This window comes from Pseudomonas lutea, from assembly GCF_000759445.1.
In the GTDB taxonomy this organism is placed as follows: Bacteria; Pseudomonadota; Gammaproteobacteria; order Pseudomonadales; family Pseudomonadaceae; genus Aquipseudomonas; species Aquipseudomonas lutea.
On sequence record NZ_JRMB01000005.1, the window covers coordinates 1 to 57,671 of the forward strand.

Annotated in this window: 55 protein-coding genes (1 of these 55 running past the window's edge); 29 read left to right on the forward strand and 26 right to left on the reverse strand. The window is 53.2% G+C overall.

Features of this window, described 5'->3' with window-relative positions:
- Positions 1-1,359: 1,359 nt before the first annotated feature.
- From LT42_RS24455 to LT42_RS24475, 5 genes are all read right to left on the reverse strand, one after another.
- Positions 1,360-1,701, reverse strand: coding sequence for a TrfB-related DNA-binding protein (locus tag LT42_RS24455; protein WP_037019326.1), 342 nt, complete (start codon positions 1,699-1,701; stop codon positions 1,360-1,362).
- A gap of 183 nt (positions 1,702-1,884) precedes the next feature.
- Positions 1,885-2,367, reverse strand: coding sequence for a single-stranded DNA-binding protein (locus LT42_RS24460; protein WP_037019328.1), 483 nt, complete (start codon positions 2,365-2,367; stop codon positions 1,885-1,887).
- Between the two features lie 300 nt (positions 2,368-2,667).
- Positions 2,668-3,297, reverse strand: a complete 630-nt coding sequence (locus tag LT42_RS24465) for a hypothetical protein (RefSeq protein ID WP_037019330.1) — start codon at positions 3,295-3,297, stop codon at positions 2,668-2,670.
- A gap of 91 nt (positions 3,298-3,388) precedes the next feature.
- A complete protein-coding gene (locus tag LT42_RS24470) occupies positions 3,389-4,327 on the reverse strand; it encodes a hypothetical protein (RefSeq protein WP_037019331.1) in 939 nt (312 codons plus the stop codon).
- A gap of 76 nt (positions 4,328-4,403) precedes the next feature.
- Complete coding sequence (locus LT42_RS24475) at positions 4,404-5,567, reverse strand: AAA family ATPase (RefSeq protein WP_037019333.1); 1,164 nt, start codon at positions 5,565-5,567, stop codon at positions 4,404-4,406.
- 318 nt (positions 5,568-5,885) lie between these two features.
- On the opposite strand from LT42_RS24475, the gene LT42_RS24480 reads away from it, so the two are divergent.
- The 3 genes from LT42_RS24480 to LT42_RS24495 all read left to right on the forward strand — a co-directional run bounded on the left by LT42_RS24480 (position 5,886) and on the right by LT42_RS24495 (position 9,643).
- The gene (locus LT42_RS24480; RefSeq protein WP_037019335.1) at positions 5,886-6,215 is read left to right on the forward strand and encodes a type II toxin-antitoxin system RelB/DinJ family antitoxin; all 330 of its coding nucleotides are present in this window, start codon (positions 5,886-5,888) and stop codon (positions 6,213-6,215) included.
- Positions 6,142-6,462 carry a type II toxin-antitoxin system YafQ family toxin gene (locus tag LT42_RS25515; RefSeq protein ID WP_081955459.1) on the forward strand — a complete coding sequence of 107 codons (321 nt, stop codon included), beginning with the start codon at positions 6,142-6,144 and terminating at the stop codon, positions 6,460-6,462. Before LT42_RS24480 ends, LT42_RS25515 begins: the two co-directional genes overlap by 74 nt.
- A 778-nt stretch (positions 6,463-7,240) precedes the next feature.
- Positions 7,241-9,643: an SIR2 family protein gene (locus tag LT42_RS24495; RefSeq protein WP_037019343.1), complete on the forward strand. Its 2,403-nt coding sequence runs from the start codon at positions 7,241-7,243 to the stop codon at positions 9,641-9,643.
- A 734-nt stretch (positions 9,644-10,377) separates the two neighbouring features.
- Here the strand turns inward: LT42_RS24495 and LT42_RS24500 are convergent.
- The 3 genes from LT42_RS24500 to LT42_RS24510 all read right to left on the reverse strand — a co-directional run bounded on the left by LT42_RS24500 (position 10,378) and on the right by LT42_RS24510 (position 11,713).
- Complete coding sequence (locus LT42_RS24500) at positions 10,378-10,746, reverse strand: hypothetical protein (protein WP_037019344.1); 369 nt, start codon at positions 10,744-10,746, stop codon at positions 10,378-10,380.
- A 207-nt stretch (positions 10,747-10,953) separates the two neighbouring features.
- Positions 10,954-11,241, reverse strand: a complete 288-nt coding sequence (locus tag LT42_RS24505) for a helix-turn-helix domain-containing protein (RefSeq protein ID WP_037019347.1) — start codon at positions 11,239-11,241, stop codon at positions 10,954-10,956.
- Positions 11,242-11,383: 142 nt separating this feature from the next.
- A complete protein-coding gene (locus tag LT42_RS24510; RefSeq protein WP_037019349.1) occupies positions 11,384-11,713 on the reverse strand; it encodes a type II toxin-antitoxin system RelE/ParE family toxin in 330 nt (109 codons plus the stop codon).
- A gap of 865 nt (positions 11,714-12,578) precedes the next feature.
- On the opposite strand from LT42_RS24510, the gene LT42_RS24515 reads away from it, so the two are divergent.
- Positions 12,579-14,003, forward strand: a complete 1,425-nt coding sequence (locus tag LT42_RS24515; RefSeq protein WP_037019351.1) for a KAP family P-loop NTPase fold protein — start codon at positions 12,579-12,581, stop codon at positions 14,001-14,003.
- A 146-nt stretch (positions 14,004-14,149) separates the two neighbouring features.
- On the opposite strand, the gene LT42_RS24520 is transcribed toward LT42_RS24515, so the two are convergent.
- Together LT42_RS24520 and LT42_RS25520 are read right to left on the reverse strand one after the other, a co-directional pair.
- Positions 14,150-14,365, reverse strand: a complete 216-nt coding sequence (locus LT42_RS24520) for a hypothetical protein (RefSeq protein ID WP_037019353.1) — start codon at positions 14,363-14,365, stop codon at positions 14,150-14,152.
- 16 nt (positions 14,366-14,381) lie between these two features.
- On the reverse strand, positions 14,382-14,930 hold the full coding sequence (locus LT42_RS25520) for a mobilome CxxCx(11)CxxC protein (protein ID WP_081955461.1): 549 nt from the start codon (positions 14,928-14,930) through the stop codon (positions 14,382-14,384).
- A gap of 995 nt (positions 14,931-15,925) precedes the next feature.
- Between LT42_RS25520 and LT42_RS24525 the strand changes: the two genes are divergently transcribed.
- The 9 genes from LT42_RS24525 to LT42_RS24565 all read left to right on the forward strand — a co-directional run bounded on the left by LT42_RS24525 (position 15,926) and on the right by LT42_RS24565 (position 27,028).
- Entirely contained in the window at positions 15,926-16,888 is a 963-nt protein-coding gene (locus LT42_RS24525) for a tyrosine-type recombinase/integrase (RefSeq protein WP_037019355.1), read from the forward strand.
- Between the two features lie 558 nt (positions 16,889-17,446).
- On the forward strand, positions 17,447-18,190 hold the full coding sequence (locus LT42_RS24530; RefSeq protein WP_037019357.1) for an abortive infection family protein: 744 nt from the start codon (positions 17,447-17,449) through the stop codon (positions 18,188-18,190).
- Between the two features lie 42 nt (positions 18,191-18,232).
- On the forward strand, positions 18,233-18,748 hold the full coding sequence (locus LT42_RS26305) for a hypothetical protein (protein ID WP_276209569.1): 516 nt from the start codon (positions 18,233-18,235) through the stop codon (positions 18,746-18,748).
- Between the two features lie 487 nt (positions 18,749-19,235).
- Entirely contained in the window at positions 19,236-20,861 is a 1,626-nt protein-coding gene (locus LT42_RS24540) for a methyl-accepting chemotaxis protein (protein WP_037019361.1), read from the forward strand.
- A gap of 416 nt (positions 20,862-21,277) precedes the next feature.
- On the forward strand, positions 21,278-22,873 hold the full coding sequence (locus LT42_RS24545) for a histidine kinase famiy protein (RefSeq protein WP_037019363.1): 1,596 nt from the start codon (positions 21,278-21,280) through the stop codon (positions 22,871-22,873).
- 88 nt (positions 22,874-22,961) lie between these two features.
- A complete protein-coding gene (locus LT42_RS24550) occupies positions 22,962-24,527 on the forward strand; it encodes an EAL domain-containing protein (RefSeq protein ID WP_037019365.1) in 1,566 nt (521 codons plus the stop codon).
- 378 nt (positions 24,528-24,905) lie between these two features.
- On the forward strand, positions 24,906-25,391 hold the full coding sequence (locus LT42_RS24555) for a hypothetical protein (protein ID WP_052075399.1): 486 nt from the start codon (positions 24,906-24,908) through the stop codon (positions 25,389-25,391).
- Positions 25,392-26,038: 647 nt separating this feature from the next.
- Positions 26,039-26,695, forward strand: a complete 657-nt coding sequence (locus LT42_RS24560; RefSeq protein WP_037019368.1) for an AAA family ATPase — start codon at positions 26,039-26,041, stop codon at positions 26,693-26,695.
- Positions 26,696-26,776: 81 nt separating this feature from the next.
- On the forward strand, positions 26,777-27,028 hold the full coding sequence (locus LT42_RS24565) for a ribbon-helix-helix protein, CopG family (RefSeq protein ID WP_037019370.1): 252 nt from the start codon (positions 26,777-26,779) through the stop codon (positions 27,026-27,028).
- A gap of 1,194 nt (positions 27,029-28,222) precedes the next feature.
- On the opposite strand, the gene LT42_RS24575 is transcribed toward LT42_RS24565, so the two are convergent.
- The 3 genes from LT42_RS24575 to LT42_RS24585 form a co-directional block, all read right to left on the reverse strand.
- On the reverse strand, positions 28,223-29,014 hold the full coding sequence (locus tag LT42_RS24575; protein ID WP_081955465.1) for a hypothetical protein: 792 nt from the start codon (positions 29,012-29,014) through the stop codon (positions 28,223-28,225).
- Positions 29,015-29,405: 391 nt separating this feature from the next.
- A complete protein-coding gene (locus LT42_RS24580; RefSeq protein WP_276209570.1) occupies positions 29,406-29,714 on the reverse strand; it encodes a plasmid replication protein RepB in 309 nt (102 codons plus the stop codon).
- A 190-nt stretch (positions 29,715-29,904) separates the two neighbouring features.
- Positions 29,905-30,138 (reverse strand): type II toxin-antitoxin system Phd/YefM family antitoxin, encoded by a 234-nt coding sequence (locus tag LT42_RS24585; RefSeq protein WP_052075401.1) that lies wholly within the window; start codon positions 30,136-30,138, stop codon positions 29,905-29,907.
- 253 nt (positions 30,139-30,391) lie between these two features.
- Here LT42_RS24585 and LT42_RS24940 point away from each other — a divergent pair, with 253 nt between their 5' ends.
- On the forward strand, positions 30,392-31,120 hold the full coding sequence (locus tag LT42_RS24940) for a hypothetical protein (protein WP_052075402.1): 729 nt from the start codon (positions 30,392-30,394) through the stop codon (positions 31,118-31,120).
- A 140-nt stretch (positions 31,121-31,260) separates the two neighbouring features.
- Here the strand turns inward: LT42_RS24940 and LT42_RS24595 are convergent, their stop codons facing one another.
- The 6 genes from LT42_RS24595 to LT42_RS24620 all read right to left on the reverse strand — a co-directional run bounded on the left by LT42_RS24595 (position 31,261) and on the right by LT42_RS24620 (position 34,575).
- Positions 31,261-31,962: a Fic/DOC family protein gene (locus LT42_RS24595; protein WP_070356543.1), complete on the reverse strand. Its 702-nt coding sequence runs from the start codon at positions 31,960-31,962 to the stop codon at positions 31,261-31,263.
- Complete coding sequence (locus LT42_RS24600; RefSeq protein WP_037019373.1) at positions 31,937-32,137, reverse strand: antitoxin VbhA family protein; 201 nt, start codon at positions 32,135-32,137, stop codon at positions 31,937-31,939. The genes LT42_RS24595 and LT42_RS24600 overlap by 26 nt, the downstream gene beginning before the upstream one ends.
- A gap of 134 nt (positions 32,138-32,271) precedes the next feature.
- Positions 32,272-33,132, reverse strand: a complete 861-nt coding sequence (locus tag LT42_RS24605) for a Fic family protein (RefSeq protein WP_052075403.1) — start codon at positions 33,130-33,132, stop codon at positions 32,272-32,274.
- Positions 33,129-33,332, reverse strand: a complete 204-nt coding sequence (locus tag LT42_RS24610; RefSeq protein ID WP_037019375.1) for an antitoxin VbhA family protein — start codon at positions 33,330-33,332, stop codon at positions 33,129-33,131. Before LT42_RS24610 ends, LT42_RS24605 begins: the two co-directional genes overlap by 4 nt.
- A gap of 71 nt (positions 33,333-33,403) precedes the next feature.
- Positions 33,404-33,763, reverse strand: a complete 360-nt coding sequence (locus LT42_RS24615) for a hypothetical protein (protein ID WP_276209571.1) — start codon at positions 33,761-33,763, stop codon at positions 33,404-33,406.
- Positions 33,764-33,798: 35 nt separating this feature from the next.
- A complete protein-coding gene (locus LT42_RS24620) occupies positions 33,799-34,575 on the reverse strand; it encodes a lysozyme inhibitor LprI family protein (protein WP_037019377.1) in 777 nt (258 codons plus the stop codon).
- Positions 34,576-35,151: 576 nt separating this feature from the next.
- On the opposite strand from LT42_RS24620, the gene LT42_RS24625 reads away from it, so the two are divergent.
- From LT42_RS24625 to LT42_RS24695, 14 genes are all read left to right on the forward strand, one after another.
- Positions 35,152-37,182, forward strand: coding sequence for a type IA DNA topoisomerase (locus tag LT42_RS24625; protein WP_276209573.1), 2,031 nt, complete (start codon positions 35,152-35,154; stop codon positions 37,180-37,182).
- A gap of 575 nt (positions 37,183-37,757) precedes the next feature.
- Positions 37,758-38,432: a lytic transglycosylase domain-containing protein gene (locus tag LT42_RS24635; RefSeq protein ID WP_081955463.1), complete on the forward strand. Its 675-nt coding sequence runs from the start codon at positions 37,758-37,760 to the stop codon at positions 38,430-38,432.
- A 10-nt stretch (positions 38,433-38,442) separates the two neighbouring features.
- Complete coding sequence (locus LT42_RS24640; RefSeq protein WP_208855929.1) at positions 38,443-38,760, forward strand: hypothetical protein; 318 nt, start codon at positions 38,443-38,445, stop codon at positions 38,758-38,760.
- Between the two features lies 1 nt (position 38,761).
- Positions 38,762-39,133: a hypothetical protein gene (locus LT42_RS24645; protein ID WP_037019387.1), complete on the forward strand. Its 372-nt coding sequence runs from the start codon at positions 38,762-38,764 to the stop codon at positions 39,131-39,133.
- Positions 39,134-39,137: 4 nt separating this feature from the next.
- The gene (locus LT42_RS24650) at positions 39,138-41,474 is read left to right on the forward strand and encodes a VirB4 family type IV secretion/conjugal transfer ATPase (protein ID WP_052075406.1); all 2,337 of its coding nucleotides are present in this window, start codon (positions 39,138-39,140) and stop codon (positions 41,472-41,474) included.
- Positions 41,471-42,154, forward strand: coding sequence for a type IV secretion system protein (locus LT42_RS24655; RefSeq protein WP_037019391.1), 684 nt, complete (start codon positions 41,471-41,473; stop codon positions 42,152-42,154). The genes LT42_RS24650 and LT42_RS24655 overlap by 4 nt, the downstream gene beginning before the upstream one ends.
- A gap of 2 nt (positions 42,155-42,156) precedes the next feature.
- Complete coding sequence (locus LT42_RS24945; RefSeq protein ID WP_052075407.1) at positions 42,157-43,134, forward strand: TrbL/VirB6 family protein; 978 nt, start codon at positions 42,157-42,159, stop codon at positions 43,132-43,134.
- Positions 43,135-43,384: 250 nt separating this feature from the next.
- Positions 43,385-44,143, forward strand: a complete 759-nt coding sequence (locus LT42_RS24665) for a VirB8 family type IV secretion system protein (protein ID WP_160176727.1) — start codon at positions 43,385-43,387, stop codon at positions 44,141-44,143.
- Between the two features lie 2 nt (positions 44,144-44,145).
- Positions 44,146-44,943 (forward strand): TrbG/VirB9 family P-type conjugative transfer protein, encoded by a 798-nt coding sequence (locus LT42_RS24670; RefSeq protein WP_037019396.1) that lies wholly within the window; start codon positions 44,146-44,148, stop codon positions 44,941-44,943.
- A 121-nt stretch (positions 44,944-45,064) separates the two neighbouring features.
- Positions 45,065-46,330 (forward strand): TrbI/VirB10 family protein, encoded by a 1,266-nt coding sequence (locus tag LT42_RS24950; RefSeq protein ID WP_052075408.1) that lies wholly within the window; start codon positions 45,065-45,067, stop codon positions 46,328-46,330.
- A complete protein-coding gene (gene virB11 / locus LT42_RS24680) occupies positions 46,330-47,382 on the forward strand; it encodes a P-type DNA transfer ATPase VirB11 (protein ID WP_052075409.1) in 1,053 nt (350 codons plus the stop codon). Before LT42_RS24950 ends, virB11 begins: the two co-directional genes overlap by 1 nt.
- 33 nt (positions 47,383-47,415) lie before the next feature.
- Entirely contained in the window at positions 47,416-49,116 is a 1,701-nt protein-coding gene (locus LT42_RS24685) for a type IV secretory system conjugative DNA transfer family protein (RefSeq protein ID WP_160176728.1), read from the forward strand.
- Positions 49,117-49,201: 85 nt separating this feature from the next.
- On the forward strand, positions 49,202-49,513 hold the full coding sequence (locus LT42_RS24690) for a hypothetical protein (protein WP_037019400.1): 312 nt from the start codon (positions 49,202-49,204) through the stop codon (positions 49,511-49,513).
- A gap of 13 nt (positions 49,514-49,526) precedes the next feature.
- Positions 49,527-49,847, forward strand: coding sequence for a hypothetical protein (locus LT42_RS24695; protein WP_037019402.1), 321 nt, complete (start codon positions 49,527-49,529; stop codon positions 49,845-49,847).
- A gap of 103 nt (positions 49,848-49,950) precedes the next feature.
- Here the strand turns inward: LT42_RS24695 and LT42_RS24700 are convergent, their stop codons facing one another.
- The 7 genes from LT42_RS24700 to LT42_RS24745 all read right to left on the reverse strand — a co-directional run bounded on the left by LT42_RS24700 (position 49,951) and on the right by LT42_RS24745 (position 57,023).
- Entirely contained in the window at positions 49,951-50,616 is a 666-nt protein-coding gene (locus tag LT42_RS24700; protein ID WP_037019405.1) for a YiaD family glycine zipper/OmpA-like lipoprotein, read from the reverse strand.
- Between the two features lie 122 nt (positions 50,617-50,738).
- The gene (locus tag LT42_RS24705) at positions 50,739-51,011 is read right to left on the reverse strand and encodes a hypothetical protein (RefSeq protein WP_037019407.1); all 273 of its coding nucleotides are present in this window, start codon (positions 51,009-51,011) and stop codon (positions 50,739-50,741) included.
- Positions 51,012-51,092: 81 nt separating this feature from the next.
- On the reverse strand, positions 51,093-51,416 hold the full coding sequence (locus tag LT42_RS24710; RefSeq protein WP_037019410.1) for a hypothetical protein: 324 nt from the start codon (positions 51,414-51,416) through the stop codon (positions 51,093-51,095).
- Between the two features lie 192 nt (positions 51,417-51,608).
- On the reverse strand, positions 51,609-51,929 hold the full coding sequence (locus LT42_RS24715) for a hypothetical protein (RefSeq protein ID WP_037019412.1): 321 nt from the start codon (positions 51,927-51,929) through the stop codon (positions 51,609-51,611).
- Positions 51,926-52,297 carry a histone-like nucleoid-structuring protein, MvaT/MvaU family gene (locus tag LT42_RS24720; RefSeq protein WP_037019414.1) on the reverse strand — a complete coding sequence of 124 codons (372 nt, stop codon included), beginning with the start codon at positions 52,295-52,297 and terminating at the stop codon, positions 51,926-51,928. Before LT42_RS24720 ends, LT42_RS24715 begins: the two co-directional genes overlap by 4 nt.
- Positions 52,298-52,306: 9 nt before the next feature.
- Complete coding sequence (locus tag LT42_RS24725; protein ID WP_152597738.1) at positions 52,307-56,590, reverse strand: LPD7 domain-containing protein; 4,284 nt, start codon at positions 56,588-56,590, stop codon at positions 52,307-52,309.
- Between the two features lie 4 nt (positions 56,591-56,594).
- Entirely contained in the window at positions 56,595-57,023 is a 429-nt protein-coding gene (locus LT42_RS24745; RefSeq protein ID WP_052075410.1) for a plasmid mobilization protein, read from the reverse strand.
- Positions 57,024-57,333: 310 nt separating this feature from the next.
- On the opposite strand from LT42_RS24745, the gene LT42_RS24750 reads away from it, so the two are divergent.
- Positions 57,334-57,671 carry the 5' portion of a hypothetical protein gene (locus LT42_RS24750; protein WP_037019425.1) on the forward strand. 127 nt of this gene lie beyond the right edge of the window, so the window shows 338 of its 465 coding nt (coding positions 1-338); the start codon lies at positions 57,334-57,336; its stop codon lies off the right edge, out of view.

Sequence of the window (57,671 nt, forward strand, 5' to 3'; positions counted from 1 at the left end):
GGGGAGCGTGCTTTTGACTTTATAAAAACGGCGCGCAGCGCCCTTCCTTCTGCAGGATCGGGATGCACTCCAGTCCCTGGAGGTGATCCGTTCCAATGCGATGAGGGTTTGCGTGCGATACAGGGGGCCGGCTGGGCGTCAGGTGCAAGGGCAGAAGCGAAGCGTCCCTTGCACCTGACGCCCAGTTGGTCACCATCGCATAAAGCAAACCCCGCATTGGGACGTATCGCCGGAACTGGCACGCACGGACTGCGCGCTTTTGACCTGGGAGATTTTCGCCCGCGAAAATCGACTGCCTTTGGTGCGCGGAGCGCGCAGGCCTGAAAGGCCGGAACGAGAGTGGACCGCCCGAAAGGGTCGAGACTAGACCGAAGGGCGACGGCTCGATGGCGCAGCGCGGGGAACGTCCCCCGAAGGGGGCGAGCATGGCTGGCAGTTAAAGCTTTGAGGATCGTCCCATTGCACCCATCCATGGCTAACAGCATTTACTCCCTCGCCGGGAGGCAGAGGGCAAGGGAGGTGCAGCAACCCCTGCCCTTTACCTCGAAGGGTTTTAAACGCCCTTCAAATCCATCAAGGCACGCTGCGCTCGCTCCCAGCGCCCGTTCGAGGCTCGGCCGGTGAACCGGCCCTGAGCTTCGCTGCGGCCTTGTACAGCGGCCTTGACGCCTCTGCAAACCAGTACGTGATTGATGGGCATAGCCGCCCTGCGCACATTAAGGGGAGACATTCCGGCTATACCCGACGGATGCCTAGCGACAGCCTGTCCTAATTAAGGAGGAGAGATTCCGGCTATGGCTGATGGCCTTTCCTGCACGACCGAAGAGCACAGAGAGCATCGTTCGATCCGTCTCAAAAGGGGAGAGATTCCGGCTATGCCGCTACGCTGGTCAGCGCAATCATGATCGCGGCGCAGCCCGCAGGGCTGAGCCGTCTGATGCAGCTCAAAGGAGGAGAGATTCCGGCTATACCAATATCCTGGCCAGCGCGATCGGGACGACGGCACAGCCGCAAGGCTGCGTCGTTCGATCCGGCTTAAAGGGGGAGAGATTCCGGCTATCCCAGACGCTGGGCAGCGCGACCGTGACTGCGGCGCAGCCAACAGGGCTGAACCACTCAATCCAGCTTAAAGGGGAGAGATTCCGGCTATGGCATATCTTGGCAGCGCGAGGGACGACGGCACAGCCTGCAAGGCTGTGTTGTACGATCTGGCTTAAGGGGGAGAGATTCCGGCTATCCCATACGCTGGGCAGCGCGACCGTGACTGCGACGCAGCCGGCAGGGCTAAGCCATTCAATCAAGCTTAAAGGGGAGAGATTCCGGCTATGGATCAGCGCACACGTCTTGGGAAGAGAGCTTTTATTGCTCTGGGGTTTTGGCTTTTTTGCGCGTCCCAGCCTGTGATTCAGCGATGAGGGCCAGTACCTGGTTAACCAGCGTAGGTGGCACTGCCACCTCGACCCAGCCGCGTGGCACTTTCTTGCCGGTGGCTACTGCCTGTGACTCCTGCCATTCCTCATAAGCCTCCCACACCCTGTTGACCGACTTCTCCACGGCCTGTCGGGTGACACCAAACCTAGCGGCAATCTGGGTGTTTGTGTACTCGCTGGATTGGGTAAGCGATAACCGGGCCGCTTCGATCCGCTCAGGATCGATGCCCTTGAGGAACGGTAGCAGCAGCTCAAAATCCGCTACGGTCATTGACCGCCTGACCCGGCCTGGCCGTGGCTTGGTAGTTGACATGCTTTGCCCTTACTTGAGAAGGCGCCGCTGGGCGGCGCCATAGTGCCGACAGATTGAATTTTACGGCATCTTCGCAGCCGCCCTGGGAAGTAATGACTTCCCTCTTGAAAGCCCCGGCCCTAAGGCCAAGGCGGAGTCGGGTCAAAACGGAATGTCGTCATCGAAGCGATCAAAATCAGGGGCTGGCTGCGGCACTTGCTGTGGAGCGGGACGCGATTCGCGCTGAGGCTGAGAAGCGGCTTGCGGACGTGCCTGCTGCTGAGAAGCGCCGTCCTCTTGAGGACGGCCACCGAGCAACTGCATGGTGCCTTGCATGTCGACGATAATCTCAGTTGTGTAACGCTTGATGCCGTCCTTTTCCCACTCGCGGGTCTGCAGCTTGCCTTCGATGTAAACCTGCGAACCCTTGCGCAGATACTCGCCGGCGATTTCCGCAACCTTGCCGAACATCGAAACACGGTGCCACTCGGTCTTTTCGACCTTCTGCCCAGTCTGCTTGTCGGTCCACTGTTCGCTTGTTGCCAGGCTCAGGTTGGTCACGGCATTGCCGTTGGGCATGTAGCGGACCTCTGGGTCTTGCCCGCAAGTTCCGACCAGAATTACCTTGTTAACTCCACGTGCCATGGTGCTGCTCCTTGTCTGGCATGGTTGCCATAGATTGACTAAAATTCTATCTGCGCCTAGGCGTAAACCACAGGGTGGCTTCAGGGATCTTTGGATCGCACCCCGCTTCTGATGAAAGTCAGATGGCCCAGTGTCAGGTAACAGCGTCCTGCCCCGTCGAATGCATGCAATCGACGGCTGAGAATCCCGCCTGGAGCGGGATTCTCCGTTTCTGATCTCGTCTGTGGAGAGTGATCACGCCCTCTTTTGCCTTCCGGCTCAAGAGGCCGTGAATTCGTACCCCAAACCAGCTGATTGCGGTTATCTGGTGAAAGGCCCGGTAGACGATAGCGCATCATTTGCCGAGGAAGAGGGCACATATACTCGATTGCTCTGCTCATGTTCCTCTTGGTGAGCCTTTTGAATGCGGTAAGTCAGTTCGTCTTGAAGGTTTTCATAGTCGACGTTTTTGCCGTCCTGGTCGCGTAGACCACCGTAGTTGAACACTACCAGATGCTTGCGAAAGCCCCTTCCCTTACGTGCACTTGGCATCTTGAAAAAGATCTTCAACCGGCTGTCATTGAATTTCGGCAGAGTGTCAGCCTTTTCGGCGATAATGTGAAATACCGTATTGAGCTGCATCTGTCCTATCCCGCTATACGATTCCACCTCTGTACCTTCAATGGACGTATAGGGAACTAACCCATCAGCATTGAAAAACCAGATGCCCTTATCCTTCAGGATCATCAAGGTTTGCGAACCAGCCTTCCGATTAAGCCACGCCATAACCCAGAACCATAGCGAACACACGCCTAGTATCGCGGCAATTCCGTTGGAATTAGGACGCAACCCAATCAAGGCCATAACCAGAAGCAACATTCCACCCACTAAAGCTCGCACAAATACACGGCGACGCTCAGTGAACGCTATATCATTGACTGTAGAGTTCATGATTTTCCTTAAGTAATAGGCGCGAAAGCGCATCCCTGATTTGTGTATCAACCTTCATTGCTCTGCCTGCAATGCCCGCAAAAAAACGGCTTCATCTGGGGAGGGCAGATTGCTTAGCTAGCCGCCTGGCACGGCGAATTCTGTTTCTTACTCGCTTGAGGTCCTGTAAGGGCACAATGCCCACACGAACGACCCAATAAACCCTCCCGTGGGTTTTACGAAGCAGCATCCGTTCGCCTACATCATACAGCTCCAGAAGCTGAGAGATGAACCGATAAAAGCCGGCCTGGCTAAGATACTGGTCGTTCAGCCGCTCAAGCAGTGCGACGCCTATGTCCTTAACAAATGCCATAATTACCGCCGTGGGGAGCACACAAAGACCAATGGGCAGGACTATGACGATTGTTAGATTGCGGATGATTGACCACGCGTTGGCGGGGAGCGTTTCGAGCGCACCGAACAAGGTGTCTGGAGTGATGGTCGTGATGAGAATGGCCGCAAGTATTGCGACCAAGCCTGCCATGTAGGTGGCAAAGTTGGATGTGCTCGGAAGCCTGAAAAAGCCAATGGCACGAATCCAGATTGGATCTTGGGCACGCCGTTTGATTTCCTCCCGCCATTCCCACTCTTCAACCAGATGGCTCGCCAATGCACGAAGACTTTCCTGCTGGCTGAAGATTCTACGGATGAACGCGATTTTCTCGCGGTCCAGACTGCGATAAGGGGTGCGCATGCTGACGCGACTTGCAACTGGATTCAGATATCGAAACCGACGCTCAGCCCCGACAAGATGAATTTGTACCGCCCCGAACAACATTGGTATTTCAGCCAGTAGAAGCAAACATTGATCGCGGGAGCTGAGAAGCTCGCCTTGATCGCTGAGTCGCACATACAGATCAAAAAATGTAAGGCTTACTACAAGCGTCGCAAGCAACACCGTAAGCCAGAAAACAGACGAAGTCAGCGCATACAAAACTGGTGGACGGAACGTTTTACGGTAGAGACGTATTTTGTCGGCTATGCCACGCATGCGGGATCCATTGCTTTGGTACTCCATTAAGAACACGACGCCGGCATCAGTGAGCTACCGCATCATGGCAAACACTTCAGAATTTACTCAGTACCGCCTGACGCTCACGCCAGATTTCCTGGACGAAGGGATCGGTCACACCATATAGCCCGTGGCCACGGCGCATGATCAAGTTGGCGGCGAGCAATTCGTTTGCCACCGGCTGAATCTCATCGACACGAACCTCGCGACCCACGACCTTAGAATACTCGGCAGCAGCCTCATTTGAGAACACGCCTCGAGCGTCACCTTCAACAGACGCAATGCGATCAAAGATGGCTTGTGCCAGAACCCCAAGTTCCTCGACTTTCCTCAACTCGTGATCTGCAGCGGCTGATCGCAAGGTGGTAGCGATAACCGGTAGCACCACATCCGGGTCAGAACCGGGAACAGGTGAGTTGATCAACTGAACAAAAGCCCGGATAAATTCCTCCGGCCTGTTACCCAGTGTTCTAAACGCACCCGCCGCAACGTTTAGAGATGGCAGGTGGGTGTAGCCATCGCCCTGCAACCTCTTGAGCCAGAACTCTACGTAGTCATCACCCAGCACGGGGAATGGGATGTTGGTAGCCCCGGCGAAAGCCTGGTTACGTCGCGCAGTCATTTCTCCAACCATCGCCCGGTGAGAGCCGGTGCCTATGAAAAGGAAGTGCCCTGGGGTGTTCGGTCGCGGGTTGATCGCATCACGTGCCGACTTCAATGCCAGCATCATCTGTTGCCCATCCTCGGTAGTGATGGCGTGCTGCACCTCATCGACGATGAGCACGACATCTGTCTTGGCCTGATCCACCACCTCGGTCAGAGCATCGGCGAGAGTGACACCGCCATCCTTCCCCAGCGTTTCCAGATTGAAACCAAACTTGAATCCGACTGCTTCAATCTCGGCACCGCGCAAAGCTTTCAGCTTCTTTAAAAATGACGATGTGGGTGTCTGAAGGTCAGTCAGTGCCTTCCGTACTGCGCCATGAACTAATTGCGCAGGGCTGGTTTGGGTATCACTCCATAGGTCGACATAGATCACCAGCGCTCCGCCTTCCTCAAGAGCAGGAATCAAGTCGTTTTTCAGAAAGGTAGTTTTGCCTGTTCTGCGGAGACCAGACAGGAACAATCCAGAGCGAAACCCGATTTCAAGCGCGGTGGGTTTTAGGAGCTGCTTGGTCATCTCAGCAGCCAGTTGGGGGCGAAGAAAGATGTCGACCATGGCTGAATTATCCTCAATTATTGGCAGGCAATAATTATTCCCCAAGCATAATTTCTTGTAAAGCAGCCAAGTCGGTCAGTCGCGGAGTGACTGGTTGCCCCCTTGCCATACCAGGATGGAAGGTCAGGTTGGCACCGCTGGTGGGGACATCGGCTTGCGATTCAGCCAACCTCCACTGCCGGAGGGGATTCGTTGTAGGCCTTTCAGCGGCTGGGCCGATGATCAGAAATGATAAGGGATTACTTGTGGTTATTTGTGAAAGGGTACAAACTACATGTAGTAACGATGTAGCTACACAAGGCATTGGAGGACGATATCATGACAGCATTACTGAAAAGCACCGACGTGCGTTGCCGCATCGAAGAAGATTTGAAAGAGCAAGCTACTGCAGTGCTGAGCGCTTGCGGCCTGAGCCTGAGCGACGCGATGCGTCTCTTTCTTCGTCAAGTTGTGGAAACCAGAGGGCTTCCTTTTGAAGTGAAGGCGCCTTCCGAGAAAACGGCTCGAGCCTTGGCTCAAGCTCGTGAGATCCGCAGTCGGTTCGATTCGATTGACGAATTGTTCGAGGATCTAGATGGCAAAGAAGCCCGCAAAACCGGCAAATCTAAAGCGCGCCCCGTTGCCGAAGAGAACGGCGTACACGCCTGAATTCAAGAAATCATGGCAGCGGCACAATGATGCTGGCCGGCAACCTATGACCGAAGCCAGGGATGTGATGAGAATGCTCTGGGAAGGTGATACGTTGCCGGCTCAGTACCTAGATCACGAATTGCAAGGCGAATGGGCGGGCAACCGAGAGTGCCATATCCGTGGTGACTTCTTGCTGGTCTACCAGGTCACGAAAACAGATGTGATTTTTGTTGATATAGGCACTCATGCAGAGCTGTTCAAATGAACCCGCTACGGCGGGTTTTTTATGCCTTTGGAACGCCGACGCATCCTCGCAGCAGCCGGGGACAGGACGTTGATAAGCTGTCCCGAATGGATGACCAGCCCTGGTGATCGATGGTGGACAGGATGAACATGAGGATGTTGGTGTCAAGCATGAACTTGAGCATCATAAAGCCTCGCTTCTGATCGGCCGGCTGCTCACCTCCCGCCGTAGTCGGCGGTAACGCTATTGTCTTCGAATCAGCTGAGATCAAAAGGTATCCCACCAGCGTCGAGTATCAAGGCTGTCTTTCCGACCTCGCACTTTCCTGTAACCGTACCGGCTCAAGCGGCCAGCGATCACGGGGAAGGGATTGCGTCTGTGGAAAGTCGAGTCGATGCATCCACTACCCGAAAGAGGTCAGATGTACCCAGCCCCACCGACCACCGCACAGGATGCAGGCAAGTCGATCGGCAAATGAGCTTGTAGCACGTCAACTTCCCGTGCCGGGGAGCATCTGTACTTTGCGACCTAGCTCCGGGCGACGTAGTTTGTGCAGCCGCTAGTCAAGGAAGGAATGGGCCAAGAACGAGTAGCTACCCTTACAGCACCACATAAAGGCTGTTAATAGAAAATCTCAAGGACTTTCCCGACCATAGTGTCCGCCCAGTATCTGCCTGCACAATGCGCTCTGCGTCGAGCTAGTAGCCAGATGCTACTCCGATCTTTCTGGGCGTGGCATTCTATAGCCTTGGCCTAGTCGCATGAAGCACTAGGAAGGAGCTTTAGGGTAGGAGGGGTTTTGGAAATCATTCGTCATGATGCGCCTGAAACAATCGAGTTGCTTTCAGATTTTTTCAAGCGTGGGACTCTTGTACCCGTTTTCGGTGCAGGATTTACCGTAGGGGAGTCGGCTCAGAGCGGAGCTAAAGTTCCTTCAGGCACCCAGCTTTCAGAACTCATGCTAGAGCAACTTAAACAGCACGGCATAGGATTGTCAGAAGATGATCTAAAGAAGCTCGAAGGATATAGGTTTCCTGATCTATGTGAGGTATATTTTGACCAGAGCATTTTGCCACAGGAAATTACAAAGGCCACCATTCGAGAACGGTTTTACAACGTATCTCTATCTTCCAATAAAGCATCGTTGATAAACGATATCGACTGGAAGTATATTTATACTTTAAACATAGACAATGCCATTGAACGCCATTCCCAATATTCCCCAATATACCCTTACGATTCGAATCTGAGCAACAGCTCTAGAAATTTTCGACCAGTCTATAAGTTACATGGGGATGTGTACTACGAAGTAACGCACGATTCAGAGCGCCTTGTATTTCAGAAGGCCTCCTACCTTGAAAGCATTGAAACCAATAAGCGAATGCTTGAAATACTGGAGGAGGACCTTTTATATAAGAATATTCTATTCATAGGGTGCTCTCTTACTGATGAAGACGATATAGCGTTTTTGGTTTCAGGCCAAAAAAGCCCTAAAGACTCTAAAACAAAGCGCATAATATTTCGCAGTGCGGCTCCTAGCTCCTTAGAATCCAGCGTACTGAGAAGGCATGGGATTAACACCGTTATTCTTATTGATGACCGCCAATATGACCAAACATACTCTTTAATACAAAAGGCATACTCCTTATCTGCCGAAGGTGATGCGGAGCTCGAAAAGTATATTTTTGAAACAACTGTGTTAGATGCCAACGCGCGATCCAACCAAGATTTTTTGATCAAGGGTGTTGCGGAAACTGTCGGGCAAAGCTCTAAGAGCGCAGCGATCTTGCCTTATTATTATGGTGTGCGATCTAAAGAAAAGCAGATAATTTCCAGCATACACCATGGCGGATCACTTGTTTTATTAGGTCCGCGAGTGTCAGGAAGAACGTTAACACTTAGATCAATTGCAAATTCATTTAAAGACCGTAAGGTTTTTTTTATAGATTCCGGAACCGAGTTGGAAACTCACTTCGTAAATCGACTCCTTGGTCTATCCAACTCCCTGATAATTTTTGACTCAAAAACAATCGACACTGAGCTTGCCAAGGTAATTCGAAATAATGAAACAAAACTCAGGGAAAGAAAAACTTCAGTGCTAATTACTCTCGACTCTGGTGAGGGGTACATAATAGACGCACTGAGCCCTTCGAAGCTGAGTCAGGTACCGATCATCGAAATTAGCCGAGTCTTTGACCAGTCCGAAACGAAGCTGGCGAACCAAGGTTTAAAGTCGGTTAGGTGCCCAACGTTTAAAGGTGGGAAAAAGCTGTTAGATAATTTATTTTTTGTCTACGAGACACTTGGGCAAAACACTGTCATCAAGCGCGTGCCTAAAGAAAAGGAGCTACTAAATCTTCTTTATCTCATGAGTGTCAAACGAAAAGTGAATGGCGACTGGGCGAGATTTATAAGCTCGGATTTAGAGCATCTAGAAAAGATTGTTTCCAGCTGCTCCCCTTATCTGGAGTTCGAAAAGCTAGATATCACTGAGATTGCAAATCACTCTGGTTATAAAATAATATGCAACTCTGAGGCTTGGCTTCTTGCAGTGATGTCTGAGCTTTATCGATCACGTGGCGAAGCTTGGTGTGTCGACGCGATTTTCAATCTTGTCCGTGATTTACCAGACGACGAGAAGCGACTATCGATTGATTTGTCACTTTTTGATAGTCTTAACTTTGCTTTTGGCGGGGATTTAGGAGGTGCGGGTGATTTAATTCTGAAGTTTTACGAACGCTTGGAGGTTTTACGAGGTTCGGAGCCCGAGTTTTTTGTTCAGAAGGCAAAAGCATATTACAGTATGTATCGTGCGCTAGATGTGGTGGACGAATTAAGTAAGCGTTTGCAAGAGCTTGCTATCGCAGAAACGTGGGCTAGCTCTGAAAACAACTCTGCTGCAGAGCGAAACATTCGCCATACAAGCGCTTTGATCTCATTGCGCAGAGCTGCCGAGTGTAAGTTCGAAAATTTGGATTACACTATTGATGCCATTAAACGTACTTGGACAGCAATCAGTGGTGAACAATTTAACTCTGAGTACGTTGCAAAACTAGCTGATGGAAGCTTAAAAGGTAGCGAATACCTTAAGGGTCTTCTTAAAGCAGTTTCAGATGGTAGGGTCACGAGTCCAAGACTATTAGAGGTGAAGGATTATATTGACTCTATCAAGATGCGTTCTGAATCAGAAGGAAAACAATAATTTTATTACACTTGCCAGTTTCTCATATGGACGATATAGCAGCCTGATATTGAATCTCCACTTTCCAGAGGTATTAAATGGCCTGGTCGTGCAGAAAAGCAGAGGATGGTCGGCAGCGCGACCAGCGCCAGCAGTGCGTGGATGACAGCTCGCATATCACGAAACCGTCGGCTGCGGCAGGCATTAGGAGATACAGGCTACCGAGAGGAGCCATCTTAGGCCCGCATTTGTGATAGTTACACCACGTTAATAATTTCCAATCAGGCCCGGCCTTGCGCGCACACCCGTGTTCCAAAAACCGAGCATTGATGCATACTGAAGCGTTGGTGGCAGATAAACCAGCCATCAGTAGCTGCAGCATTTCGCGGCCCTGCGAGCTGTAATATCTGATTGCATGCTTTCAGCGAGCTGCACCATCAACTTGGTGTTCACAATCATTCGTCGATCAGAGTAACCGCCCGAGTATTCATCTGGGCAATATCGTAATGGATAAGATCCAGCTATAACCTCTCCACATTTTCCTATCTATCCAGCACGTAATCTTTAAAGGTGTGTATCAGCCCGCAAACGTTCAAAAGCCCCATAAAGGCTGCTCCAAAAATCGCTAATCCTGAACCAGCGTGGAGCAGGTTGTACATACCTACCCATATCCCACAGCACGCTACACATGACATTAAGCTCCACAAAAAAAACCGCCTGAGCACCAGAGCAGACCGACGCAGCATCGAGTTTTCCTATTCGTCTAAAGAATGCTTGCGTCGAAGATGCTCACCAAGCTGACCTATGCGTAGCTGTACTGGGGTTTGTTTCCCTTCTCGAATTCCAAAATCGCCAGGCGCAGTGCTGATTTCGATTTCAGCAGCTTCTTTCAATGCAATCTGAAAGAACGCGAAAGCATGCACCTCGATCTTGTGGCCACCTGGAAATTCAAGTCCCAAGATGCCTACAGTGTCGTCCTCATCGTGAAGCTCACCTGTAGGTGTCACGCGCACGCCGGTAAAAGCGTGGGTCAAGGGACCAGAGCTATCGACATTGCATTGATATTGCGGCAACTGCCGGAGTGCATTGATGTAGCGAACGCTGAGTTTTGCAGACAATTCCATTTCATTCCCTCAACTGAAAGACCCGAAACACGTCCTCGATACTGCGAAAGCCAGCAGTGAGCGGGTTTGATGGTGCGCCGACATGACTCTGACCAAGACAGGAAAGCGGATTACCTTGAATTTCCAAGGCCTAAACGTAAACGGGCCAGCACATAAAGGCCAGCCCGTTCGATACATTATTGCGTTCAAGTGGTTGATTGCCTGGGATCAGGCCGCAGAACACTCGGTTACTTCGATTTGAATTTTCAGGTTTGCACCGGTCAACATGTTGACCAAGGCGTCCAGGGAGAACTTGTCGATTTTCCCCTTCAGCAGGTCATTGAGGCGCGGCTGTGTAACATGCAGCCGAGCGGCCGCTTCCCTTTGGGACATGTTCCAGCCTTGTACCACACTGGTCAGCGCCATGATCAACTCAGAGCGCACACGCAGATTTTCTGCCTCTTCTGGCGTGTCAACCAACGCGTCCCATACACTGGTGTAGCGTTCGTTTGCCATAACTGTATTACCCTCGTGACTTCAAAAGTCTGATTACTAACTATTTGTTACGTTTACCCAGGGCACGAGTCCTAGCGGGTACTGCTTTCGGACGAATACCCCCTATCTTTCGATAAGGGGTGTCGCCGTCGCCCATCGCCGCCTAGCCCAGTGACTTGAACCGGGCTTTGCCCAGGTCAATGTCACGCTTTTCCGTCTGTTGTGTGGTTTTACGGAAGGCATGCAGCACATAGATTGCCTCCGGCCGGTCCACCACATAAAACACGCGAAAAGCCCCGTCATCACACGTCACTCGAATTTCCCGGACCCCTTTACCAACATCTGGCATGGGCTTCCAGTCATCCGGATCATCACCTTTTTGCACCTTGCTAAGCTGGAACCCGGACCGCCGCACTGCGGTACTGGGAAAGTCTCGCAAGTCATCTTTACTGCTGCCAACAAATTCGATCGGCTTTTCGGTAACGCGTTCCATCACAACTCCTTAGCCTCAGGGGCTTAAATCTATAAGTAGGGTTTCGCATAGCAGTTCCTCTTGGGTAGTCCATACCGTGGCGTGTCGCGGCCTTAAAATTGGCTCTTTCGCGATCTATCACACCCCGGCTACCGGGTTATGCGCTGCACAATGCAGCGGGATGAATTCTATATCGGTTTTGATATCACTGTCAACACAGTGGCTCCCATTTCCACTTCGGCCGATATCAGAATCAACATAAGTCAATGCATTGACGAGCTTGCATCAAGGCTGCTATCACACGGCCCTTTCACCTGCGCCGGGGGTTCTGCCGACGGACGTCATGCACTGACCCCAAGCAGCTGGAGCAGAGGGATCTGTATTGGCCGTGGATGGATTGGGGGCGACGGCCGTGACAAACGGCTTGTGAGTACAGCGAATTTCCTACTGCGCGTCAGGGTCAACAGGGGGCCAGAGAATGACCGGGTATCCGGCTTACTGCAGTCCTAGGTGAGTCAAAACGGTGTGCTATGGTTTGAAAGCGTTCAAACAATGCGACTCAGAGGAGTACATATGTTTACAGATATCAAGCCAGGTCCGAAACCAAAGCGCGAAGATGGGAAAGACGACGAAAGACGCCGTGTAGATCCGCCCGGTGAGAAAAAACACCCAACCTTGCCGCCACATAAACACAAGCCGGGCGACTGATAGTTTCAGTGGCAATCGACCTTCTGTAAAAGCTGCCCGCTACCGGCGGCTTGCTCCATGGCTACCTAGCGGCATCATCCCACCGCTTGAAATGAAAGCTGACGATCAGACTTTGACTGTACTTCCAAAGATGCGCTGGCATAATCAAGCTTAGCCTCACACAGAATGAAAGGTAGCCATGGAACATTTAGAGCAACAAACACCCTGGGCTAAAGATTGTATGGACAGGCAACGGGTGGCGAAATTTCTCACACGACACTTGGATCAGTCTCCGCACATAAAAGTGCTCAACATTAATTCCGAGTGGGGATCGGGAAAGACTTTCTTTGTTACTGAATGGCAAAGGGAAGCTAAAGAAAACCGAGTATGCGTGTATTTTGATGCTTGGAAGCATGATTATACAGGTGATCCATTCGTATCTTTAGTGGCCACTATCAAAGACCAATTAACCGACCAAATCGGACGGTCCGCGAAAACGAAGAAAACTCTCGCTGCTTTTACCAAGTCTGCAGCTAAAACGTTGCTTGCTGCGACACCAGTTATTGTGAAAGGGCTAGTGAAGAAGGCTACAGCCATCGATGCAGAAGACTTGGCGATTGCTACGGAAGGCCTAGAAGACCTGCCCAGCGACGCTGCAGAAAAAGCCATTGAGAAACTGATTGACTCAAAGAAGGAAGCACTTAAAAGTGTCGAAGATTTTAAGAAAGTTCTGCTTGATCTTCTAGCGGAAGCGGCAAAGAATAAAAATTCCGATCCAATTCCTGCTTATATATTTATCGATGAGCTTGACCGTTGTAGACCGACCTTCGCCATTGAGCTTCTCGAAAGAATTAAGCATTTGTTTGATATACCATTATGCAAATTCATAATCGCGAGCGACACCACGCAGTTGGCACACTCCATCACCGCGATATACGGAAACGGTTTTGAATCGCATAAATACCTCAAACGCTTCTTTGACGCCGAGTTTGAGTTAGACAATACCAATATGGAGAACTGGGTAAAAACCGTCTTTGCCGGTAATTATCGTGATTCATGGACCGCTATTGCGCTTCCGCTAGCTAGTTCTGATAATGACAGGCACGCCTTTCCAAGCGAAAAACGAGTAAACCCTGACCAAAACACTATTGCGCACAACAAAACCAATAAGCTTAATGCAAGGCAGGTTGTTATTCTCGCAATGCTCTATACATTCGACCCGCAGCTTCGGGAGCTCGAAAAGCTTGTGTCTCAAATTCAAGCTTTTGAAGAAAACTGCGCTAAAGATTCTTTTCAATTCTTTTGGGCCGCGTACCTTCTATTCCTTAAAGATGCGGACAGGAATTTATACCGCGCATTTCTAAAAGGAGACGAGGCAGCAAAGTCGGTGGAGGGTAAGTTCCCGTCAATGAACCTACATTTCGGCGACTCCAACTCAAGCATTCATACCATCGCTGGTTGGTATCTTCGGTGCCACCGATCAACCAGACAAGAAGTTAGAAACTTTCTGAGCAGGGAACAGGGCGCGAGTTTTATATCTGAAATCCTTAACAACTTTTACAATCATTATGCTCAGATCAAGCTTTACCCTGCATTGGTAGATCTAGCTCATCGACTGGACTAATGGGATATACGCTCTCCATATCTTAGAGGCTTGGAGATGTCTACGAAGCCAAGGGCGATTAAATTTTTATGCACCCCCATATCATTTTCTCGATTGAAAATAGTTTAAGAGTAAGCCACGGATGGGCCTACTCTAATAACTCTTTATTACTTACCGCAAGTTGGGCACCCACCAGGCACTGGAGCAAAGTTTATCGTCGTCGCGTTTTCCATGGACTCAAGACCATAGCTCTTGATAATCTGTCGCTCGATTAATGCTCCGGTAGCTCGTTGTAATTTAACCACAACCTCAATCACTTTGCGCTTCTCGGAATCGCTAAGTTTCATAAACGCATTAACTATCTTTGATACGTTATCGCTCATTTTTTATGCTCCACAATTAAAAATTTCCGCAACCATCGCATTTTGACGGCTTTGAGCTTATTGGTACTATTTTACATACCGAGCAGGCCTTGCCATAGTACTGCAAAGATCTACGATTAGCGAAGCGCTTTTCTTTATCTGAAACCCCTTTTGCTATATCTTTTTGCTCTCTTTCTTCATAATCTGTACAGGCCTGCTCATACTTTTTCTTTAGATCAACAGCGCTGGAACCAGATATTTTTTTGAACCGATTATACAACTCTGTATTAGCCTTGGTCGAATCGAGAGCATATTCGTACTGCTCGTCCCAGCGAGCTACAAGAGACCATGTAGATAAGGTGAGCTGACACAGCCCGACCACACCTGCGCATGCCAGTGCAATGGGTAATATTGCAGAGTTTGTTCCGAACGCCAGTACTGTCCCGCCAATGAGAACGGGAGAAATAATTCCTAGGAACGTTATCCAGATTCTTAACCTTTGAAGCCTCTTAGCTCGTGCCTCAAACAGCTGTGCAGTTCCATAGGCATGAAACTCTTTACTCCAACATTCTTTAGCGTAATCCATGAGATTCTCGTCTTGGCTTGAACCATTTAGGTGCAGCTGCTGCTCAGTAGGTTTTAATCTTTGTATCGGTCAGTAGCATCATCCGTTGAGTTACGCTGACACTCGATGCCCGCCGTCAACCGCATTTTGAGTAGTCGTGATTCTCCCGCTAAGTTCATAGTCTCTACCTCAATCTTCGGTGCTGTAATGTGCCTTACACTTTGCGCATATCTACTTACCTGCGAAGTGAAAATTAGATGCACCGCTGGACAGCCTGACCTGAAGCTTGCCGGTACCCCAGCAAGACGTACAAATCTCCCAACCCTCCATTGCAGCTGTATACATCTTCTTCCCTATAGGTTGGCTGACCAGTTGCCTTCTCCTTTATTGGAATTTCTAGAAGCGCGATCTGGACGTGAGTTGCCGGGGGCCTCATTTTCAGATCACCATTTCAAGCTTCGCGCCACCAAGCGCCAAATTTAGGCACGAAACGAGCATTTCAAATCTCCATCCCGACCTTACTAACCAAGTCGCGAAGCTTGTTTGAGGCTTGCCGTCACAGCGCTATGATGTCCATCGTGTACTGCTCTGCCGGGAGCGACAACTGCACTTTCCTACGTCCTCGGCCCCACCTTTTTCATAGTCGGAGCTTGAGGGTACTGCTGAGCGACGATGCCTGATCTAAGATGGATCCAACACACTACTGATGTCTCTATGCCAGAGCAACCTCGATCCATGTCAAATCGTGGCTTGATTGATGTTACGTAAGGATTGCTTTGATCAAGCTTGGTATGACCTAGCATGGCCTGCACCGTCTCGACGTATGGGTCAAGGGATCATTGTTGCTTATCCCTTCCGGCTAATGCATATCAGCCACGCCATATTAATTAGTGATAAAATACGTTATCACCAATTATCACCGTTTATCCGATCTGCGTACGGCGTTCGCTTAGCGCGTTCTTTTGGTGACTGGAATGACCATCAGTGCTCGTAGCAGTGCCAACAGAGAGATAGATATGCAGGAACTGACGAAAACTGCCCAGAACGATCAGCGCAGGCTGACGGCGGTCGAATTTCAGGATTTGGCGCGGGTACCCGCTGCAGTCGAGTGGTTTGCCAACCTGGACAACCCTCGAACACGACGTGCCTACCAAAATGACCTGGAGGACTTCTGTGGTTTTGTCGGATTGGCTTCAGCGGATGAGTTTCGCGTGGTGACCCGATCGCACGTTCTGGCCTGGCGTGCCCAGCTCGAGCATCGCGGTTTGGCGGGCGCCACGATCCGACGCAAATTGGCAGCTTTGGCCAGCCTCTTTGATCACCTCCTAGAAAGCAACGCGATCGCCGGCGGCAATCCCGTGCATGGGGTAAAACGACCGAAGATAGAAAGCAACGAAGGCAAGACACCGGCACTGGGCGATCACCAGGCCAAAGCGCTGCTTGAGGCGCCGGATGAAACGACCCTCAAAGGGCTGCGCGACCGGGCGATGTTAGCTGTTCTTCTCTATCACGGGCTGCGCCGCGAAGAAGCGGCGCTGCTGCAGGTGAGCGATATCCAGGAGCGACGCGGGATCCAGCATCTGAAGGTGCATGGCAAGGGCGGCAAGGTGCGATATCTGCCGCTGCACCCGGTCGCAGCCGGCCGCATTCATCAGTACTTGGAAAGCTCAGGGCATCATATGGCCGACAGAAAGGTGCCGCTGTTCATACCGCTGCGAGGCAAACTGACAGGCGCCGGTATTACGGCCAATGGCATCTACACCGTGGTCGCAGCCTACGCGAAGATGGCTGGGATTCAGGTCGACGGCCTTGGAGTGCACGGACTCAGAGCCACTGCGGCCACCAACGCCCTGGAGCATGAAGCCGATATCGCGAAGGTCCAGGCCTGGCTGGGTCACGCCAATATCAGCACGACCAAGATCTATGACCGGAGAGAGAACCGGCCAGAGGACTCACCGACCTACAAGGTGAAGTATTAACAGATGAAGTTCGGGGCTGTGCAGCAGCTCACCCCCGGGCATTGTCAAGAATGTCGTGCAACGCTACCCAGGGATGATGGTCTTCAAAGTCGTTGGCTGGACAGGTTTCGGCGTGTAGGAATGGGGCTTCGCAGTCTTCCAGTGCTTGGCTTTCCATGCAGCCAGTGCATACAGCACGTCCGGCAACGATCGACCATCGACCGTTCCATTCTTCAATACCTCGTTCAGTCTCCACTGTTTCCATTCCTCAGCGTACATTTGTTAGATGCTGAAGGTAGCGCTGTGCGGGCCGGTTTGATACGCCCAAAACCATACCCTTGTTTGAGTTGTAAGCCATGCGCACCAACCAATAAAGCTACGCCTGTTGGTCGGTTTATTAACGGCAGCTTTCGGCCAAATGCGGTCACTCAGCTATACGGTAATTAGTGGATTTGAGATTGCGCGCAACCGCATAGCCCCATACGGCGCACGCGCAGCTGTGTCGCTACGCGCTAGGCTTATAGGCAATCATGAGCTGGTATAACTGTTTGGTATACAGGCGACGAAAGTAGGAAAGCTATGGCTCTCATTGATGACGTTGAAGGCTTGCAATCGATCTACATCAATCGTGCCACCGGGAACGGAAACGACGATGATGAGCGGGCTCACCCTCTTTACCGGCAGAGCGTTCTTGATGACCCTCGTGTGGCATCGCTGGTTCCCGCGTGGGTGCGTCGTTACAGGAACTTGGATCAGTTTTGGGGGTTCATCCAGCCGAAATTCGCAAGCTACGCCGAGCGTAGGAAATTCATCTGGGATGATTTTAGGGCGCTCGTTGACTTCGCTGAATCGGGTGGGGAGCCCCCTTCAGATATCGTTGTCTCTGAAGCGCTGGACCGCATTGACGCTGAGCACGTTCGGATCGCTTGGACAAAGGCGCTTGAAAGGCGCTCAACCGATCCCGAGGGAGCTATAACCATGGCCCGTACGCTCCTAGAGTCGGTATGCAAACACATTCTTGACGAAGCCGGAACGAGCGACCATGAGACAACTCCTGACCTGAACAAGCTCTACAAGCAAACAGCTACGCTTTTAAATCTGACGAAGGCACAACATGAAGAGGTTGTATTTAAGCAAATCCTTGGAGGGTGTACAGCAGTTATAGAGGGTTTAGGCGCGCTTCGGAATCGTCTCAGCGATGCTCACGGAAAAGGAAAAGGCGGGGTGAAGGCTGCTCCAAGGCACGCAGAGCTGGCAGTGAATCTGGCGGGCTCAACTGCACTTTTCCTGCTTGCCACATGGGAGGCAAAGAACGGAGATTGAGTTTGGTATCGCTCAATAGAGGGCGGATCAAATTCGGTAAATATGAGTGGTCAAATCAACCTAGTACCAACAACTCAAAAACGTCAGCTCTTGGCGGGTAAATGCCTGCCCTCATTAGGCAGCAATCGGCCAGAAGCAGTCACTGGACAGCTCTGCCGTCAGTCGCTGGCCTCGGCCGTCGCTGACATTCAGGCCTCTCACAAACTCTTCACACGCAGCCAAAAGTTAGGAGCCAGCACACCTATGGCCTACGAACTTCATATTTTCAAACCAATGGAAATAGCTCTTGAAGAATGGCAATCACTTTGCGCAAGTGATCCATCGATGAAGCTAGAAAACGAGTTGGCTCGCAGAAATCCCGTCACCGGTGAAACGATTGTTTCCAGCGGCAAAAACTCGGCAATTTGGACGAATCCACTAACACAGCAACAGTATCTCTTTGATTATCGCAAGGGGGTAATTTCCTTCGTCTACAGCGATGCGGCAATCATTAAGGCCAAGGAAATTGCGAAAGCACTCGCAGCCATCGTTGAAGGCGATGAAGGTGAGGCATATTGACAATGCCCTGTGACGGATGCTTTCTCGCTTCCTCTCAGCGGTTTTGACCTGCTAGCTGCCGACAGGCCGCTATGGGTCGATAGCTGTCGTTCGCAATGAACAAGAATCTGCGGCCATAAAAAGGCCCCCGGACTGTCGGAAAGTCAGGAGGCCTATTTAACGGATATCCCGTTATACGCAGCCAGTAGGCGGCACAGGGTTCTATCCGAGCGGGTGCTTTAGGCGGAAAGCTACCCAGACAAGACTGCTGCCGATCGCCTCAAGGCACCACTTGCGCCCTGGCAACGATCCAATCCACGGCACGCCTTGCTCTCGACTGCGTATGCCCAGTTTGAAGCCAGACCTCATGGAGGGCGGCGTTCCCCTGTGTAAGTTTCCAAGACGGGCCGCACCAGCTATCGGCTGGAGGTCGCGTCCTTATGCTAATACCTCAAGTAAAAACGCCCGTCGTCGATGTCCTTAGCACAATCATCAATCGGACTCGGACATGACCTTCCGCTCACTGAACATCGCTAGCCGCAGTTTATTGTGTTTCGGCCTTTTGGCCGCCTTGGTCGCCGGTGTCGGTATTTTCGGCGTTCTGCAGATGTCGCAGATCCGCAACCAGAGTTTGGTGATCGAGAACAACAGCGTTCCGAGTATCGTCGAAGCAGACAACCTTGCCCTCCAGCTGGCCCGCACCCGAATTGAAGTACTGCGACTTTTGGCCATCCCTGATTCAGCAACTGTCTCAAGCACACGCACCAAAATCGACGGCATAAATGGCGACGTGGCTGCAGCATTCGGCCGCTACGACAGGCTTGTCACCTCGGATCATGAACGTCAGGCCTTCGAGAGCCTTCGCCAGGTCCACCAGGAATACCTGAAGAGCATTGGTCAGCTCGCCGAACTCGTTGCCGCTGGAAAGGTGGATGAAGCGCGCGCTCTGGTGCAGTCAGGCATGGCACAGCTGGGTGCGAAGATGAATGAAAGTACCGAGGCCCTGCGCAAGATCAACCAGGAGGACATCAAAGCAGCCGCCGAAACCGGCAATGCGACGTATACCCAATCCAGGTCCATCACTTGGGTAGCTATAGGACTTGCTCTGGGCCTGACTCTGCTGCTTGCCTGGCGTCTAACCGTAAGCTTGACCAGACCGATAGCTGACGCTGTAAGCGCCGCCAAGACCATCGCCAGTGGTGACTTAACACAGACGCTGGACACACGTGGTAAAGACGAAGCGGCTCAGCTCCTGCAGGCGATGCAGGAGATGCAAACTAATTTGCGGGACACCTTGGGCCACTTGGGCCATTCCGCGACTCAACTCGCTTCGGCTGCGGAGGAAATGACGGCGGTCATGCATGAGAGCGCTATCGGCCTGCAGCAGCAGAACAGCGAAATCGAGATGGCAGCCACAGCAGTGACGGAAATGAGCCAAGCGGTCGACGAGGTAGCCGGCAACGCTACGGCCACCTCGACCGATTCGCGACAAGCCGCCGATACGGCGCGCCAAGGACAGCAACAGCTCGGTAATACGCTCAGCGCGATCGAGACCCTGACAAATAACGTCATGGGCGCAAGCGAGCGCGCGGGTGAGCTGGCTGAGCAGACTCGCAACATCAGTCAGGTTCTAGACGTCATCCGTTCGGTCGCCGAGCAGACCAACCTTTTGGCTCTCAACGCTGCAATCGAGGCCGCTCGCGCAGGCGACGCCGGTCGTGGCTTCGCAGTGGTTGCCGATGAGGTCCGAGCGCTCGCCCATCGCACCGGCGAGAGCACCCGGGAAATTGAAAGCATGATCGGAAGCATTCAGCTGGGCACCGGCCAGACTGTAGATGCTTTGCTGACGAGTGCCGACCAAGCCCGGCAGACCCGCGAACAGGCCCAGTTGGCCAGCACTGCCCTCTCCGCCATTTCCCAGTCGGTGTCGGGCATTGACGAGCGGAATCTGGTGATCGCCAGCGCTGCCGAGGAGCAGGCTCAAGTGGCCCGCGAGGTCGACCGCAACTTGGTGCGAATACGTGATCTCTCGGTGCAAACAGCGGCCGGGGCTGAACAAACACGGGCAGCGAGCCAGCAGTTGTCAGAACTGGCAGTCGGACTCAACGAGCAGATCCGTCGATTCCGGGTGTAGCCCACATCACACGAGCCTAGTTCGAGGCCACCCCTGCCGATTGAGCGCCAAGCGGCAGGACACTTCGTTCAATCATAAGTCCCGTTTCGGTAGCGCAAGTCAGGGATCCAACGGCATGCCGTCTGGGCCGACTTTCGGCAGCCAGCTGTTTGCCGCCTCATTCACGGCCGTCACTAGCTCCTGGAATTGCTCTGAAAGAACGTGGGGAATGAATGGGTTCGTCATCCGGTCTCTCGCCGAGCCACGAATCGACGCCTGTAAACTCGGTAACACCCTTACTCAGCTACATCGTCGAAGCCTGCCAATTCAGCCAAGGGGTTTGAGGAATCTTAATCATTCGGATCTGTCTGACCACCATCGTACGGCCTGTCCGCAGTCCTGGCTGTCTCTGTATTCCTCCTTGACCCGGAGCTTCGATGGTCCACCGCACGCAGTCTGTCAGCAATACCTCAACCGGCGACATCAGCGGTTCGGATCACAACGTGTTTTTTGCGGCGGTAGAAACTACCCGCATGCCGATGATCGTTACGGATCCCAAACGGCCTGATAACCCAATCATCTTTGCCAACAACGCTTTCATCGAAATGACCGGCTACGACCGGTCAGAAATCGTCGGTCATAACTGTCGATTTCTTCAGGGCATTGAGACCGATCGAGAGATTGTGGCCAAGGTTCGTAAAGCGATCGACGAGGAAACTGAGATTGCGGTCGAGATCGTCAATTATAAAAAAGACGGATCGTCGTTCTGGAACGCGCTGTTCATTTCGCCGGTGTACAACGAAGCTGGAGAGCTCATCTATTTTTTCGCGTCCCAGTTGGACGTGAGCCGTCGGCGTGACGCCGAGGATGGTTTGCGTCAAGCGCAAAAAATGGAGGCTCTTGGGCAGCTCACAGGCGGGATAGCTCACGATTTCAATAATTTGCTGCAGGTGATGATCGGGTACCTGGACATGATCCAGCGAACCGCTGGCAAGCCTCAGTACGACCAGCAGCGGGTACTGCGCAGTGCGACGAATGCGCGCGACGCAGCGGAGCGAGCGAAGACTTTAACTCAACAGCTGCTTGCCTTTTCACGCAAGCAGAAGCTGCAGGGTCGTGTCATCAATCTCAACAACATTGTCAGCTCCTCACAAGACATGGCCTCTACGGTGCTCCTCGATACCGAGCTGAGACTAGTGCTGCAACCTGATCTATGGAATTGCCGGGTAGATCCAACGCAGACAGAGGTTGCGCTGCTGAACATCTTCATTAATGCCCGGGACGCCATGGAAGCACGATCAGATCGGTTGCTTACGGTCGAGACCAAGAACGTCACCATCCAGGATCTCGCGTCGACTTCCTATGACGGGCTGATGCCGGGCCGCTATGTCAGTGTTGCTCTCACCGATAATGGTACTGGCATGCCTGCTGCCATTGTTAACCGAGTCATGGACCCCTTCTTCACCACGAAAGAGGAAGGTAAGGGATCTGGGCTAGGCCTTTCGATGGTCTACGGCTTCATGAAACAGTCCGGAGGAACGGCCCGCATCTATTCCGAAGAGGGCATCGGGACCACCATCCGAATGTATTTCCCAGCCGACGATAGCCAGTTGCATGCCTCACATACTCCCGAGCATGTTCCTGAGCAGGCGGGTCATGAGCGAATTTTGGTGGTTGAAGACCGACCTGACGTGGCAGAGCTGGCCAGGATGGTGCTGGAGGAATACGGCTACTCCTGCGCATTGGCCTACAGCGGCAGGGAGGCGTTGCAGATGCTTGATGGGGAGAGCTTCGATCTGCTCTTTACTGACTTGATCATGCCTGGCGGCATGAACGGCGTAATGCTCGCTCGAGAGGCTAAGCGTCGGCATCCCAACCTCAAGGTACTCCTCACAACCGGGTATTCAGAGAACTCACTTGAGCGCACGGATGCGGGCGGAAACGATTTGGATGTGATCTCTAAGCCCTATATTCCGACCGACCTGGCCAAGAAGATTCGTCAGGTCCTAATTGGACCCAACGGCGTGAGTTAAGTCGCGTCATAGACGGCGCCCGTCGGGCGCTTCTCCCAATGAATAACAGCGTGCACAGGCATGCTGCTTGAAGTCTCAAGGAGCGAGCATGAGCAGGTTCAAAGTCGTTGCAACCGCGGTCTCCTGCGGCGTGCTAGGCGCTGTCGTCGCTATCTCGCTGACGTCGTACGCCTCCTGGTCCAGGGCGATATCGGACGAGCAGATGCTTCTGCAGATATTTTCAGAACGAGCAATGAGAAATGTAGAGATTTCGCTAGACCAAGGACGGTCGGCTATTTCGTCATTAGATAATTGGACGGGCGTTCGCTGCTCGTCAGACCACATAGCGTTCATGCAGCGTGTGACGATAAATACCCGAGCCATCGAGGAGGTCCGCTACCGCGACGGGGTGACTCAATGCAGCTCCTGGGGGGATAGTTTCAGCAGCGGTGAGGACCCTGAAGTCGATGGCGCGTTAGGCGGTGGCTTTGAGCTTGCATTGCGTGCCGAGTCGCATATAAAAGGAGTCGATCCGATTACGTTGTTGAGACGTGGGTCCTACGGCGTGATCATTAATACCGGTCGTTTGTCAGACGTAATACTAAACCAGCAGTTGAAACTAGCTATTTTTTATCAAGGCAGGATGGTTAGCGGTTTACGGATTGAAGACGCTGCGCCTTGGAGTGACGTCATCTCACAGGGCAGGCAGCACGATGAAAGCAATCTCTACGCAGTGACTCAGAGGAATGAGTGGACCGCCGTAGTTGCTGAACCGATGACATCGCTCGGTACAAGCTTCAACAGGGAGTTATTACGAGCGTTGCCTACGAGCTTGATCATTGGTCTGTTGATCGGGGCGCTCGTGATGACTTTCATGCTCAGAAGGCGTTCCCCTTTTGCTGAGCTACAGACTGCCATTCGCAAGCGTGAATTCGTAGTTCATTATCAGCCCATAGTGGCCCTGGACTCCGGCGATTGTGTTGGAGCCGAAGCCCTTGTCAGATGGATCAGACCAGACGGAAGCATGGTTGCCCCTGACAAGTTCATCCCGCTAGCTGAGGACACTGGCCTCATCTTGCCGATCACTGACCAAGTCATCCAAGGGGTGGTGGACGACCTAGAGTCAGTACTTGCCAATAATCCTAGCCTGCACATCGCTATCAATCTCTGTGCAGACGACATCAAGACCGGCCGCTTCATCGGTGTGATCGAGTCTGCGCTACACGGCGGCTTGATCAAAAACGAGCAGATCTGGCTGGAAGCGACTGAGCGAGGATTTATCGACATCACCTCTGCAACAGGGTCCCTCAAAAAGGCCCAAATGTTAGGTTTCAACATCGCGATAGATGATTTTGGAACAGGCTACTCGAGCTTGCAGCACCTTCAAAGCTTGCCAGTTAACGTCCTGAAAATTGACAAGGCCTTTGTGGACACCATCGGTATAACCTCAGCGTCTAGTTCAGTTATTACACACATCATTGCCATGGCGAAGACGTTAAACCTGGAGATCGTAGCTGAAGGGGTAGAAACGGAAGCTCAGGCGGCCTATCTGAAGGCTCAGGGCGTTGAATACGCACAGGGTTGGTTTTACTCAAAAGCCCTTCCGGCTGGAGAATTTGCCCTCTTCATGCAACAAAAATCTGCCCCCTTTCGGCCCGACTGTGGAGGAGCCTAAAGGAGTCGTCCAAGCCTCTGCTGCGATCTCCTTGCCGTTTACTAGCAGTCCAGCAAAGTTACCCGCCAGATAAAGCACGCTTAACGTAAATCCCGTTATTCGTAATGCGCGGCAGTCTTCAAGGGGCTGACCATTCTTATCCGTTTTAGGCCGATCATTTACAGCAGGACCTGACCCGGCGCATGGCCATCTTCTCGGGCAATGGTTACTTGCCACGACGCGCCTCCGTTCAGCTCACAACGGATTCAGGTGTGACTTTTCGCCAGGTGACTGGTAGTGACAGCACGCTAACTCTATTTTCAGTGGTTTTTAGGAACACGAATTGCACACCTGTAACCCGCGCTACAATGCCCAACTTTTAATGCACGAGCGGCTGCGATGAGCTGGACTGATATAGACGACAACGGACGTGTCTACAGCATGTCGCACCTGCAGCCGTTCACGCATGTTGTACGCATCGATGGAGTCGACATCACTATCCATTTTAGCTTCGGGTTTCACTGTTTTACTGACGAAAAAGGGGATGGCAAGCTGATTCTCAACCGGGGCGAGCGTCGAAACTTTTCACCGTCGCGCTGGGAAGCGAGCAAGGAGCTGGTGCCATGGGTCTTGAAGCGAATGCTCGATGCCCACGTGACGATGCACATCGATCAAAAAAAGCAGCGTCGATACTTCGCCATGGATCTCTACGAGTACGCTTTGATTTTCAATATCACCAAGCCTGGCAACACCGAAAATACGCTGAAAGTCACGATGATCACAGCCTACCCCGTAGACCAATGGGGCCGTTCCAGCTTACCGAAAGGGCCGAAGCAGAATCTCTCATGGGTGCTTGGGCAACGCGCCAAGGGCATTACGGTATAGCTCAAAAAGCAGAAAGCCCCGGCGCTTGCGCGTCGGGGCCCCTGTGAATCTCGTTAAAGGTCTACCTTTTCGCGCACTACACGCTTATCCAGCCAAGGCTCGGAGAGGCATTTCAGCCTCCGGATCAGCGCCCCTTTTTCAAGGTTCCAGTATGCGCTGACATAGTTATTATCCTGCTGGATGACGCACGTGTCAACGTCCCTACCTCAGCAGCTACATGCTCAGGGCAAGCGAATTCTGTACCGACCAAAGACTGTGCACCCTCTGAACCCAGCACCGCGCCGCCGACATGCGCCGGCGGATTCTTGATGTGCCCCGTTATCGGCTACTCGTCGAAGAACTGGACGGGCTCTACAAGAGCACCATCTGGCTTGGCGCGCAAACGTCGAGGGCGATCTGGTGGCCCTGCTTATGATGTTGCTATTGCTTGCTGTCGAGCGGCAACGACTACCATGACCGGCCTACTGGTACGGCAGTTCCTACGGATAGCTCCCGGCGAGCATCCCTACCTTTGAACGAAGACAGCCCAGAGAAAGCACGAATACCTGAACGGTACCAAAGAGATCCTTATAAGATACCTATATAATTGACTTAAGACACCAAAAGGATATCCTTATGATGTCTAACGAAGAGCAAAGGATATCCGTATGTCGATTTTCGTGATTGGGAACAGTAAGGGAGGGGTGGGTAAGTCCACGCTCACGGTTCAAATTGGCATAGGCCGCGCTCTGCAAGGCAAGGACGTGCTTGTCGTCAACAGTGACCGCCAATCATCATCCTCTAAAGCGATTGACCGTCGGGATGCTGCAAATCTCACTCCGAGCGTCACCCTGGTCGCTTACCCCGAAGGTGAACAGTTAAGAACTCAAGTCCTACGGCAACTCGACAAATACGATGACATCATCATTGATGCGGGCGGGCGGGACAGTTCAGCATTTCGACATGCCATGATGATTGCTGACGTGATGCTAGTGCCTATAGCGCCCGGCAATTTCGAACTGGATGCGTTGGAAGATGAACTGGTCCCGTTGATCCGTGAAATCCAGTCCTCCCGAGCGGACAACCCATTGCCAATCTATGCCTTCCTCAACATGGCAGAACCCAAAAAATTCTCCAGCGATAACATTGGTACACGTAAATCGATTGAGGCCTTCCCTGAACTGCAGCTCATTGACCTAACCATTACGCGCAGGAAGTCGATAGCTGCGGCGTCGACGCTTGGTATGTCAGTTTCAGAAATGAGACCTAGGGATGTGAAAGCATGCAAGGAGATCGAGGCGCTGCTTCAAGCACTATTTGACTAGTTAAATACCCTAAAGGTATTAATTAGATACCGATTTGATATCCTAAGGATATCCAAAGACCACCCTATAACGGTGACCACCATGGCAATTATCCAACGCGCGCCGAAGCAAGCTACGGCAGATCAAGCTGCAACCCAAGCGGCTGCCAAAGCTGCAGCTACCGCTCCAGACAGCAAATCAAAAACAAACATGCGAGGTAAGCGTGAAATGTTCACCGTGGGCTTCGAGCCTGACTTGTTAGCGGAATTCGATGCAGCGCGCAGCAAGCTAGGCCTATCAAGACCAGCTCTAATCAAAATAGCCGTGCGGAGATTACTGGATGCGGGGGTATGAGCTTGACGTTAAAAGCCAGCAAAAGAATGTCCGAAGGACATTCTTAATTTATCCTAAAGATACTATAAGGATCCCATAAGGATATCCTTATGATACTTCACAGCTGAGCGACGGGAACCCGCCGGAAATGGGCACACAGATCGTAGGTAAATACCCTTGGCTGTCGCGAGCCCATGAGCAGGACCTCGGCCTTGCTGTAGCGATACGCTGGGACGGAACAACGGTCTGCCGCTTGGACAGCAGCCCTGGTCATTAGCCGCAATCGTGGAGAGAGGCGCAAGTCGATCAGCGCACCATTTGCATACCTGGCTTCATAGGGGTTGAGATGGGCTCTAATATCACTCAGCCGCTTGCCTAACATACGGCTGCAGCAGATCTCCTGCTTGGGTGGTTCGGCGTCGACCAGCTCCAGGCACGATACGCCGCCCAATTCACGCGCTGAATTCACGATAAAGCAGCGTCGGATAGGCTGCGCCAAGTCCATTGGCTTCTGATGCCCATGGCCTCCAGGTGAGCGTTCATGCGCTTGCCAACTCCCAGCGGAACACCCGTGTGCATCAGCACCTTGCTAGGAATGTAGCTTTTCCGGGTTCGCGAATGAACGCGATTTCAAATGCATGCTTTCACTGAAAGCACTTAGCGTTATTCGGGTTTCGCATTTCTCATAAAAGCCAGCGCGCACACGCGCCCGGTTGAGCACTCGGCAGGCTTGCCGGCCGTGGGCGATTTATCCGGGTCTTAGCGCCCGTAGGGTGGCGCATGCCAGGACAGGGCGGCTTCATCGCCCTGGGCCGCTTAGACTGGCTTTGATTGAGTCTTCGGGTTGCGTTACCGCGCCGTGCCGTAGGCACGAAGTGCGCGGTGCATTGACGCTGTTTGAGGTGTTTCACCTCGTAAAGCTCTTTTATTTACCGAAGGGGTTACTGAAGGGGGTTTAAAATTCCGCTTAATTCAAGCCATCCACAGGCAAGAACAGAATTTCATGCCGGCGCGAAGGTTTCGCAGGGGCAAGCGCGCGCTCACACCGCTCTGCGCAGAGCTTTTCCCTTCTCTTAATATGAGTCCGGCGGCAGGCCTGAACCGACGCGAATCGTAGACGAGCGCGAGCCTCCGCATGAGCGGATACAAAAAAAGGATGCGTATGCCGACAGCCTCGCTCGTGATCACGAGCGACAGCAGATCGACGACGGTAGGTCAGCTGCCGACGGTCTTGCGGGTCAGCAGCGCGCTGATCGCCTTCAATGCGTTATGTCCAGTCATGCGCTCAGGTAAAACATCCTGCGTGGGCTCACTTGTCGTCGCCGGCGGCGGCTGTGGCAAGGCGAATTGGCCATGGGCCGGTCCGCGCAATTCGCGGGCCTCCTTGGCCTGCCAGCGCTTGCGAGAGATTTCACGGCGCTGCAGCGCCAGGGAGTGACGTTCTATGTCGGCCATACGACGCTGACCAATCTCACGCAGCTGCACAGCGCGGCGCTTCTTGGCCGCGTTCTGCACACGCTCGTAGACGTAGCGCAGGCCAAGATCGGCCCAGAATTGCTTGGTAAAGCGGATCAATACGCGGGTGCGCACCAGATGAAGACCATACTCGTCCTTTTCATCCAGACGAATACGCTCGATGCGCCGGTAGACGTAGCCGGCAATTTCAAGGGTTTTGAACAGCCGGCAGAGCGCCGGTGCGGAAATGGTACCGGCGTCCTCGGCAATGTTGCGTTGGGTGTTGAGTACGTAGCGGCCGTTTTCAGGATCGATGTAGCCCAGCACGCTATTTGCCAGGTCTAGACGTACCAACAGCTGTTCGGCCACGCGCTCGATCGCCTGAAACACTTCAACACGGGTACGTCGATCACCATGCACCGAGTCCAGGCCACGCAGGTACCGGCCACGGTAGGCAACGATGTTGGCCAGGCGCTCATAGGCCGAACGAATCAGCGGATTGCGCAGCTGCTTTTCGCTGAGGTGACGCACAGTGGCATAGCGTGCCGGCATCTGCCGCGCCGATCGGCGCAAAGCGGAATGAGGGTCAGCAGGATTGAGTTTGGCTACAGTGAGATTGCGCTTCATGCCACACCACCAGAACGCTGAAGTTCAGGCAGTGGAAGAAACGTCGGGAGGAGGGGGAAAGTGATATTCGAGGGGACGACCGTACGATTTGGATCCATCAGGTCGATCTTTGTTTGGATCATTTCAGATAAGCGCCGTTCAGCGGCGAGCTAGTGATTATTAGCTTTCTGCAACTTGCACGAAGCCGCAGTGCGCGCCATAATCGGCTCACCAAATGTGTGGAGAACAGGTTTCTACCGTCGAAAGTTGAAAGACCTGTTCTGGATTGTCCAAAAAGCCCGGTTACCAGCCGGGCTTTTTGGTTTCTGCAATTCTGCTATGCCACTTTAAGTGTCGCCTCGTTAAAACCCACACGTCCAAGGTCTGCAACCACCGCCTCAAGGCTTTTGTAGATCTTGTAGCGATCGGTGCGCGCAACGGCCATGTACTCCTGTGATCCATCATCTACATCAACCAGGAGAATCCAACCACCAGGTTCCATCGGCGCTGGGGCAATGAAAGCGTTCTTCAAAGCACCTGTCCGGTACAGCTTGCGCATTCCGGATAGATCCACGGCCATCACACCCTCGACCTGCGAAAAATTCCCTGCAAAGATATTCTGGACTGCATGAAAAAGCAAATTCATACAGAAAGGTCGACTCTTCGAGACAGCGAAACCGTCGGCACGCCGCAGGAAACCAGATTTTCATGAGCCTGGAACTCGCTCACTTAGAAGAAGGGATTGGTTGCTGGTGCGGTGGCATACATGACCGCGACGTCATCGCCGCAAGAATTCTAGCGCTCAGACATCAGCGTCCAATTGCGGGAAGCCGTCATTAGAGGGGGGAGCCCGTTTTGTGCTTTGCAATGGAGCCGCGCAGTCGAGTGGCGTTGTTCTCAGTACCTAGCAGGTACATCGTTTCAGTCATCGAGTTGTAGTCATCCAGCGAAAGCATCACCACAGGGTTGCCACGCTGACGAGTGATAACGACGGGCTCATGATCCTGACATACATCGTCCATGACTTGCTTCAAGCCGGCACGAGCTTGGGTGAATGATAAAATTTGCATCTAGCAGGATCCTTCTAGTAAGCGCACCGGTCGAAACCTTCTCTAGGCTCGCCCCCGGGTTAGTGAACAACGAAGCAACGTGTTGCTCTCAGAGGAGTGCTGCCATTTCAATTCCGGATGGCGCTGCCGCCCGGCACTTCTTGAGACGATACGACACACATCAGTGTAGCGGGCCGGCTAGATCGCCGCACAGCTTGGACATCGCCCAGGCGATGTGCTCTAGTCGCCTCCCCCCAATTTCGAAGGAACGAGAATGCTTCAAAGACTTTTGAGCTGGCTTAGCCCCAAAGAAGTATCAAGCACGGAGGAATCAGCGAACTGGGTAGATTTTCACCTGCCGGCTACAGCTAGCGATATTCCGCATTACAGAACCGCATTCGATCAGGCGATGCGTTTCACTGACAAATGTGGCTTTCCAGTCAACGATTTTGAGTGGAGAGATGATGCGCTCCTGGACAGCGAAGGGGCCTTTCTTGACCCGATATTGAGAGCTGCAGGGGTCAAAGATGTCTCCAAATCAGCAGGTCAGTGCCTCAAGTGGTGCCATTACCTGGCCCCGTACGTTGAGCAACATCTGGGTAGCAGTGTTCATGTCACGATCGGCCAGATCTGGTACGAAGGCAAAGCATCATTCAGCCCAAGCTGGGATGACCTACGTCGCTGGGCTTCCGAGGGAATCGAACTCGGTGATTTCAAAAATCGCTCAGGGGTGAATCTCCATGCCTGGTTGACGTTAGAGACCGGCGAAATCATCGAGCCAACGCTGCTCAGTTCCTTCGCTGCCTTCCTCGGAGAGGGTTGGACTAAATATGCAGGTGCGATGGCGTGGGGCTATGATCCTGACGTTTTGAACCACCGCTACTTTCCGATGGCGATTGGGATGGCGTACGCCGAGAACCTGGCGTCGCGCTCTATTGTGCCGTTGCTAGCCGCATCGCCTGCAGAACTTACATCGACCGCGTTTATGGTTGTACGGGAATAAACCGCCTCGGGGGGCCTTCGGTCGTCTCGGCAATTCTCCGTAACGAGTCTAGGCATTGGCTTTGGTAGAGCGTTGAAGTCGCCCCCTCGGCTGAACCTGGGCGACTTCACTGGAACGGCGCTCGGCCGCCTGAAGGAAGGTTACATGTCCATATCGAAGTCATCTTTTCCAGGCGGCACCGGTGGCTTGGAGGTCAGCGGGTCGGATGACTGAGTAAATCCAGCTTGGTCACGCTCCCTCTCTACACCAAGATCGACCAGATTAGCCTCGATCAAACGGCCCATACGTTCGGAGCTTCCGTGGTAGGCCTCAATGGATGCGTTGACCATTTCGCTCTTGCTAACGCCTGCCCAGTTGATCCGGTAGCCATTTTCTCTGGCCAATTGCCCAATAAACTCGCGTTGTGTACGCCCGTTACCTTCGCGAAAGGGGTGTAGAACGTTGATCTCACCGAGATAGTCGCCCAACCGTTCGCTGAGCTTGTCCGGTGACAGGCCGCGCAGATGGTTCTCTTTGGCCAACTGGCTGAAAAGCTTCTGACCGGCGCCTTCGAGGTAACCCACATTCGCAAAACGGGTATTTCCCTTGGAGATATCGACCTGCCTGAGTTCGCCTGCCCACTCGTACACATCACCGAACAGGTGCCGATGAGTGTCTTTGAGATGCTTGAGATCGAAAGATCCAGCGATTGGTTTGGATTCCAGCTCGGCAGCGCGGATCGCAGCAAACGATGATTCCACGGTATCGAGTTGATCCTGGTCCTTTATCTCCAGGCAATTGCGCAGAACATCGCTACCTGGATAGGTGTAAGGGTCGTTACCGCTTTGCGAGTACTTCGCCATTAGCAATCCTTGCTTTGAAGTTGTTCAACACCGCATTAATGTCACATTCGCCGCGTGCAAAACGCTGAAGATCGAGAACGACCTTCGTATCGGGTTCAAGGCCTTCCAGCCGTTGATTTGCGAGAGCGTTAGCAACTGCGGCCTGACGGGCCTTCAGGTTGATGTTGGCCGACATGGAGTCCCTCCGATGGATCACTAGACGATGAGCGCCCGTGCGATAGACGCTCATATCACTGCTCAGAATTGTATCAGAAACCCGCTGAACCAAGCCGAAGAGCTAGGCCACGGCGTATCCGGGCAGATTCAGAGTTAAAAATCCATATCAGGCTCACTACGAGCCTGAAGGACGTTTTCTTTGCTTTCGGGCTGGACGGAATCACCAACCACATTTACCTGGTACCCAGTCGCGTTCTGTCCAGCCAACTGTCCCTCGGATGACGGCTCAGCAGGAGCGGCCACTGTCGCCCGCTGGACTTGCCGATCTTCCAGAGAAGGCACCTTTACAGCGTCACGGAGCAGGTCGGGCAGGTCACGATTACCGTCGAACTGGTCCATGGTAAAAACGACCGAACGCTTTGTGTCTTCATGAATGACATGCGGCAAAGCAAGCCTGTTAACGCTTATGTCACGAGCGATGTAGAGAATGTCGCGGCCAGCTGGTGTCTGGTTGAAACGCTCCCACTCGATGCTGTACCCGGACTCCTCGGCAAGCTGCCTCGTGAACTCGCGAAGTGTCCGGCTATTGCCATCCGGGAAAGGATGGATGTAATCGAGCGCGGTGTAGAGTCGACCGATCGACGAGGTGAACTCCTGCGGTGACAGCTTTGAAAGAGCGTCCGGATCTGCGCGTTTCAGCACCTCCTCAAGACGGTTTCGAGCTTCATTATCCATGGCGGAGTAGGCAACACTAGGGCGGACCTCAACCGTTTCCAGACGACGCGTTTTAATCCAGTCGTTGCCAGGTGGGACCTGAGGCCGATATTCACCAGGCGTCACCTGATCAAAGCCAAGCCCAGGCAGATCCTGAAATATTCGTCGGTTTATCTCTCGAAGGTGAGCAGCATCAAAGCTGCCTTTGACAGGATCGAGGCGCAGCTCAAGCAGTCGCCTCGAAGTGTGCGTTGCTTCCAACGCCTGGCGCTGGTCATCGGTGGGAAATTTGTCGGTCATCCGCGCGTCTGCTCAGCACGCGGCCGTACGAACTCGGCAAGATCGATTTCACCATTAATGAAACGCTCTGCATGGGCCTCATCCTCAGCGCTGAGGACAAAACCCTCCAGACCAACCGAAGCTCGAGCATAAGCGTGGGCCTCCATGCGACGCTGACGCTCTTCGTCGCTGATGGGCGATTTTTTTGATTCATCAGCCATTCCTGTCACTCCTTACGGTGTCTAAAAATATTAACCCACAACGATGTGCGATCTTTCCGGGGGCAGCCACTCTAGGCACCCGCCGAGAACGAAATCTGTGCTCCTGCGTGACGAAGAAAGATCGAAACCATTAACAACGCCTCCGTCATATCGGGAACCTCGAAACAGGTGGCTTCCAGGTCGTTGAAACTGTAATTCGTGCGGTGCACGCCGGTTGAAATGGTCACGGACATGTCGCCTCCAGACTGCCCGACCAAATCGATCGACAGGCACTCTGTCTCGTTCAAGCGGTAAGCCCATACGGAAGCCTTGATCGGTCCGTCCAGCTTCAAGCGAGCCAGCTCGGACATCTTCGAGGCCCAGACCTCCACTTCAGGCAACACCTTGGACCGGGCCGGGCCAATATCGCTGACAATTCTTTCTACCGTCACCGCCGTTTTCCTTTCGTCGTCGTTTTGTTGCCGACTCATTTTTTGTTGAGTATCTGCGACAGGTACTGGTTGGCCGCTATCTGTGCAGCGTACTGAGCCTGTTGAGCCGCTAGCTGTGCAACGTACTGAGCCTGTTGAGCCTGCAACGCCTTGGTCTGGTTCTGCTCCAGCTTCTGGAACGTGATACTGAAATCATCAAGCTTTTTGTTTATTTTTTTCAGCTGAATGTTGGATATGTTCGTTGCGCAGGGCGGCGGAGGGTCAGGTGTGCCCGTTACACTCGGCTGCAGAGGATCAGACGTATTCGTCCCACTCGATGGTGTGTTCGTCAGGCTCAGCGGCTCGGACGGGTCGCCATACCATTGATCCAGCGAACTGAGGCGCTGTATTGCCAAGCGGTACCGGCACTCGACCGCTTCGGCGCCGCGTGCGCTTCCCGCAAAGCTCTGCTCGTACAGCCCGTCGCATTCTGCTTTGACGTACTGTTGCCATTGCACCTGAGAGGTCTGCAGCATGGCGGGAACCTTGTCTGAGTCTAGCGGGCCCATGCTCTTTAGCCCGTCCTGGGCGTAACTCAGCTTCACTTGGTATTTGCGGTTAACAGCGTCAGTGGCCGCTTGCTCCTTGGTCTTCAGGCACTGCTCACTATCGAATCTGGTACCTGAAGTTTTCAAGCAGATATGGCTTTGCGCCTCGAGCTTTTCGGCAAACTGGCGCACGGCCTCCTGCAAAGACTGCTCACGGCCGACATCGGCATAAGCCATTCCCATTACTGCAAGCATCGCGCCTGCTACAGCAGCTTTGATCGTCAAGGCATTTTCCTTAATTTAGAGACGATTAACTTCCGCAGATCTGGCATCTTCCTGTCGCAAAAAATCACGATCTTCGGGTCCGCTATTGTACCTCATCGGGCCGAAAATCGACCGCCGGAAAGCACGTGCGCTGCGCGCCCGAAAATGGCAAACAGCATTGAATCCCTCGCCGGGCGGCAGAGGGCAGGGGAGGTGGAGCAACCCCTGCCCTTTGCCTCGGAGGGTTCTGGACGGCCTCCAGAGCCATCAAGGGACGCTTCGCTCGCTCCCTGCGCCCGTTCGATGCTCGGACCGGTAAACCGGCCCTGCGCTTCGCTGCGGCCTTGTATAGCGCCCTTGACGCCTCTGCAGACCTGAACGCTCCACATCTCACCATTTTTCCGTAGCGATCAAATATGCCCAAGTGACGGCTCAATACATTGCATAAATGAGAGGCTGGAAAATAGTTGAGCGCAGATACATAAAACTTCTGTAGTTATTTAATACGGAGATATCCAATGATTACTGTAATCGGTTTTGCGACTTGATATAGTTTGACCTATTTGCATGTAGTACAGGGATTGCAACATGAAACTCATGATCATTGAATCGTCAGGCAAGCTGGACAAGCTACGTGACGTCTTCGCGAAAATCAGACCTGGCGAAAACTGGAAGGTGATGCCAAGCCTTGGCCACATTCGGGATCTGCCAGCCAGCGGCAACAACGAGGGCGAACTGACCACAGGGGTTCGCAATGATCTGACCCCCGTCTACGAGCTAACCGACAAAGGCGCAAAGATCGTCAGTTCACTCAAAGAGGCCGTAGCCAAGGCCAGCGAGGTCTACCTAGCGACGGACCCTGACCGTGAAGGCGAGAGCATCGCGTGGCATATCCAGCAGGCCGTTGGCATTCGCAATCCTGTGCGAGTGAAATTCCCCGAGATTACGGCGAGCGCCGTGGACAATGCGCTCAAGTCACCGTTGCGAATTGACATGAAACTTGTGGCTGCCCAAGAGGCACGGCGAGTGGCCGATCGCGTCATTGGTTACCTGGTGAGTTCCGAATTACGCCGTCAAACGGGTGAAGCGCTCTCCGCTGGCCGAGTGCAGTCGGTAGCACTGTACCTGGTTGTCCTTCGCGAGCGAGAGATAAGGGCCTTTAGGTCGACACTGCATTACGGTGCGCAACTGAATTTCGCGGGCGCGAAAATGACAGATGCCTGGTGCGTTGAGTGGATGACTGCCGAAGGCTTCACCACCGATGAGCAGCCATACTTCATGGACAGGGCTTTCGCCAGGCTGGTTGCCGATGTACCGGTAGTCCAGGTCACTGGTTTTGAGGACAGCACCCGTACCAAAAACCCGCCCGCGCCTTTCGAAACCGTGACTCTGCAACAGGCGGCGAGCAACTCTCTGGGCTGGGACTCGGCGCACACCATGAAGGTTGCGCAGGCACTGTTCGACAATGGCCACATCACCTACCACCGTACTGACAACCCGAACATTTCCGAAGAATCGATGCCTGCCATCAAGGCGGTCGCCGCATCGCTGGGATTGGCCACCGTGGCTAAACGGCGTGTGTTCGCTACCTCTGAAGGCGCACAGGAAGGCCACCCGGCAACAACCCCGACGCATTGGGATGTCGTTGAGGCTGGCACCACGCCCGATGAACAAGTGCTTTATCGAATGATCCGTATTCGGGCCATTGCCTCTCAGCTGATGCCAGCTGAATACGCGGTCCGAACCGTACTCATGAAGGCAGTTGACCCGGTGCAGGGCAAGCAAGTGCTGTTTCGAGGCAAAGGCGAAACCCTGATCAGCGAGGGATGGCTGAAACTGCTCCAGGGCGATGCAACATCCGATGACGACGAACAGGATTCAGCGAATCCTATCCCGGTGTTGCAGCTTGGGCAGATCGTCAGTGTCGAAAGCGGCGAAGTGCTGGAAAAGAAAACGCGCTCTCCGAAACGCTATACCGAAGCCAGTCTGGTCGGGGCGCTCAAAGCCAACGGAATCGGCCGACCGGCAACCTATGCAGCGATCATGGGTAACATCAAGAGCCGCCAATACGTCAGAGAGGTTAAGCGGTTCTTTCATGCCGAGCCATTGGGCGAGCAAGTCATCGACCGAATGGAAGGAAAATTCACGTTCCTGCAGGTCAATTACACGCGCGAACTCGAAAAAGACCTCGACCTGATCGCCACGGGACAGACGCAATACAAGCCAGTCCTGCAGAGCCTGGTCAGCACGCTGCAATCGGAGCTTGGCCAGCAGGCTGAGAGCATTGCAACTTACCGAAAGCCAGTCATCACGCACCCATGCCCGGACTGCAAAACCAATGATTTGCGGTTGATCAAAGGGGCTAATGGCCCTTTCTGGGCATGCAAGGGATACCCAGCGTGCAATGGCACTTTTCCGGACGCGGGAGGCAAGCCTGGCCAGCGCAAGGTTGCCGTTGTTTCGGAACACAAATGCGTGAAGTGCGACAGACCGCTTCGACACAATGTGAAAAAGGGCAAGACGGGCTACAACTTCTGGGGATGCTCTGGATTCAGGGAAGGGTGCAAGGCCACATATCCAAACCTGAAGGGGGACAAACCGGATTTCGACAACGTAAAAGGAGGTTAGTTGGCCACTATTTTGCCATTTGTCAGAAATGCGGAAGCGTTTCACCATATTATGAATGGCGTGTTTGCAATGCATCACATTTTGATACACTGGCCGTATGCCGCCATCGGGGAAAAGCCCGGTGTAGGGATTGGCCACACCAGGGACAGGTAGCGAGATTTTCGCCCGCGAAAAAAAAGGCCAGATCATCGAATCTGGCCTTCTCAATCTCCTCAGGATTTCCTTCTTGTGTCCTTTCCCCTGGCTTCGTGCCTGTTCGGGTTTGTGATCAATCCCCGTGATATGGCTTTCAGCACATAAAGTTCGAAGATGGCGTATGGAATTCTCGACTTGCTGTATTCCCAATTCTGGTATGTACGTGTGGTCACATACAGGAACTCAGCGGCCTCAAGCTGCGTATGACCGACTTCTTGTCGCAAAGCCAGCAGTTCCTCTGCTGTCGCTAGTTTCTTATCGCTGTGCGTCATACATATATCTTTTTCTAGGTTAAAAATGCGTCGAAAGTTGGTCTTTTGTAATACCATTTTTTCGTCAAAAGTCTTATAATAGACCTCGACAACATCCTTGGTGTAGACATGTTACTACCAGCAGCAATTCTCGCCCTTTCGCAACAATGCTCTCCCCAAGTAGCCCCGACGACAATGGCTACTCTGGTTCAGGCAGAGTCTAGCGGAAATCCCTATGCCATAGGAGTCGTGGGCGCGCAGCTGGTCAGTCAGCCGGCCACCAAGGAAGAAGCGCTTTCGGCTGCAAAGTCCCTGCTAGAGCAGGGCGCTAACATCAGCGTCGGCCTCGGGCAGGTCAATATGAAGAATTTTTCCGGCCTGGGTCTGACCCTTGACCAGGCTTTTGAGCCCTGTTCCAACCTGACGGCGAGCGGCAAGGTATTGAGCGACTGCTACGCGCGGGCGAGCGAACTGATGGGGGCCGGGCAGGAGGCGTTGAAAGCAGCGTTCTCCTGTTATTACTCAAACAACTTCAGTCGTGGTTATGAAACGGAAGGAAAGGCCGGATCAAGCTATGTCATGAAAATCGCACTCAATAACGAGAAACTCGCAAGTGTTCCCGCTATTGGGTTTAAACCCCAAGACGTTCGAGAGGTAGAACCCCAACCAAAAAACAGCGATGGAAAACCAGCAGCACCAGTTAAAGCGCTGGAAGACGGCAACAAAATTCCACAACAACCCAACTCCACAGATGACTCAATGTCGTGGGATGTGCTGGGTGACTTCCACACTCAATCGAAATGAGACACCACCAATGAAACAAAACATTTTGACTTCAAGCCCGCTGAAAACCTGCACCCGGTTCGTCATGACGTTCTTGGGCCTGTTTTTCGTAAACTTCGCGTTTGCTGCCGGCGGCCTTGATGAGGCGACTACGCAAGCCAACACCATCAAGACCTGGGCGTACGGCTTCCTTGGGGTCTGCGTATTCATCTACCTGATCTACCTGGTCGTCATGGCGCTGCTGGATCGCAAGCAATGGGCTGACGTGCTGGTAGGTGTGGGCTACGTGGCCATTGCCGGTGCCATCATCGTTGTCGGTGAGTGGGCCTGGTCGGTCTGGGGTAGCTGATATGGCAGAGGCCAAGGAGGAACCGACGTTTGCAGCCTACAAAGGGCTCGGCTACGTCTCGATGTTCTACGGGGTTCCCCTTGGCCCGGTACTTGTCTTGTCAGCCATCGGCGTATTCGGTGGCTTCCTGTTCTGTCAGCTGCTGGGGGCCTGGGGCTTGATCTGCCCCGCCATCTGCGGCCTCGCACTGCTGGTACTCAAGGTGATGTGCGAAGCAGATAACAAGGCAATGGAGCGGGCCAAGTGGAGCTTCAAATCGTGGTGGATTCGCCTTCGTCTGACTTCGAAGATCATCACCGTTTCACCCAACAAAGTAGGGTCCAAGCATGAGCGTTTTCGCAGACAGCTTAAAAAAATTCATAGATCCGGCTGAGCTAATGCCAGCCTACGGCCGTCATGTTGACAGCCGTGTCGTCACCATGGGCGAGGAACGGCTGCTCGGCGTGATCACTCTGCAGGGGTGCCCATTTGAAACCACGACCGATAGCGAGCTGATTCGTGGCTTCAACCAGTTCAACCGCATCCTGGCTGAGATTGCCAAGGTGAACGCACCCAACCTTGCCGAATGGCTTCACGTTCGCAAGGAGCGGGTCCGTCTCGATTTTGATTACAAATTCAAGAATACCTTCGTAGCGCAGTTTGCCGAAAAGTACCTGCAGCGCTTCCAGGGCGATGATTTTTTCAAGACCACGTACTCCATCAGCTTCGTGCTGAAATACGATTTCGACATCGAGCAGGGCATCGAGAGGATGAACATGCTGCTCGATTTTGCGCTCAAGTCGCTGCGCCATTACGACCCCGTAGCACTGGGCATCGAGCAAAATTCCCATGGTGTCACGCACTCGCAAATTGGTGGATTCCTCAACCAGCTGCTGAACCGCTCCGATGAAATCGTGCCGCTGAGCGGTGACGCTATCAGCGATACCATCCAGACAGCTGGCCTGCATTTCGGGTTTGACCTTTGCGAGATTCGCCCAAGCACGGGCGGACAGATTTATGCGACCTACTACGACCTGGACTTTCCCGACGAAAGCAAACGGGCGATGTGGAACTCGCTGCTCAAAGAACCCTTCGAGTTCTGCCTTACCCAGTCGTTTTTCAACTTCACGGCGAGCAAGTCGCTGGGCCTGAGCAACAAGAAGATCAACCAGGTCTCATCGGGCACGAATTTCCCTGAACACTACGTCCAGGACATTCAGGAAGCCCGCAGCTACATCGCCTCGGGCGAAATAACCCTTGGCGAACACCACGGTGCGCTGGTGGTGTATGGCCGTACGGCACGTGAGGCGACCGACAATGGCAGCACAATGGCGACTAACCTGCTGGCTTCCAGCGGTGCTCGCTTCGTGCGTGCAACTAGCTCGGGGATCTTCACCTATTACTCGATGATGCCTGGCACAAAAGACAAGCCTCTGGCCGAGCCAAAGACTACTCGTAACGTTGCGTGTGGCTTTTCGCTGTACAACTACCCGACCGGGAAACAGCGCGGCAATCCAATTGGCGACGGCTCAGCCGTCATGCCGCTGCCGACCGTTTCCGGTTCCGTATTCTGGTTCAACACGCATGTCAGCAATCCAACGCAGGACGTGCGGGGTCAGAAATATCCGGGGCACATGCTTTGCCTAGGCGCGACCGGTGCGGGTAAGACGACCTTTGAAGGGACCCTTGTCGGGTTTCTGGATCGCTTCAACCCCAAGATTTTTGCCATCGACTTCAACCGCTCGATGCAGATGTTCCTTGAGACCTACGGCACGACCTATTTTGACATTCAGGAAGGTGTCTACACCGGCCTGAACCCGTTCCAGTTAACGGACTCGCCGTCACTGCGTTCATACCTGTACGGGCTTGTCGGTGCCTGTGGCCGTGACAACAGTGGCCATCTGACCGCCAGTGACGAAGCCAAGATCAAGAATGCCGTTGACACGATCATGGGCATGGAACAGCTGGACCGCCGTTTCAGCTATCTGTCGTCACTGATCCCGCCAGAAGGGGGGGACGGCCTGGGCGATCGCCTGGCCAAATGGCAGCAGTCTTGCAATGGCTCGCTGGCCTGGGCACTGGACAGCCCGGTCAACCAGTTCGACCCGGCAAACATGCGCCGGATCGGGTTCAACACCACCGACATTCTCAAGCCCGGCCACCCGGCCACCGAGCCTGTGCTATCCGTGCTGTTCCACATGAAAGACATGATGCAGAAGGCCGGTGAACTGTTCCTGACGCTGGTTGAAGAGTTTTGGGTGCCTGCCAACTACCCGACAACCCAAGCACAGATCATGGGCACGCTCAAAGCAGGCCGGATCAAGGGCGAATTCATGTTTCTGGTGTCGCAGTCGCCCGAGGACGCCATCAACTGCGCGATCTTCGCACCGATCATTCAGCAGACTCCGACCAAGGTGTTTTTGCCAAACCCGGACGCCACCTTTGAGAGCTACGAGAAGTGCGGCCTGAACCGCAAAGAGTTCGACGAACTTCACAAACTCGACAAGGCGTCGCGCACATTCCTGATCAAACAGGAACATCAGTCCACGTTCGTACTGCTCGACCTGGAAGGCTTCGATGACTTCCTGCCGATTATCTCAGGTACGTGGGAAAGCATCGATCTGGCGCACAAGATCAAGGCCGAAGTTGGCTCTGATCCAGCCGCTTGGGTGCCTATTTTTCAACAGCGTTATCGCGAAATGAAAAGTGCTGAAAAACAAGGAGAAATGAAATGACTCGCTTGAATACTCGCTCACTCTCGTTTGCAATTTCCGTGGCCTTGGGCACGATCTCGGCAAACGCTTTGGCCTCCGGCATTCCTACCGTTGACGTAGCAAGCATTGCGCAGATGGCGCTGGATGCCAAAGCGCAGGCCGATCAAGCTGCAGCAGCGCTCTCTGAGGCTCAAAACGCTATCTCCCAGGCCAAGTCCCAGTTCAATGAACTGAAGGGGCTGACAACCGGAAATTCCGGCTACGGGAGCATGTACAACAGCTCCAAGATGACCAGCTACCTTCCGACCACCACCACTGCCGGCAGCTGGTCAACGATCTACAGCAACATGGACAGTTCAAAACTGGCCAGCTTGCGCAGCCAGTACGGTCTTACGTCTGATGACGCCCTGCAGCAGGAGGTCTACGACAAGAAGCTGACCAACATGGCCACTGCTGAAGCCCAATATGACGCGAATAACCTGCGTCTGCAGAATATTCAGAATCTGCAGGCAGCAGCTGATCAGGCCACTACGCCTCAGCAAAAAGAAGACATTTCCAACCGGATCAAAACCGAGCAAGCAACTATTGCCAACGAGGCAAACCGGCAGGCAACGGCCAAAGATCTGATGGACAAGCAGGATGATCTGCTGGCTCAAAAGCAAAACGATGAATTCGACAAATTCATGAAGAGTGGGGAATAACCATGGCAGGGCAATTCACTATAGGCTCCGATATATTCGCGTCGATTGACACCGGACTTTCCTCGGTGTTTTCGTCGGGTTTACCTGCGCTCGCCAGTTTGGTGGCGCCTGTAGTGGGTGCCTTTGTGTCCCTGTATGCTGTAATTATTGCACTCAACTGGATCTGGTCAGGCAACACGCAGGAACTACCCATTGGTGATTTGCTGAAGCGGATGTTCTACATGGCGCTGTTCACAGCGTTCGCGTTCAACATCTCGCTTTACAATACCGCCGTGGTGGCTCCAGTCCAAAGTATTGGTGCGGAAATCGCCCAAGCATTCGCTCGGACCAATACTCAAGTGCCTAACATCATTGATCAGATGGGAAACCAGATCATCGACACCGTAACAATGATCTGGACAAAAACACCCAAAATGACCTTGCTCAAATGGAACTTGGTGCCGATGATGCGTGCCCTCGGGACTATCCTAATTGTGGCAATTGGCGGTTCTATATTCATGGCTATCTCGTTCCTGTATTTGCTGATTGCCAAGATTATGGTTGCCTTTGTATTGTTAGTTGGGCCAATTTTTATTTCATTCGCATTCTTCCCGTTAACTCGGGACTACTTCATGAAATGGGCATCACAGCTGCTGAACTATATTTTTCTTTATGCCTTTTTCGGCATAGGCTTTACGCTCTTAACAAACCTCCTGCAGCAATATGTTTCGGGCAACGACTTCAGTAAGATTCTAGTTACGGATGTAACACAGATTAAATTACTATTCTGCTACATCCTTTTCTCCGGCGTAATGATGGCTATTCCCTCTCTTGCCTCTCAACTGACTGGCGGTGTTGGCATAAGTGGCCTGGGCGCAGCGGGTCCGATGATGAGCATGATGACGCGGGGTGTCAGTCAACTCGCCAAAGGCTTGGGGAAAGGAGCAGGTGGCAGCGGTAATCGGATCGCGGGTGCTGGGTCCAATCGCAAGTTAGGATGATTTTCGCGGGCGCGAAATTCCGTTTTCAGGTTTAACCAATATAAAGATTTCGCGGGCGCGAAAAAATGGAGTTACACATGTACAAGGTTTTGATCTTGGTGTTATCGGCTTTTCTCGTTTCGGCATGTTCTTCCAAACCACCAATGCCCCCAGAACCAGAGGGGCCATTGATCAAGGTGAACATCAACCAGCCACATGAGACTTTCGGCGAGGTGAAGAAATGAGAAAAAACACGGATGTCAGCCCGGAATTGCAAAAGCATTTCGAGGAGACCAAGAGCCTGGAACAGCGCCGCGACAGCGGAGACGCTGCGGAAAAAGGTGCCTTGGGAAAAGAAGCCAAGCGCCTGATCGAGGAAGCGAAGAAATTCGAGCGCTCACGCGAAGCGTCGAACAAGAAGATGACCAAAGCTGCAGTGATTGTGGCGGGTATCTCCGTTGTATTGAACCTGCTTCTGGGCATTGCCATTGTTGTCATGATGCCCTTGAAAACAGTCGAACCCTATGTTCTCCGAATTCACGACGGAGGTTCGGTCACTGCCGAGGCGCCGCTGGGTGAGGCGAAGACGACGTTTGGCGAGGAAGCTGACAAGTTCTTTATCTCGCAATATGTAATTGCTCGTGAGTCGTATGACTGGAACCTGGCTCAGCGCAATTACGACACGGTAAAGTCATATAGCATTCTGGGTGGTTCGGTTTTCAACGAGTACGACAACTTCGTCAAGTCGCCTAAATCGCCGCTCGCCATTCTGACCAATAAGGCCCGTGTAGAAGCGCCTATTACGTCCATTACCCTGGACCAGAAAACGTCGACGGCAACCGTTCGCTTCGCAAAAACCGTTATTGCGGCAGATGGCAAGCCAAGCTTGATGATTCCGCAAACCTACTGGATTGCCACACTCAGCTACAGCTACCCCAATCCGAAACTCAAGCCCGAGGAGCGTCGCCTGAACCCGCTCGGTATGAAGATTCCGGCCTATCAACTGGTGCAAGAGCAAATCGGGAACTGACAATGAAATACAATCTTGCACTTAACACGTTTGTAGTCGTCGCAACTCTGATGGGTTGCAACCTGGCCAGCGCTGCAACTGCACCCACACCATCGACTTTTGACCAGCGCATCCAGAATGTAATGTACAACCCGGACGACGTGGTTGTTATCCGCACCCGACCTGGTAACACCACACTGGTCAAGCTGGAACCAGGTGAGGTTGTCGTGGGCATTCCGGGCGGTGGCTTGTCGATTGGCGACTCTGACGCATGGACTATCGGCATCCGGGAAAACAGCATCTTCCTCAAACCCAAAGCGCCGTTTCCAGACACGAACATCAACCTTGTGACGAACAAGCGTACCTATGCTATCCAGCTGGTGGAAACGAATGATATCAAGCGTGCCTCCTGGCAGGTACGTTATCAATACCCCGCCGTTCCAGTTCCTATCAAAGCACCTGTGGTGGATCGTGGCCCGTGTTCGGACGGCCCAATCAACCGCAACTACTTCAAGTATGGCGATCAGTCATTGTCTCCTACCGAGGTTTGGGACGATGGCCGATTCACCTGCATGCGGTTTCCGACCAGCAAAGCATTGCCCAATGTTTATCGCTACAACCCTAAATCAGAACTCAAGGAAGCCATTACCAACTTCCACATGAAAGACGATGTACTGGTTGTGCATGAGGTGACGGACGAATTCCGCCTTCGTATTGGTGACCAGGTTCTGGGGCTCAAAACAGACTCGCTGCGCGATGCTCCGTACAACTGGAAGAAAACGACTACCGGCGAGACAAGGGTGAACCGCAATGGCCAATAATCCATACCAAGACCTTGATGCAGAGGAAGGCCGTCCGATTGATCCGCCTGTAGCCCCTCAACCGCTGGCAGGTGATCGCGGAGAACCTACGACCAAATCCCCAAAGCGCAAGAGTAAAGGGGTGGTCATCGCGGTCGTCGCGATCATTGTTGCTGCCCTGTTGTGCCTAGGCTTCGTAGGGTTGTTCGCTTATCGCTCGGTTCAGGCCAGCAAAGCTGCGAGGGCCGCGAACGTGGCAGAAGATCCGGCACTGGCGCAGAAAACCAGCGATGGCCCGGATCTGGGCCGCTATCAGGAAAAGCTTGCCGCGGATCTCGCTGCGCAGCAGAAAGCTGCCGAAGATCAACGCCTTGCCCTAGAAAAACAGGCAGAACTGGCTCGCCTGAACGCTGGCCGTCAAAGCGGCCAGCAGCCTGCTCCAGGGCAGCCAAGCCTTGGACGCTATGAGGGTGCGCAGCGTGGTCAAGCACCTCAGCAAGCCAATGGTGGGGGCACAGCCAAACGCGAACCGACGCCAGCTGAGGTCGCGGCCGCTCGCCGATTGAACGGCTCAGTCCTATGGGCAGATAACAATGCAGCCAGTGGCCGCGGTGGCTCGGGTTCCAATACCCGTGCTGCAGGCGGAAATGCGAGCGCAAGCTCACTCGATGGTCAAGAGGCCGACAGCTCGTACCTGTCCGGGTCCGACAGTGGCGGCTCTTTAACTGGTGCAAGCCTGGGCGGCGGCGCAGCGGGGGGGACTGGTGGCTCTGCAGGAGGCAAAGCTTCGATTGGCGGCATGCTGCAGACCGAACGGTATCCGAACGGCACCGTACAGCAGCGCGGAAGCGTGAAATACCTGCTGGCCCGTGGCACAACCATTCCTTGCACCATGCGCGAGCGCGTTGTCACCAACTATCCGGGTGGCGTCATGTGCATCATCAACCGCGACGTCTACAGCGCCGATGGTTCGGTATTGCTGATGGGCAAGGGCAGCACCGTGAACGGCGAGCGCAAGGTGGCGATGTCTGCAGGTGTGGCCAAGGTGTTTGTTGCGTGGGGTGACGTTGAGACAACTGATCATGCACACGTTCAGTTTGACTCGCTCGCCGCTGACGCTCTGGGTGGTGCCGGTCTTGACGCATGGATTGACCGCCATCTGATGGAACGCTTCGGCGGTGCCATATTGCTGAGCTTTGCTGACGATGTATTCAAAGCACTGAGCAATTCGACAAGCAGCAGCGAAGTCTCGTTTGACAGCAGCACAGACAATGGCAGTGACATGGCCAGCATTGCTCTTGAGAACAGCATCAACATACCGAATACCGGCTATGTGAAACAGGCGGCGGAAACCAACATCCTGGTTGCCCGCGATGTGGACTTCACCAGAGTGTACGGAGTGCAGTAATGACGACTGTCAGCCCTTTCATCCAGCCTGGCGCCATCGCGGCGCCGGTCTTTGACAACTCGAAACCGGTACGCTCGTTGCTCAAGCAGACGGGCATTCAGGACAAACTGGATATTCCGGGCGTTACCGAGGTGGCCATCAATCGCCCTGGGGAAATCTGGTACGAAAAGAACAGCATGTGGCATGGTGAAAAAGCCCCGCATCTGGATCTGCAACTGTGTTCCCAGCTGGCAACAGCAATGGCGGTAGGGGTCGCCAACGACTCCGGCCAGTTGCAGAAGAACCCGATCTGTCCAGTTGCGCTGCCTGACGGCGAACGGGGGCAGATCGTCATGCCCCCGGCCACGGAAAAGGGCTGCATTTCATTCACCATTCGTAAACCATCCTCCGCTCGTTTCTCGCTGCAGGACTATCACGATACTGGCCGCCTCAGCGGCTATCGTGTGATCGAGAAGAAAGGCGACATTGAAGAATGGCAGAAAGAAATGATCATGTGCGTCAAGCGCGGCGACATGATGAAGTTCTTTCAGATGGCCGTACGTCACAAGCTGAATCTGCTGTTCGGCGGTGCGACCGGTTCGGGCAAGACGACTTTTTCCAAGGCCATCGTCGACCTGTATCCGCTCGCCAAGCGTTACATCACCATCGAGGACATTCACGAACTGCAGATGCCCAATCATCCGAACCGGGTTCACCTGTTCTTCGGGCCTCACATGAGCGCTCGATACCTGGTGCAATCCTGCATGCGGATGAAGGCCGACCACATCTTCATGTCCGAGCTCAAAGGCGACGAAACCTGGTCGTATTTTTCGGTCCTCAATACCGGCCACAAGGGCAGTCTCACGACTGCCCACTTCAACGACTGCAACAGCGCTGCTGCCCGCTTGACGGAAATGGTCAAGCAGTCAGACGTGGGTCTGACACTCGATTATCAGTTCATCTACCGCACGGTGAAAACATCGATCGACTGCGTTTGCCACTGGGAAGGCTCCTACCTCAAGGAAGTGCTATTCGAGCCAGAAGAGCAACTTCGCCTGTTGAACGGGGAATAGGTCATGGGAAGGAAAATCACCGCGGCGATCATCATGCTGATTCTGGCCATCGCCGCCGTCGTCGGAGGTCAATACGCCGGTGGGGCTTTCCTGCTGCAGCGGCTGGATCTGGACCCGGCAACTGTGAGCGTCTTCACGCTTCACGACTACTACAGCGCCTACGGGCATGTCGGTGGGGTAGTCGAGAAAATGATCAAGATTTCACTGGCATTGTCTGCCGTGCCGGTCGTTCTGATCATTGTTGTTTGCCTGGCTATCGTATTCAGCGGCAAGCGCGAGATCGACAAGCTGCACGGCGATGCGCGCTTTGCGACAGATGCCGAGATTGCCAAGGCAAACATGTTCTACAAGCCGGACTACACACCGAAATGGCCTGCAGTGATCCTGGGCAAGAAGGGCAAGCGCTTCATCGCAGACTACTCGCAAGAATACACAACCCTTTCCGCGCCTCCAGGCGCCGGCAAGGGTGTCAGCTTCGTTATTCCGAACCTGCTGACCTATCCGCACAGCGTCATCAACTTTGACCCGAAGACCGAGAACTTCGCGATCACAGCCGGCTATCGTAAGGACGTAATGGGTCAGGAGGTGTACCTGTTTTCCCCTGACAACGCGAACTTTCAATCGCACTGCTGGAACCCGCTGGATTACATCAGCGAAGATCCGCGCAAGACGCTGGCCGACATCAAGTCCCTGACCACCATCCTGATCGATGCACCGGACGGACCGAACCAGGGGTTCTACCTGACTGCCCGGGATGCGCTGGATGGCATTCTCATGTACATGATGGAAAGCCCCGAAGTGGAGCGGACCATGTATCAAGCGGACGCTCTCAACACTGTTGCCATTGGCTTCGACAAATGGGCAATGAGCACGATCGCCTGGCGCGACAATGAGGGCCGCAAGCTCTCCGAACAGACCGTTCGAATGCTGATGGGCTATGCGAACGCGAACGACAAGATGAAAGAGACGGTACGCGGCATTATTTCCACGGCCCTGAGCGTCTTTACCGATGCGATGGCACGTGCCGCAACCTCCAAATCCGACTTCGATTTTCGTGATCTGCGCAAGAAACCAATGACCATCTTCGTCGGCATCCAACCGGATAACGTCGAAAAGTACGCAAAGATGCTCAACATCTTTTTCTCGCAAGCCCTGGCGGTCAACACCGGTACCCTGCCGGATGAGGGACCGAAGGATGCAGACGGCAATCCGGTATTGAAATACCAGTGTCTGCCGCTGCTCGATGAGTTCGTGGCTCTCGGGCGCATTGGCGTTATTGAAAAATCCTCGGGATACACCCGTGCCTACAACATGCGCTATGCGGTGATCTTCCAGAACAAGGCGCAGATCTATTCGGATCGCGTCTATGGCAAGGCCGGCGGCCAAGCATTGCTCGGCACCATGCACAATGAAATTGTGTTTGCTCCCGACAATATGGAAGACGCAAAAGAATATTCCGAGCGACTGGGCTACAGGACGCTCAAACACAAGGAGCGCAGCCGAGGCATGTCCAAACAGGGAAGCAGTACAAACGACTCGATACAGCGTCACCAACGCGCCCTGATGCTGCCTCAGGAGATTGTGAACATGCCTTATACCGAGCAACTGATTTTCAAGAAGGGCGGTCGGATTCTGCCCATCAGCTGCAACAAGATTGTCTGGTATGAGGATGAGTTCTTTAAATCCCGTGCCAATTTGCCGAAACCCGAAGTGCCGGCAATGGTCTTTGCCTGACTTTTCGCGCCCGCGAAAATCGCGTCACCTGCGCAGTGGTGGGCCGCCTGGGGCAGCCAGGCACTAATTCGTTAAGGAGTGACTCATGAAAGCATTATTCGCAACTGCCGCTGTTTGCATAGTACTGACTGGCTGTGCTTCCAGCTCTGACATGGACCGGGCGAACATCCAGATCAAATCTATGGAAGAGCAGATGACCGCGCAGGACATGCGCGTCCAGCGCCTTGAGCAAAGCCGGGAAGCCAGAGTGCAACAGGATCTGGCGCAATACTGCTTCCTTGGTACCCAGATGTTCAGCGAAGGCGCCTATTACGCTGGCAAAACCTGCACCCGCAAAGCAGGCACAATGGTTTATCAGGGCGGCAAGCCCGTTGTCTACCCACTCGCCTGGCAGTGAGGAGAACCGGATTATGGCTGTAGCACGCCGTATTGCCTTCCGCGAGTCTGCAATGTTCGACTCCTCGATCTATGCGGCAATGGTGGCTGACCAGATCGAGTCGTTCGATCACGACGCCCTATTTGGAGTGATCGAAACCTTCGACGCAAAAGGAAGTGACTACCCGTTTTTGAGGGAGGCACTGCGCTCAGCACAGTTCTCGTTCGCGGTGTATCAGCAGCGGGAAGGGGAGGGCGATCACGTTCATTGGAAGTATTCCTTGGAAGGTGAAAAGGAAAACTACAGCAGCAGTGCGCCCGGTCCGATTCAATTCGTACGTGACTTGACTCGATAGCAGTATTTCCCGCCCGCGAAATGGAAAAAACCGGCTTCTAATGCCGGTTTTTTTCCGCCCATTGAACAGGAGGCGGGCTGTTTGGCTTAGCCAGGATCAAGGCTTAGCGTTGGGCACTTTGAGCGCCAGGGCGGGGAACCAGCTTGATTTCAACACGCCGGTTCTGAGCACGGCCTTCCGCCGTATCATTGGTAGCGATAGGCAGGCTTGAACCAGCACCTACTGTACGCACCCGCGAAGCACTCACACCGTTGGCCTGCAAGTATTGAGCAACGCTGTCCGCTCGGCGAGAGCTCAGAAGCTTGTTAGCTTCGTAGCTGCCAACCGAATCGGTATTGCCTGTGATCACAAGATCACTTTGAGGAAACTGACCAAAGTTGGAGGACAGCTGGTTCAGGGTGTTGTAGAAGGACGGCTGTATCTCTGCTTTGCCAGTAGCGAACGTAATGGAACCCGGCATCACCAGTTTCAGTTCGTCGCCATTACGCTCGATCTGTACACCCGATCCTTTCATCTTGTCGCGCAACTCGGCTTCCTGCTTGTCGACGTAGTAGCCATAGCCTGCGGCTGCTGATCCGGCTACAGCCGCACCGATCAGCGCGCCCTTGCCCTTGTTCTTACCGCCCAGCAAAGCGCCTGCCGCTGCTCCCAGTAACGCACCGGTTCCCCCATAGACCGCAGTTTTCTTGTTGCTGCCGTCTTCGTTCTGAATGGCGGCGCAACCTGTAAGGGTGGAAAAAATCAAGGCAGTTGCCAACAGCTTTTTCATAAATCAATTCCATTTTTTTGTGATAATCAGCGCCTAACCCAGCGCAGCGGGTGCAGCTTATCGTATAAGTAACAGCATTGGGCCCCGCTGTCTCGGAGGGTTCTGAAGCGGCCTACACTCCATCAACGCTTGGCCAACGCTTTCAGTTCTTCTTCGTTCAATTGGTCGCGGTGCAGATAGCAACCTGGCACAGGTGGCGGCTCGTGAAGCATGCGGCTTTCCATCCCTCCGAAATTCGGCGCAATCAAACCGATAATTTCCGATCTACCCCCTTCTTCCTTAGGCGGCTTGAGTGCCCAAACGGCAACCTGATAAACGATCGGGGGCTGTCCAGGGTTTGGGGCAGCATGGCGAAAGAACCAGTCTTGTGCAGGGGTTAGCGAAAGATAGCTCATGGTTACTCCTTCCTTGATTTCGCGCCCGCGAAACAGCAGGCAATAAAAGTCGCCGTAGCGCCTTTTTATGGGGGAAGCGGATCAGTTAGCTTTAGCGAAGATCTGCGGCTTCATGCGCAGATAGCTGGTGAGATTGCCGTCGCTGCCCAGCTCCAATGCCCTTTTCTTCTCCTTCGACACAAGAAGCTTGTCGGACTCAGGATAAACAAAAATTTCCACGTTCATATAGCCGTGATCATCTTTGTCAATGTGGGACATAACGCGATAGCCGTCGTCAACCTTGGTAACAGTTAGGGTTTCGGGTAACTTATCGGAAAGTTTCCAGACCCCAACAAAATCTTTGCCCTTGTCACTACAACCCACCAGCGCCGCACAAGCCATCAGTGCGAAAATCAGCTTTCTCAATTAATATCTCCTTCGATCCAATCCTTTATGATACTTTTTTCCGCTCTTTTAAAACCCAGTTATCGCCGCAGACAGGTAGCAGAATTTTTTCAGTTTTTAAATTAATCTAGTCCTGATCTCCTTCCTAAATTTTCACTCTAGCGAAAACGCAGGCAAAAAAAAGGCGCCGTAGCGCCTTTTCGGGTAACCGGCTTATTTTACCTTGGTGAAGGTATCTGTCCCGTTGCGCAGATAGCTTGTGACCTTACCGCCTGATAATTCCAAAGCTTTTTCTTTCTCGGAAGTGACAAGCAGGGTATTAGACTCAGCTACAAGAGCAGCCTCAACATCCATATAGCCTTCCTTGTCATCCTCAATGTGGGATTGAGCACGGTAACCGTCACCAGCTTTGGTGATAGTCAGGGTTTCGGGAAGCTTGCCTGAATTTTTCCAAACACCGACGAAATCACCGCCTTCATTCTTGCAACCGGCCAGCGCCGCACAAGCCATCAGTGCGAATATCAACTTTCTCATTGCTTTTTTCCTTCAATCCAGTCCTTGATGTTCTCGTTAGGGTACTGCTTTTTCCACTCTTTTAAAACCCTGTTATTGCCACCGGCAGTTACCAGAATTTCGTTAGTGTGTGGATTGCGGTACTTCTGAACCTTCCTCGGTCCCCGGCTTCCTTGTGACCTTCCTTCCTGCGAAGGCTTGGCTTGCGGATCAAATATTGCTATCACGCTCCGCAAGTCCTTGCCGTAGGTGTTTAGAAGGTTATCCAGCTGGTCCACGAACTCTCGGTCACGCACGTACTCGGACGTTTCTTCCAAGGCAGCCAGCTGGGATTGCAGTGATGCAATCTGCGCTGAAATCGCCCTGTGCTGGATAACTGATCGCGTCATAGTGGCCTCTTACATATCAAAATCAGGTTCGGCTCTTTCCATGCCGCTTGGTGCCTGTGTCATTTGCTCAGACGCCACCACTCTCGAAGCCTCGACGGTTACTGCGAAGCCCTCAGGCGCGTACTCGGCAATATAGGCGCTGTACTGCTCGTTTTCCATCGCTCGTCCCATGGCCAGCGCAACGTTCTGCTGCTCAGGCTTACCTTCCAGACGTTCAAAGGCCACCAGGTCTTTGCGAGCCAATTCACGCAAGGCTTCGTCGTTGCCAAACGCTTCATGCGTAGCGATATCCTCATGGCCTCGCTCCACATCGGCCAGCGTACCGCTGCGCACGATCTGATCGTATACATCCGGAGCAGCGTCAGCAGCGTACATCTCACGAACCTGACGAAGCTCTGAGGCTCTAGCCGCCACTTCGGGCGACAGCTGCTGCACTGGGCTGGCGGGAGCACTATTTCGTCCAAGATCCAGCGTAGCGGGTTGGCCGTTATGCGTGAAGTTGAGCGGCTCGGGCGCTGAAGCTGCTGGCTGCTCGATGACGGCTGCAGCTGGCTCAGCCGGGACCGGTTGACCTTGATAACGGCTGAGGTCGAGTTCGGCTGGCCGGCCGTTATGGGTGAAGCTCAACGGCTCGGGCGCTGAAGCTGCTGGCTGCTCGATGACGGCTGTAGCTGGCTCAGCGGGATCCGGTTGACCTTGATAACGGCTGAGGTCGAGTTCGGCTGGCTGGCCGTTATGGGTGAAGTTCAACGGCTCGGGCGCTGAAGCTGCTGGTTGCTCGATGACGGTTACAGCTGGCTCACCGGGAGCCGGTTGACCTGAATAACGGCTGAGGTCGAGTTCGGCTGGCTGGCCGTTATGAGTGAAGTTCAGCGGCTCGATACCTGCAGCTGGTTGCTCTACAGCTGGAGCGGGCTGAACGGCATCCATGCGGGTCTGGAGCTGAGTCGGTGCATAGTTCTGGACATAGGTACGATAGGCTTCGTGCGTGGCAGCGAGGCGGCTCATATCAGAGACCAGCGCTGCCTCATGGTAGGCCTTGTCCGCGCCGTAGAACTCTTCCTGCCCACCTTGTGCGCTGGCCATGTATTGCGACGCCTCGATGCCCACGGCAGCGACATTCCGGCTGTACTCGTCACTGCGCGGCTCAAGGTCGAAGTCTGCATGAAGGCGTGCTGCGGTACTGGCCGCATCGGTCCAGTCTGCAAACTGTGTTGGCTCCCTGTTAACAGCCGGTTGTTCCAGCTGCGCTTTTTCCTCAAGCGCTGTGACGAAGTCCGGGCGAATGAAACGAGTCACAGGTTCCTGTTCCACCTGGGCCTGCACTGGCATCGATTCAACCTGGGGCTCAGGCACTTGTCCAGCCACTGGCTGCTGAGTGGAGATGCCCCCGTCACGCTGAACCATGAAGCGGGCAGCATCAACCGTAAGGCCAAACTCTGCAGGTCCGTGTTCATTCAGGTAATCGCTGTACACACCGTTGCCTTTGGTTTCGGCCATAGCCAGTGCCAACGGTACCTGCTCAGGCTTGCCTTGCAGGTAGGCGTAGGCATCAAGGTCCTCGCGTGCAATTTCTCGGATGCGATCGCTATCCAGGAACCCTGCCGCGATCTCCTCATGACGCGCCGTTGCATCGGAAACCATGTCCTGGTGCATGGCCACATCGGCCATCGAATAAGGTATGCCCTGATTGACCGCGTCCAGCTCGGCTACCCTGGACTCCAGCAGCGCCTTATCAACCGCCTGGTCAACAGGCAGGCTGCTATCCAGCTCGAGTGTAGGGACGGTGATGACATTGCCTGCGAGCGGTTCCAGACCCAGTTCCAGACGCTTGGCAGCCAAGGCCTGGTTGAGGCGCTCATCTGTGAAGGTAATGTCCATGTCACGCTCAGCAGCAACCTCTATGAGTTGCTGCTTGAATTCCTTGCTACCGCTGATTTCGAGCGGATTACCGAAGCGCTCGGTAGCGTACATCAGCCCTACGCCTACCTCGTCTGGCTCAGTGGTTCGATTGAGTTCAACGCGGTCAGGATGGTTGACGAAAATCTGCTTGCCATGCTCTCTGTGGTTGAACGCCACTGTTCCATCAGCTTGGGGCCTTGCGCGCAAATCCGACAGCTTGATGCGTAGCTCGCGAGCTTCGCGTTCCTGGGCGTGAAGCTTTGCAACCAGTCGGGCACGCTTCATCGCCTCTGCGCCGTCAGGCAGCTGGTGAGGTGTGAAAGGACGCTGGCCACCGATTGTGTTCACGCCTTCTTCCATGGGTGCTACATGTTTCCGTTTCAGCTGATCAAGGATCTTCATGCCTAGGGCCTCGCTCTTCGTTGCGAAATCATAAAAAAGAGTTGAATACGGGTACTTAACCCTGTTCTTTAAGCTGTTCTGCTCATCAATCCGTTGCTGTAGCGCTTCAACCTTTTGCAACTTCTCCAGTATAACAACTGAGCGAAAGTAATGCTTGTCAGCGCGACTTAAAGTCTGGTCCTGGGTGATATTTTTTCGACGTGAAAAATATTCAGAGTTGATAGCTTTAAGGCCAAGCGAAAAACTGACTTTAATCTCGTTTTTCAGATCGTCATAAGTGCGAATATTCTGCGGATAGATTTCTTGGCGAAAACGACGCCACTCCTCCAACAATATGACTTTGGAAAGGGGCTTCTCGGTAATGCCCGACTGCTGTTTTTCGTACAGCTCCAAGAGCAGGTTCGACGCTTCACCCCATTCAAGACCAACATGCCTGGTGAGGAAGTCAGAAACGTTGTAATTGTATTTGCCTGCCCTGATGCGAACGCTGCCGTCTTTGGCCTTGCTGACCGGGTGCAGAGCCGGGTCAACGCCGAATTTGAGCTGGGCATAGGCAAGGAGATGCTGTGCATCGAGATGGGTGCGGATCTCCTTGAACCGATCAAGGTCATTGGCTTGCAGCTGCCTGTCTGCCTCAGCGTGCAGGAGGGAGGTGAGCACGCAGGACTGGGGATCACTGATCAGGTCTGGGACTACCCTTCCCGCGCGGCTTTCTCGGCTGCCTCCGCCTCCAGCATATAGAGCACCTCGCAATCGAATATCTTGGTCGGCCTCCACGTCGTGTACGTCATCTGCTTCATCACCAAGCAAAAACAGTCCAACTGATCCGCTCCCCTTTGCTGCGAAGTGATCCACATTGCCTTCGGACAACTCGTGCAAATGACCTGCCTGGGCCGGTCCTTCTCGTCCAAATTCAAAATGACCTGAGCCGTAATCTCCCGTTCCGAGACCGGGTATTTCGTTTGAGTACTCATGGCTTTCTGGTTGTCGTTGGGGTCTGTATTTTTCGCCATAGCTGCGCTCCCTCTCATCGAGATAGGTTCTTCGATCAGGCAAGGACAAGTCTCTGTAGTGAGACTTTACCTTGGCCGAGGCGTTACTGATGTATTTGACTTCCCGACTTTGAATGGTTTGCCAGGTTTCAAGTCGGGTCTTTACTTGAGCATCACTGACAGGATCGAGCACCAGGGCGCGATTTTCCAGATAGGCCTGGTTGAAAATGTTGGCTTTAAGATTGGTGAATTTTTTATCATCACCCACACGAACTGCAAGGTACTCGTTTTCCTTACCTGCGTTGCGCACCTTGACTTCGCCGTACTCGGAAACCAGATCCTTGAATACCTCAAATGAGCGAATGTCACGGGAAATAATCGCAGAATGGATAGCCCGCTTTACCTTCCCGTTCTTTGTGACAAACTCGGTCGCCTTATAACGATCCAGTGCGGCGGCATAATGATCAGCACCTATTCGCGGGCTGAGCCTGGGCGATGAAAGTCCGTTATCACGATTAAGCTTTTCCTGAATGGCATCAAGGTACTTAACGCTCACTTCATGCATTCCGACTGGATTCAGGAATTTGCCTGTCAGTACATTCTTCTTGGGGATGACAATATGAACGTGCGGGTAACGAGGCTCCATCGCCTGCGTTTTATGATTGTACGACTGTTTTACCTTTGGCCAGTGAATCTCAGCGTAAATGTTGTATTCGTCATCGCCATATGCCGCCATGAGCAGTTGACGGTATTCACCGAAAACCTTTTTTATGTCGTCTTCTTGAACATCAGGCTCGTTGAATGACATGGATATGTGAAGGTAGCGATCCTGATTCTGATCAGGAATAGAATCAATAACCGCCTGGGTGACCATTAGATCACCCTCAACGGGAACACGCCGATCAAGTTCGTCGCGCGACAAATGGCGGTCTACCTTGCGACCCTCTTCAAGGTATTCCTTTATGCCTTTGTTTCCGCCTCCGTAGCGAATGATCAAACCGCTACTCCTTTCGGCCCAGCTTCGAGAGCAGCATGAGACGAATGCTATTGAGTGTGTTCAAACCGGTAGCATATTGCTGATGCGTGACTTTACCCACTTTTTCCGCGCCATTAAGCAGGCGCGCAAGTTGGTTGATGTTGTTCGAAATCTTGTTAACCAGATGCAGATACTTGTTATAATCTTCTGTGTGTATTTTCTTTTCGGTCAATATCACTTTGGACCTGTTATCGGTAAATAACTGACGAAAAAACGCCGACCGGCCCACGCCGCTTTTTTCAACCGCCTCGCGGTAGGGTTCATAAGCCGATTCGGACAATCTGAAAGAGATGACAATTGATTTCTCTTTGGACGCTGCGGCGGTTGATGGTTGCTTCGCCCTGGAACTGCTCTGCGCCTCGGGCACTGCTGGACTCTGCTTGTCGCGTTTCATCCTGAAGACTCGTAGAGGCTGCTTAGATTAACCTAATGGACTTGTAGAGGCCGATTAGGGGTTTCAAAGGGGCATCCCCTTTGGTACGCGGATTATACACCCTGGTCGGAGACCATGTGTATACATCCTTAGCGTGCCTGTGATGTAGATCAGATTCGCAGGCCGCTCGGCATGCAAGTCCTAGTCAGCTATTTGTCAGGACTTAGTCATCTAATTGTCAGGAATACGGCCGGAAAAATACTGGTTGTCAGGTATCTGTCAGCTATTTGTCAGGGATTAGCCATGTCTTTGTCAGGCTTAAGCTTGACGGATGGATGGTGCACGAATATTCTTCGTTACAGCTAAAATTGAGGACACCAAATTGGTATTGCAGAGGATCACTGAGCATGCACAGCAGATCTCGGGCTTTGAAGCGCTGCCAGTGACAGCGCAAGTATCGATGCTCTATGATCTGATTGCAGAAGCACAAAACCATAGCGTACCTTTGAAAATGATATGTGAAGCGATGAATGACGCTGGTTCTACATGCAGTGTTCGCTATCTAAGAGAAGCTTTATTTACCGTTAGAAAACGACACAAAGACCACGTAGGCGAACCTCGTCCAGTACAGAAAACTGCTGAGAGCAAAGCCACGGCACACACGCCGTC

Excerpts from the sequence above, each read along its gene's own strand:
- LT42_RS24455 (WP_037019326.1), bottom strand. The coding sequence starts at position 1,701 with ATGACCGTAGCGGATTTTGAGCTGCTGCTACCGTTCCTCAAGGGCATC.
- LT42_RS24460 (WP_037019328.1), bottom strand. The coding sequence starts at position 2,367 with ATGGCACGTGGAGTTAACAAGGTAATTCTGGTCGGAACTTGCGGGCAA.
- LT42_RS24465 (WP_037019330.1), bottom strand. The coding sequence starts at position 3,297 with ATGAACTCTACAGTCAATGATATAGCGTTCACTGAGCGTCGCCGTGTA.
- LT42_RS24470 (WP_037019331.1), bottom strand. The coding sequence starts at position 4,327 with ATGCGTGGCATAGCCGACAAAATACGTCTCTACCGTAAAACGTTCCGT.
- LT42_RS24475 (WP_037019333.1), bottom strand. The coding sequence starts at position 5,567 with ATGGTCGACATCTTTCTTCGCCCCCAACTGGCTGCTGAGATGACCAAG.
- LT42_RS24480 (WP_037019335.1), top strand. The coding sequence starts at position 5,886 with ATGACAGCATTACTGAAAAGCACCGACGTGCGTTGCCGCATCGAAGAA.
- LT42_RS25515 (WP_081955459.1), top strand. The coding sequence starts at position 6,142 with ATGGCAAAGAAGCCCGCAAAACCGGCAAATCTAAAGCGCGCCCCGTTG.
- LT42_RS24500 (WP_037019344.1), bottom strand. The coding sequence starts at position 10,746 with ATGGAATTGTCTGCAAAACTCAGCGTTCGCTACATCAATGCACTCCGG.
- LT42_RS24505 (WP_037019347.1), bottom strand. The coding sequence starts at position 11,241 with ATGGCAAACGAACGCTACACCAGTGTATGGGACGCGTTGGTTGACACG.
- LT42_RS24510 (WP_037019349.1), bottom strand. The coding sequence starts at position 11,713 with ATGGAACGCGTTACCGAAAAGCCGATCGAATTTGTTGGCAGCAGTAAA.
- LT42_RS24515 (WP_037019351.1), top strand. The coding sequence starts at position 12,579 with ATGGAACATTTAGAGCAACAAACACCCTGGGCTAAAGATTGTATGGAC.
- LT42_RS24520 (WP_037019353.1), bottom strand. The coding sequence starts at position 14,365 with ATGAGCGATAACGTATCAAAGATAGTTAATGCGTTTATGAAACTTAGC.
- LT42_RS25520 (WP_081955461.1), bottom strand. The coding sequence starts at position 14,930 with ATGGATTACGCTAAAGAATGTTGGAGTAAAGAGTTTCATGCCTATGGA.
- LT42_RS24525 (WP_037019355.1), top strand. The coding sequence starts at position 15,926 with ATGCAGGAACTGACGAAAACTGCCCAGAACGATCAGCGCAGGCTGACG.
- LT42_RS24530 (WP_037019357.1), top strand. The coding sequence starts at position 17,447 with ATGGCTCTCATTGATGACGTTGAAGGCTTGCAATCGATCTACATCAAT.
- LT42_RS26305 (WP_276209569.1), top strand. The coding sequence starts at position 18,233 with ATGAGTGGTCAAATCAACCTAGTACCAACAACTCAAAAACGTCAGCTC.
- LT42_RS24540 (WP_037019361.1), top strand. The coding sequence starts at position 19,236 with ATGACCTTCCGCTCACTGAACATCGCTAGCCGCAGTTTATTGTGTTTC.
- LT42_RS24545 (WP_037019363.1), top strand. The coding sequence starts at position 21,278 with ATGGTCCACCGCACGCAGTCTGTCAGCAATACCTCAACCGGCGACATC.
- LT42_RS24550 (WP_037019365.1), top strand. The coding sequence starts at position 22,962 with ATGAGCAGGTTCAAAGTCGTTGCAACCGCGGTCTCCTGCGGCGTGCTA.
- LT42_RS24555 (WP_052075399.1), top strand. The coding sequence starts at position 24,906 with ATGAGCTGGACTGATATAGACGACAACGGACGTGTCTACAGCATGTCG.
- LT42_RS24560 (WP_037019368.1), top strand. The coding sequence starts at position 26,039 with ATGTCGATTTTCGTGATTGGGAACAGTAAGGGAGGGGTGGGTAAGTCC.
- LT42_RS24565 (WP_037019370.1), top strand. The coding sequence starts at position 26,777 with ATGGCAATTATCCAACGCGCGCCGAAGCAAGCTACGGCAGATCAAGCT.
- LT42_RS24575 (WP_081955465.1), bottom strand. The coding sequence starts at position 29,014 with ATGCCGGCACGCTATGCCACTGTGCGTCACCTCAGCGAAAAGCAGCTG.
- LT42_RS24580 (WP_276209570.1), bottom strand. The coding sequence starts at position 29,714 with ATGAATTTGCTTTTTCATGCAGTCCAGAATATCTTTGCAGGGAATTTT.
- LT42_RS24585 (WP_052075401.1), bottom strand. The coding sequence starts at position 30,138 with ATGCAAATTTTATCATTCACCCAAGCTCGTGCCGGCTTGAAGCAAGTC.
- LT42_RS24940 (WP_052075402.1), top strand. The coding sequence starts at position 30,392 with ATGCTTCAAAGACTTTTGAGCTGGCTTAGCCCCAAAGAAGTATCAAGC.
- LT42_RS24595 (WP_070356543.1), bottom strand. The coding sequence starts at position 31,962 with ATGGCGAAGTACTCGCAAAGCGGTAACGACCCTTACACCTATCCAGGT.
- LT42_RS24600 (WP_037019373.1), bottom strand. The coding sequence starts at position 32,137 with ATGTCGGCCAACATCAACCTGAAGGCCCGTCAGGCCGCAGTTGCTAAC.
- LT42_RS24605 (WP_052075403.1), bottom strand. The coding sequence starts at position 33,132 with ATGACCGACAAATTTCCCACCGATGACCAGCGCCAGGCGTTGGAAGCA.
- LT42_RS24610 (WP_037019375.1), bottom strand. The coding sequence starts at position 33,332 with ATGGCTGATGAATCAAAAAAATCGCCCATCAGCGACGAAGAGCGTCAG.
- LT42_RS24625 (WP_276209573.1), top strand. The coding sequence starts at position 35,152 with ATGATCATTGAATCGTCAGGCAAGCTGGACAAGCTACGTGACGTCTTC.
- LT42_RS24635 (WP_081955463.1), top strand. The coding sequence starts at position 37,758 with ATGTTACTACCAGCAGCAATTCTCGCCCTTTCGCAACAATGCTCTCCC.
- LT42_RS24640 (WP_208855929.1), top strand. The coding sequence starts at position 38,443 with ATGAAACAAAACATTTTGACTTCAAGCCCGCTGAAAACCTGCACCCGG.
- LT42_RS24645 (WP_037019387.1), top strand. The coding sequence starts at position 38,762 with ATGGCAGAGGCCAAGGAGGAACCGACGTTTGCAGCCTACAAAGGGCTC.
- LT42_RS24650 (WP_052075406.1), top strand. The coding sequence starts at position 39,138 with ATGCCAGCCTACGGCCGTCATGTTGACAGCCGTGTCGTCACCATGGGC.
- LT42_RS24655 (WP_037019391.1), top strand. The coding sequence starts at position 41,471 with ATGACTCGCTTGAATACTCGCTCACTCTCGTTTGCAATTTCCGTGGCC.
- LT42_RS24945 (WP_052075407.1), top strand. The coding sequence starts at position 42,157 with ATGGCAGGGCAATTCACTATAGGCTCCGATATATTCGCGTCGATTGAC.
- LT42_RS24670 (WP_037019396.1), top strand. The coding sequence starts at position 44,146 with ATGAAATACAATCTTGCACTTAACACGTTTGTAGTCGTCGCAACTCTG.
- virB11 (WP_052075409.1), top strand. The coding sequence starts at position 46,330 with ATGACGACTGTCAGCCCTTTCATCCAGCCTGGCGCCATCGCGGCGCCG.
- LT42_RS24685 (WP_160176728.1), top strand. The coding sequence starts at position 47,416 with ATGCTGATTCTGGCCATCGCCGCCGTCGTCGGAGGTCAATACGCCGGT.
- LT42_RS24690 (WP_037019400.1), top strand. The coding sequence starts at position 49,202 with ATGAAAGCATTATTCGCAACTGCCGCTGTTTGCATAGTACTGACTGGC.
- LT42_RS24695 (WP_037019402.1), top strand. The coding sequence starts at position 49,527 with ATGGCTGTAGCACGCCGTATTGCCTTCCGCGAGTCTGCAATGTTCGAC.
- LT42_RS24700 (WP_037019405.1), bottom strand. The coding sequence starts at position 50,616 with ATGAAAAAGCTGTTGGCAACTGCCTTGATTTTTTCCACCCTTACAGGT.
- LT42_RS24705 (WP_037019407.1), bottom strand. The coding sequence starts at position 51,011 with ATGAGCTATCTTTCGCTAACCCCTGCACAAGACTGGTTCTTTCGCCAT.
- LT42_RS24715 (WP_037019412.1), bottom strand. The coding sequence starts at position 51,929 with ATGAGAAAGTTGATATTCGCACTGATGGCTTGTGCGGCGCTGGCCGGT.
- LT42_RS24720 (WP_037019414.1), bottom strand. The coding sequence starts at position 52,297 with ATGACGCGATCAGTTATCCAGCACAGGGCGATTTCAGCGCAGATTGCA.
- LT42_RS24745 (WP_052075410.1), bottom strand. The coding sequence starts at position 57,023 with ATGAAACGCGACAAGCAGAGTCCAGCAGTGCCCGAGGCGCAGAGCAGT.